The sequence below is a fragment of the Stutzerimonas kirkiae genome (assembly GCF_004327335.1).
Taxonomy (GTDB): Bacteria; Pseudomonadota; Gammaproteobacteria; order Pseudomonadales; family Pseudomonadaceae; genus Stutzerimonas; species Stutzerimonas kirkiae.
In genome coordinates, this window is sequence record NZ_QJUO01000023.1 from 1 (window position 1) to 57,101 (window position 57,101).

Consider the following 57,101-nt stretch of genomic DNA (forward strand, 5'->3'; position numbering starts at 1 on the left):
GAGCTTTCCAGCCTGTGAGTCCTGCTTGTGCGAATTCCTGACTTCCTGACTTCCTGACTTCCTGTCTGCTGGTCGGTTGGCCTGAACCAGGCCCGTGCCGCGGTCAATAGGGCTTGTCTTCGATGGTTCGCCGGCCTTGCCCAAGCGCTGCTGGTGCCGTGCATGCGCGATGGCGAGATCCTTGGCGGTCATGGCTCGAAGCGGTAGCCGACGCCGTAGACCGATCTGATCCATTCTTCCCCGACGTTGCCGAGTTTGCGGCGCAGGTTCTTCACGTGGCTGTCGACGGTCCGGTCCGTGACGATACGGTGATCGTCGTAGAGCTGGTCCATCAACTGATCGCGCGAATAGACCCGGCCGGGCTGTGCCGCCAGGGTGCGCAGCAGGCGGAACTCGACCAGCGTGAGGCCGAGGTCGTGCCCGTGGAGGCTGGCCCGGCAGGCGCCAGCGTCGATCGACAGCCCTTGCGCCGATTCGGCGTTGCCGGGTACATGGCGGTGGCGCCGTAGCACGCTGTGCACGCGGGCGACGACTTCCCGCGGACTGAACGGCTTGCACACGTAGTCGTCGGCGCCCAGTTCGAGGCCGAGCAGGCGGTCGATCTCCTCGACCCGGGCCGTGACCATGATCACCGGCACGTCGGACAGCGTGCGCAGTTCGCGGCAGATGTCGATGCCGTCGCGGTTCGGCAGCATCAGGTCGAGGATCACCAGGTCGGGCTGCCGCTGCCGGAAGGCCGGCACGGCGTCGGCGCCATCGAAGACCTGCTGGCAACTGTAGCCGGCCGCCTGCAGGTAGTCGCGCAGCACCGCCGAGAGCCGTGGCTCGTCTTCCACGATAAGAATCCGTCCACCCGGCGCCGCGGCCTTCATGCGGCCTCCGGCAGATCGACCGTGATGCGCAGGCCGCCGAGCGGCGAGGCGTCGGCGCGGATGCTGCCGTCGTGCGCCTGCGCGATGTTGCGGCAGATCGCCAGGCCGAGGCCGCTGCCGCCGCTTTCGCGGTTGCGCGATGCCTCGGTGCGGTAGAAGCGCTCGAACAGGCGCGGCAGCTTGTCCGCGTCCACCGCCGGCGGGCTGTCGTCGAAGGTGACGAGGAAGCGGCCGTTGCGCCGTTCGCAGCCGACTTCGACGATGCCGCCGCGATCGGTGTAGCGCAGGGTATTCTCGAGCAGGTTGCCGAACAGCTGCTGCAGCCGCCGTTCGTCGCCGTGGACGGGGTACGCGCCAGGGGCCAGGCGCCGGCGCAGTTGCAGCCCGGCGCCGGCGAAGCGCGGTTCCAGCGTCGCCAGCATCGCCTCCAGCAGGGTCGCCAGGTCGATTGGCTCATGCCGGTAGGTGAGGGCGGCCACGTCGGTCAGCGACAGGTCGTGCAGATCGTCGATGAGCTTGTCGAGCTGGAGGATCTGCTGGCCCAGCGGCTGCAGCGACGCCGGCGCCATGGGCCGGATGCCGTCCTGGATCGCTTCGAGCTCGGCCCGCATCACGGCCAGCGGGGTGCGCAGCTCGTGCGAGATGTCGGCCATGAAATGGCGCCGCGTGCGCTCGTTGTGCTCCAGCGCCTGGGCCAACTGGTTGAAGTCGCGCGCCAGCCCGCCGAGTTCGTCGCGGCTGCCGGCATCCACCCGCATCGCGTAGTCGCCGGCCGCCAGGCGGTGCGTTGCCGAGGCCAGGCCGTGCACGCGGCGCAACAGTGTGCGCGACAGCAGCCAGGCGAGCAGGGCCGCCACGGCGACCGACAAGGTGCCGATCAGCCACCACATCTGCAACTGCGCTTCGTAGAAGCGCACGTCGCCGGCGGCGATGGCTTTCTGGAACGGCACCATCGCCATCCAGCCCACTGTCTCTCCATCGACGACGACCGCTCGCAGCAGCGACTCCCGGTCGGCACCAGGGTTGCCGACGACTTGGGTGTAGGTGCGATCGAGCAGCGCAAAGCGTGGCACGGCGCCGGTCTGGTCGGACACCGGCGGGCCGGTCAGCGCGCGTGCCGGATCGGGGCTGGGCCGCATCAGCGTGAACCAGGCCTCCAGGTCGCCGCGCAGGAAATCCCAGCCGCCATGCTGGCGATAGCTATCTTCCAGGCGCGGCAGCACCGTCTCCATGCGTTCCAGGCCCTGTTCGTTGAGATAGCCGAGAAAGCTGCGCTGGAAACTGATGTGCGCGGCGATGCCGTTGACCAGCAGCACGATGGCGCAGGACGCGAGCACGGCGAGGAACAGCTTGGCGGTAATGCCCAGTTTCATAGGGTAGGTGGTCGGAGTTGGGATGCGGGCATGTATTCGAGCACGGCGCCAGTTCGGGGAACAAGGAGGATTTGCGGCTGGAGCGAAACTCCATATTCGCTGCACATTCGTTCCCCAGCATGCCGGCCATTGTCCGTTTCCCGCGATTCAAAGGATATTGCGCATGCTGTCTCCGCTACCTCGTCCATTGTTCAGGCTCCGGGGTTTCCTGTGCCTGCCGGTGATGTTGCTGCTGGCCGCCTGTTCGCCCGATCCGGCAGCGCTTGCGCCGACGCCGGAAGTCGGGGTCTGGACGGTGCGCGCACAGCGGCTGGCGATGCACCAGACGCTGCCCGGACGCACGGTGGCCCACATGGTCTCGGACGTGCGACCGCAGGTCGGCGGTATCATCCAGCAGCGCCTGTTCGACGAAGGCCAGGATGTGGAGGCCGGGCAGCTCTTGTACCGGATCGACCCGGCGATCTACCAGGCTGCCTACGACAATGCCAAGGGTGCCCTGGCCCAGGCGCAGGCGGCGGTGCTGTCGGCGCGGCCCAAGGCGCAACGCTACGCCAACCTGGCCAAGCTGGACGCGGTGAGCCAGCAGGATCTCGAGGAGGCCGTCGCCACGTTGCGGCAGAACGAGGCGGCGGTGATGGTGGCGCAGGCCACGTTGCAGACGGCGAGGATCAACCTCGACTACACCCGCGTCAGCGCGCCGATCGGCGGACGCATCGGCGCATCCACCTACACGCCCGGCGCGCTGGTGACGGCCGGCCAGACCACGGCGCTGGCCACGATCCAGCAACTCGATCCCATCTATGTCGATGTCACCCAGTCCAGCGCCGAACTGCTGGCGCTGCGCAAGCAACTCGACAGCGGCGCGCTCACCTCGCTGGACGGCAAGGTGCCGGTACGGATCCAACTGGAGGACGACAGCCTCTACGAGCATAGCGGCACGCTGGAGTTCGTCGGCACCTCGGTGGATACCGGCACCGGCAATGTCGTGCTGCGCGCGCTGGTCCCCAACCCGGATCGCCTGTTGCTGCCGGGCGCCTACGTACGCGCCATCCTGCCAGTGGCGATCGACGACAAGGCGATCCTGGCGCCGCAGAGCGCGGTCGGCCGCAATACCAGGGGCGAGGCGACGGTCAGGCTGATCGGCGACGACGGCAGGCTCATCGAGCGCACGGTACGCACCAGTGGCGCACAGCAGGACCAATGGGTCATCACCGCCGGCCTGCAGGCCGGCGAGCAACTGGTGGTCGAAGGCGGCAGCAAGGTGCAGGTGGGCCAGGCGGTGAAGACGTACGCGGTGGCGGCTGCAGCGCCCGAGCACACCGACTCGACATCCCCGCCGACCGCGCAGGGGAACTGAGGGCACGCCATGTCACGCTTCTTTATCGACCGGCCCATCTTCGCCTGGGTCATCGCCATCGTCATCACCCTGAGCGGTACGCTAGCGGTGTTCACCCTGGCGGTGGAACAGTACCCGGACATCGCGCCGCCGACGATCTCGATCCGCGCCACCTACACCGGCGCCTCGGCGCAGACCGTGGAGAATTCGGTCACCCAGGTCATCGAACAGCAGATGACCGGGCTGGACAACCTGATGTACATGTCCGCCAGCAGCACGGCGGCCGGCAGTGCGCAGGTGCAACTGACGTTCAAGGCCGGTACCGATCCGGACGTGGCGCAGATGCAGGTGCAGAACAAGCTGCAGCAAGCCGAGTCGATGTTGCCCGACGCGGTCAAGAGCAGCGGCCTCACGGTGAGCAAGTCGGTGGGTGGCAGTTTCTTCGAGGTGCTCGCCTTCACCTCCGACGACGGTAGCCTGACTGGCACCGACATCGCCGACTTCATGGTGTCCACCATCCAGGACCCGATCAGCCGCGTCACCGGTGTTGGCCGGGTGCAGGTGATGGGCTCGCAGTATTCGATGCGCATCTGGCTCGATCCGGAGAAGCTGCGCACCTATTCGCTGATGCCCTCCGACGTGACGGCCGCGATCACCGCGCAGAACGCCGACGTGTCTTCGGGCCAGCTCGGCGCGCTGCCGGCGACACAGGGCCAGGCGCTGAACGCGACCATAAGTTCGCGCAGCCGGCTGCAGACGGCGGAACAGTTCAAGGCGATCGTCGTCAAGTCCGACGGCGGCGGCGCGGTGGTGCGTCTGTCCGATGTCGCCCGGGTCGAGCTGGGCAGCGAGGATTATGCGATGACCAGCATGTTCAATGGCAAGCCGGCCGCGGGCATCGGTATCGAGCTGGCCAGCGGCGCCAACGCCATGGAAGTGTCGGAGGCGGTGGGCGCCAGGCTCGTGGAACTGCAGCCCTACTTCCCCGAGGGCATCAGCTACCACGTGGCTTCCAGCACCACGCCGTTCGTGAAGATTTCCATCGAGGAGGTGGTCAAGACCCTGGTCGAAGCCGTCGTGCTGGTGCTGGCGATCATGTACCTGTTTTTGCAGAACTGGCGGGTGACGCTGATCCCTGCGATCGCCGTGCCGGTGGTGTTGATGGGCACTTTCGGTGTGCTGGCGCTGCTGGGCTACTCGATCAATACCCTGACCATGTTCGGTATGGTGCTGGCGATCGGCCTGCTGGTTGACGATGCGATTGTGGTGGTGGAGAACGTCGAGCGGGTGATGCGCGAGGAGGGCCTGTCGCCGCGCGAGGCCACGCGCAAGTCGATGGGCCAGATCACCGGCGCGCTGCTCGGCATCGCCCTGGTGTTGACAGCGGTGTTCCTGCCGATGGCGTTCTTCGGCGGTTCCACCGGGGTGATCTACCGCCAGTTCTCGGTGACCATCGCCTCGGCGATGATCCTCTCGGTGTTCGTGGCCATGACCCTGACGCCGGCGTTGTGCGCCACGTTGCTGACGCCGGTCGGGCAGGGCGGGCAGGTCACCCGGCGCGGCCCGCTCGGGCGCTTCTTCGCCGGGTTCAACCGCCGCTTCGACCAGGGGGCCGAGCGCTACCGGCACGGCGTGGCGCGGGTCGTCGGCCATCGCCGCACGGGTGTGGCGGTCTATGGGGTGCTGCTGGCGGCGCTGGGCCTGCTGTTCTGGTATCTGCCCAGCTCTTTCCTGCCTGAGGAGGACCAGGGCACGCTGATGGTGCAGGTGAAGATGCCGCCGGGTGCGACCAAGGAAAAGACCCTGCGGGTGATCTCCCAGGTCTCGGAGTACGTGCGCGGGCTGCCGGAAGTCGACAGCATCATGGCGGTCGCCGGTTTCAGCCAGGGCACCAGCGGCCAGAACGCCGGCATGGCCTTCATCCGGCTCAAGGACTGGAGCGAGCGCGAGGCCAGTGCCAGCGATATCGGCGGGCGTATCAGCGAGGCGCTGCTCGGGCGCTTTCCTGACGCGCAGATCTACGCCTTCGCGCCCTCGGGCATTCCGGGGTTGGGCCAGGCCACCGGCTTCACCCTGGAACTGCAGGATTTCGCCGGGGCCGGCCACGAGGCGTTGGTGGAGGCGCGCCAGAAGCTGCTGGCGCTGGCCGCGCAGGAGCCGTCGCTGAGTTCGGTGCGCTACTCCAGCCTGGAGGATGCGCCGACCTTCGACATCAGGATCGACGACGCCAAGGCCGGCGCGTTGAAGCTGGCCCAGAGCGATATCAACGCCACCCTGTCGACGGCGTTCGGGGCTACCTATGTCAACGACTTCGTCGACCGCGGCCGCATCAAGAAAGTCTATGTGCAGGGCCAGGAGCAGGCGCGGATGCTGCCGCAGGATGTCTATCGCTGGACGGTGCGCAACAGCGACGAGGCGATGGTGCCGTTCTCGGCCTTCGCCAGCAGCGGCTGGAGCTATGCCCCGGCCTCGCTGGCGCGTTTCAACGGTATCGCCGCCATGGAGATCAGCGGCCAGCCGGCCCAGGGCGTCAGCTCGGGCACGGCGATGGCGGAGATGGTCAGGCTGGTGCAGCAACTGCCGGGCGGCTTCGGCTATGCCTGGTCGGGCCTGTCCTACCAGGAGCAGCAGGCCGGGGCGCAGGCCCCGCTGTTGTACGCGGTGTCGCTGCTGTTCGTGTTCCTCTGCCTGGCGGCGCTGTACGAGAGTTGGTCGATCCCATTCTCGGTGATGCTGGCCGTGCCCATCGGTATCGTCGGCGCGCTGCTGCTGACCTCGTTGCGCGGGCTCAGCAACGACGTGTACTTCCAGGTGGGCCTGCTTGCCACGGTCGGCCTGGCGGCCAAGAACGGCATCCTCATCGTCGAGTTCGCCAAGGAGCTGGAGGAACGCGGCAAGCCGCTGCTCGACGCTGTGCTGGAGGCCGCGCGCCTGCGCCTGCGGCCGATCCTGATGACTTCGCTGGCGTTCCTGCTCGGCGTGCTGCCACTGGTGGTCAGCAGCGGCGCCGGCTCCGGCGGGCGCCACTCGCTGGGTACCGGCGTGTTCGGCGGGACCCTGGCCTCGACCGTGCTGGGCATCTTCTTCGTGCCGCTGTTCTACGTGATCGTGCGCAGCCTGTTTCCTGGCCGCAAGAGCCGGCGCGTCGTGCCAACGGAGGTGAGTGAATGACCAGGCAGAACGCCCCCCGTCGTTCCCCGCGCCCGGCCCGCCTGGCGCTGGCCGTTCTCTGCGCCGCCGGGTTGGCCGGCTGCGTCAGTATGGCACCGTCCTACGTACCGCCTGCCACACCGGTGCCGGCGCAGTTCCGCGAGGCCCCGCCGGCCAGCGCCGACGCGGCAGCGCTGGCGGAACTCGACTGGCGCCAGGTATTCCTCGACGAGCGTCTGCGCCAGGTGATCGTCCTGGCGCTGCAGAGCAACCGCGATTTGCGCGTGGCCGTGCTCAACATCGAGAAGGCGCGTGCGCAGTACCGCATCCAGAGCGCCGACCTGCTGCCGTCGGTGGACGCGACGGTCAGCCAGACGGCCGCACGCAGCGGTACGGACGCCAGCAGCACGGTAAGCCGCAGCGCTGCGGCCACGGTTGGCTTCAGCAACTGGGAACTGGACCTGTTCGGGCGCATCCGCAGCCTGCAGGACGAGGCCGCGCAGACCTTCCTGGCCACGGCCGAGACCCAGCGCAGCACACGCATGAGCCTGCTGGCCGAGGTCGCCAGCGACTGGCTGAGCGTGGGTGCCTACCGCCAGCGCGTGGCCCTGGCGCAGCAGACCCTGGAGAGCCAGCGCAGGACGCTGCAACTCACCGAGTTCCTGCATGGCGAAGGCGCGGCCTCCGGTGTCGACCTGGCTTCCATTCAGGGCAGCGTGGAAAGCGCGCGGGCCGACGTCGCCACCTATGCCACCGCGCTGGAGCAGGCGCGCCATGCGCTCGAGCTGGTCGTGGGTGCCCCCGTCCACGATAGCCTTCTGCCGGCTATCGACGATGCCGAGGCCGCCGTGGCGCTGGCGCCGCTGCCCGCCGATCTCTCCTCCCAGGTGCTGTTGCAGCGCCCCGACGTGCTGTCTGCCGAGTACGTGCTGAAAGCCGCCCATGCCGATATTGGCGCCGCGCGTGCGGCCTTCTTTCCGAGTATTTCGCTGACCACGACGCTGGGCGTCGGCAGCAGCGCCCTGTCGGATCTGTTCGATGCCGGTACGCGGAGCTGGTCGTTCATTCCCAGCATCAGCGTGCCGATTTTCCGGGCCGGTGCGCTCCAGGCCTCGCTGGACGTGGCGGAGCTCTCCGCCGATGTCGCCGTGGCCCAGTACGAGAAGGCGATCCAGACCGCCTTCGGCGAGGCGGCCGATGCCCTGGCCGTGCGCGCCCGCCTGGACGAGCGCCTGGATGCGCAGCGTGCCCTGGTCAGCGCTTCCCGGCGCGGCTATACCCTGGCCGATGCGCGCTACCGCAACGGGGTGGACAGCTCCCTCCAGGCCCTGACCGCGCAGCGCACGTTCTATAGCGCGCAGCAGGATCTGATCACCCTGCGCCTGAGCGAGGCCAGCAACCGTGTGACCCTGTATAAAGTGTTCGGCGGTGGTGCCGATGCCGGCGGATGAAGGCAGGGCGCCCCAAGACGGGATTGCCGATGGCCGGGATGCGCCGCGAAGGCCGTGGCGCCGGACAGCGGAAACGGCTGGAACAGCCTTGAGAAGCGAGGAGAACGAACATGTTATCGCGTAGGAATTTCCTGCTCATAAGCGCCACGACGCTGGTCGCGGTCGCTGTCCCTGCCTGCGCCCGCAACGGTGCCGGGCAGGCCAGGCAAGCCAGCGCCATCACCGAGGTCTTCGGCGATGGCATCCGCCTGACCGCGGTGGCGGTGGAGTACAGCGCGCCGGTCGAGGCTGCCACGCTGTCGACCGCGGCCTTCGAGGTCGAGGGGCGAACCCTGGTCGAGGTTTTCCCCAGCACCTCCACCGATCCGGCCGAGCGTGCCGAGTCGGGGCGTTTCGTCATCCTTGCCTTGTCGCCGGACGATGCCGATGCCTCCCTGGCCCAGCAGAAGGCGCGGGGCCAAGGCAATGGCACTGGCTCGCGCGATGGCGCTGGCGCTGGCGGCCCGGGCGGCCCCGGCGGCGGTCCCGGCAAGGCAGGCAGCCGCACCAGCGGCAGCCCGGTCTATCGTACGGCCGCCGCATCGCTGGTCCTGGCGAACGGCGAGAGACTGGCGACCAGCAGTGTGAAGAACCTGATCGTCGACGATTTCCAGCAATTGGAGTTCCACGACCCCGATACCGGTGACAGGCTCGAATACAACCTGTTCGTGCCCAGGGACTACGATCCGCAGCAGTCCTATCCGCTGGTGCTGTTCATGCATGATGCCGGCGCGACCGGCGACGACCCCTTCGCCACCCTGTTCCAGGGCCTGGGCGCGATCGCCTGGGCCAGCCCCGAGGACCAGGCCAGGCGCCCGTGCTTCGTGCTGGCGCCGCAGTTCGCCGAGATCATCGCCGACGACGACTCGCAGACCAGCAGCATGCTCGACACCACCATCGACCTGATCGAGGCGCTGGCGAACCAGTACAGCATCGACCGCAAGCGCCTCTACACCACCGGCCAGTCCGGCGGCTGCATGATGTCGATCGCGATGAACATCAAGTACCCGGAGTTTTTCGCCGCGTCCTTCCTGGTCGCCGGCCAGTGGGACCCGGCGCTGGTGAAGCCGCTGGCCCGGCAGAAGCTGTGGATACTGGTGTCGCAGGACGACGGCAAGGCCTATCCCGGGCAGAACGCCATCACCGAGGTGCTGGCGGCGGAAGGCGCGCGCATCAGCCGCGCCACCTGGGACGGCACCTGGAGCGCCGAGCAATATCGCGCCGCTTTCGAGAAGATCGACGCCGAGGGCAGCCCGATCAACTATGTGACCTTCGCCAAGGGCAGCGTAATCCCGCCGGGGGATTCGGGCGCTGGCGCCAGTGGGCACCGCAACACCTGGCGCATCGCCTACGGCATCGAGCCGATCCGCGAGTGGATCTTCCGGCAATAGGGGATTCGGGGGGGAAACCGGAAATGCGCGAGGCGGCAGGTATCGCCTCGGCTCTGGTGCCCGTACCCGGGCCGTGCTGGGCAAATCATTTCCGCGCACGGCCCCGAGGGGGAGGCCGCATATCGCCGACCGTACAGCCGCCATGCCCCGGTTTCAGTCGGATAAAAGCATTTTCAATAAAAAGAACGTTGCACAGGCCGACTCGACCCGTCGCTCTTCATGGGGGCCGATCCGATAAAGGTGACCGATGAATTGCCCTGTCTCGGTGATATCGCTGTCACCGAGAATCGAGGCGATCTGCCTGTGCGCTTGCCGGTACAGCCAATGCTGATCCGGCATGCATTCAAACAGCTCGAGCATGGCTACCGCCGAAATCACCTGTGCGGATAAATCCTTCTGCTGCGCTTGCTCCGCCGCTGGGGCCCGGTGGATGTCGCCCCAGCGCTCGGTCCAGTAGATACAGGCCTGCAGGGCCGAATGCCCATGGGTTTCCCCGTACAACCGAACCGCTGCGGCCAGGCCCAGCATGGCCCAGGCTTGCCCACGCGGCCAGGCGCCGGCCGGTTCCTGGTGCCTGTGGTCACAACCGTCCATGATGGCATTGGCCCGCCAGGCACCCTGTTCGGTCGCGAGGTGGCGCAGGCAGGTCTGCAGATGCTGGCGCGCCTGGGCGCGCCCTTGCGCACCGCCATGATGGTGCAGCAGCGCCAGCGTCGGGGCCAGGGCGTCGACATTGAGCGTGCGGGTGCCGTTCTCGCCGGCGCCCATGCCCGGGCCGAGCGTCCAGCAACCCCGTTCGGGGTCGAAGTCCGCAGAGATGGCCAGGGCCGCCTGGCTGGCGAGTCGCAGGGCCGCGAGGTCCTGCTTGAAAGCCTGATGGCCGATGGCCGCGCCGTACCAGAATACGAAGCTGCGGTTGATTGATGGTTCGAACAGCAGGGGTTGCAGGCGTGCCGACCAGTCTCCCGCCGTGGCATGGTCGTCGGATCTGCCTGAGTGGGTGGCGCGTAGCCACCATAGGCCGGCCCAGAAGCCTCCCAGCCAGGAGCCCCGCCTGGACAGCGTCCATTGTGTGGCGGTCGCAAGGCGGAACAAAGGGAAGCGATCGGCGCATTGTGCGGCAATCTCATCCATTCGCTCGAAGAGGGCGGGGAGGGTGGCCTGGTAGTGGTTCCTGTCCTGCACGGGCATCATCCCCGCTGGCGCATGCGAAATAGCAGCAGGCACAGCACGCCGCCGGTGATCAGGATGCCGATCAGGCTCGGCCAGGCGGCGGCGAAGCCATCGCTGTGGCCCAGCAGCCAGCCGAACGCCGGGGGCCCCAGGGCAAAGCCGGCGAAGAAGCCGACCGAGAGCATGCCTGCCGAGGTGGCGGCAGTACCGAAGCGCTCATCCCGCAGCAGCATGCTCATGGCGATCGCGTTGCTGGCGACCACGCTCGAACCCATCCCGATCACGCCCAGCCAGAGCGGCCAGTGCTGCTGCGCGTCGGCTTGCCGCATGATCGCCAGCGCTACGCTGGCGAGCACGAAGAGCATGCCCAGCAGCACACTTTCGTCCTTCAACCTGGCACCAATGGGGGTCAGCAGCACCCGGGAAAGCATGCCCATGACGCCGAAGCAGCCGACCATGGCGCCGATGGTCTGGGCCGATACCCCCAACTGGTCGGCATGCACCCCGAGGAAAGTCATGAATGAGGAAAGCGCCAGGCCGGCGCACAGTTGGATGGCCATCAGCAGCGCCAGCCAGGCATTGGGCGCGCTCACACGCAAGGAGCGGTATTGTGCCTGCGTCGCTCTGGCCGGTACCCAGCGGACCGCCAGTAGCGCCATGAGCAGTGCGATCGGTACCCATGTCGCCAGCGCACCACGCCAGCCCCAGGCCACTACCAGCGGCGGCAGCAGCACCCCCGCCAGCAATGCGGAAGCCTGTACCCCCGATTGCTTGAGCCCGACGATCGCCGCCTTGCGCGGCGCTGGAACGCCCTGGGCAATCGCCTGGTTGGTGGCCGGGTTGGCCAGCGACTGGGCAATACCGCAAAACAGCAGTGCCGTGACCAGCCCGCCGAAACCCGGCAGCAGCGCCATCAGTGAAAAGGACAGGCCGACCAGCAGGAACAGCCCCACCAGCCCCGCGCGTGTGCCCATGCGCTGCACCAGGGTACCGGCCCAGGGCGAGAGAATGGCGGCAAGCCCGAAGGTGCTGGTGGTCAGCCAGCCCAGTTGCTGGTGGGAAATGCCCAGCTCCGAGATCAGTCGCGGCCCCAGAATGCCGATGGCATAGAAGATCATCATCGGCATGCCCATGGCCATTACCAGCAACGTGGACAAGCCTGTCAGCGAGGGCCCGCGGTGGGTTTCGGCGTTCATTCCGCGGCCTTGGATACACGCAGGGAGGGATAGGCCGGATCGAAGCGTTCGCCAGGCCGTGTCGCCATCAGCAATTGCCGGCCGATGGTGCTGACCAGCGCATCGTCGGCCCCATCCAGGATGTGCGTGGTCCTGGCCCCGCGATAGATGCCCGCCAGCGCTGTCCAGTCGCTCAGGCCCTCTGCCCCCATGATCTGGATCGCATTGTCGGCGGCTTCGCTGACGGCATCCGAAGCCGCCAGTTTCGCCAGGTTGACCTCGATGCCGTTGGCGATGCCCGCGTCGAACTTGCCGGCGGCGTCCCGCACCAGGGCCCGTGCCGTGGCGATGCCGCGATGGACCCGGTAGACCCGGGCCCGCGCCAGTTGCTTGTCCGCCAGCCGCGCCAACTGGCCCTTGGGCGAATGAATGCGCTGGCACATCAGCTCGAAGCAGCGTTGCGCCTGGCCCAGCCAGTGCGCTGAGCGCAACAGGCGGCCCAATCCGAGCCGTTCCTGCATGAGCGCGATACCCTGGCCGGGCGCCCCGAGGACATGGTCCTGCGGTGCCTGCAGATCGTCGAAGGCCAGTTCGGCCTGGCCCTGCCAGCGCCCGAGCAGGGACAACGGGCGCACCACCCGGAAACCCGGGGCATCCGTCGGTACCACGATCATGGAAATGGCTTCCGCCACCGGCCCTTCGCCGCTACGGGCGACCACAGTGGCAAAATTGGCGACCTGGGAGCGGCAGATGAACCACTTGCGGCCATTGATATGCCAACGGCCATCGCGCAACTCGGCCCGGCAGGTCATCGTCGCGGGAATCGAGCCGATGCTTTCCGGTTCCGACATGGCATAGCTGGAAACGGCTTCACCGCGAACCAGCGGAGACAGGAAGCGTTCCCTGACCGCCGGGCTGGCATGGCGGTCGAGCATATGGGCGTCCAGCGTGGCATCGGCGCCGAGGATGCCGGGTGCGTATTCCGAGCGGCCTTCCTGTTCCGCCACATGCAGGTAGTCGGCCAGGCTGGCAATTCGTCCACCCAGCCGCATTGGATAGAAACTACCGAACACGCCCGCGGCACGGGCTTGTTGCGATAGCTCCCGCGCCAGCGCCCGGGCTTCATCGTTCTCCGCCGCCAGCCGGCTTTCGTGGGGCAGTATCCGTTCATCGACGAACTGGCGGACGCGTTGTGCCAGTTCCGTCACTGGCGATTCAGGGGCTGTGATTTCGCCCATTTGGATTATCTCCATGATGCCGTTGCCACTGCCGAGCGGGTCGGCAGTGGCAACGGCGGATGAACTCAGGATTCGAAGGTGGAGAGGTCTTCGCAGACTTCGCCGAGTGCCTGGATGAATCGATCGGCCTCCGCCAGCGACAACAGCAGCGGTGGCTGAATCCGCATGACGCGGCTGTTGTTGGCCGTGACGAAGGTCAGGATGCCGTGCTCCTGGGACAGCTTGGTCATGATGCGCAGTACGAACATGTCCGCCAGCGTGGATTCCAGCTCGCGCATGGCGGCTTCCAGGTGCGCGCGGGCCTTGCCGGGCATCATCCGGTAGGTGGCCGCGGCCTTGGCCGGCATGCGGCTGGTCATGTCGTGTACGAAGGCTTCGATGCCATCCGCGACATCGTTCTGGAACTCGATGGCGATCATCAGGCCTTGGCCGCGCACCTCCTTGATGAAGTAGTGCTTGCGGGCCAGTTCCTCCAGCCCTTGGCGCAGGTGCGCGCCGACCTGCACGGCGTTGCCGGCCAGGTCGGCCTGCTCGACCACATCCAGCGCAGCCATGGCGGCGGCGGCGGCCAGGTTGCCGCCGCCAAAGGTCGAGGTGTGCAGCGCGAAACGGTCGATATTGCCGTAGGCGCGCTGCCAGACCTCCTTCGAGGACAGCGTCGCGCCGATCGGCACCAGCCCGCCGGAAAGGGATTTGGACAGCACCATGATATCGGGAGAGACATCCTCCCACTGGCACGCGAACATCTTGCCGGTGCGCCCGAGCCCGGTCTGGATCTCATCGAGAATCCACAGGCAGCCATATTCGCTGCACAACTCGCGTACCGCCGAGAGATAACCGGCTGGCGGCAGGATGACGCCGCCTTCGCCCTGGATCGGTTCGACGATGAACGCCGCCACGTCGCCCCCGCGCAACCTGGCCCGCAGGGCGGGGATGTCGCCGAAAGGAATTTCCTCGCAGCGCGGCAGCAACGGTTCGAATGCCTCGCGGTGCTTCGCGCGCCCGGTCACGGACAGGGCGCCCAGGGTCTTGCCGTGATAGCCATTGCTGCAATAGAGCAGGGTGGGCTTGTCGCTGGCGGCCAGGGCCAGCTTCAGCGCCGCTTCCACGGCCTCGGTCCCCGAGTTGCTGAGGAATACCCGCTCCAGCCCGGCCGGCGCCAGCCCCGCCAGGCGTTTGGCCAGCAGGCTGGCATGCAGCGGCGCTGACAGGTACTGCACGAAGGTGGGGTGCTGCTGGTTGAGGTAGTGCTGCACACCGGCGGTTATGTCCGGATGGTTGTGGCCGGTATTGAGGCAGCCGTATCCGGCCACGAAATCCAGGTAGCGGCGGCCGTCCAGGTCGGTCAGCCAGCAGCCCTGGCCATGGCTGAAGACCCGTTCGACATGGTTGAACTCATAGAACTCGCGCAGGATGGGGTTGATGTGCAGGCCGAAGCAGCGCAGCACCTCCGCGCGCAGTTCCAGTGCGTCGGCATCCTGCACGTGGTTCACCGCGGGCGGCTTGCCGCCGTGGAAGCGGCGCAGTTCGTGGAAGCGCGCTTCGTTCACCGGTTCGCCGCGGCTGGCCATGGGGCGCGGCAGGAAGCCGTGCCGCGCGGCGATACGGCCGATCTCCAGGACCTTGTCGGCGGGCAGTTCGCGGCCGATCGAGAAGGGCTCGGCGCGCCCTTCCAGGGCCAGGATCATGGTCTCGGCCAGGCAACCGTTGATATTGCGCTTTGGCCCCAGGCCCAGTGCCATGGCGCCGAAGTCCACCGCTTCGCTGGCCGATACCAGCCCGCCGTCGATGACCAGGATATCGTCGCGCTTCTCCCAGCCGGGCTGCACGTCCTTCGGCAGCGCCGCATCCACCACCACGCTACCAGGGGCCAGCCGCCGCGGGTCGATGACGCCGCCGCTGGAGGTGGCGGCCACGAACAGGCGGACCTGCTGGTAGCAATCCTCCAGGCCGGCGTGCAACCTGACCTGTCCGTGAAACTCCGCTGGCAGGTAGGCCAGCAGGGTTTCAGCCTGCTGCTTGCCGCCGCGATGCACCAGCCGCAACCTGCAGCCCAGTGGCGCCAGCAGGCAAGCGAGGGCCAGGGCGATCGAGCCGGGATAGCCGAGTACCGCGATCTCGGCCCGTTCGGGGGGGATTTCCAGGGCTTCCAGGCTGTCCAGCAGGTTCACATAGGCGGCATAGGTGGTCAGCGAGTTGCCGGTCGTCACCGGGATCTGCGTGCGTTCGAGGGTCTGCAGGCCACGATTGCCGACGATGGAGGTGAAGCCGCCCAGCCCGACCAGCTCCGCTCCCTGCTGCTTGAGCGCATTGACGCCTTCGACGACGCGTTCGGCAATGCGCCGTGGCTGGTTCAACATCTGCTCGGCGGTCAGCGGCATGTACTGCAGGATGCCCTGGCATTGCGCGCCGCAGGCGCTGACGATACGGCTGAACTCGATGAACGGCACCAGGTTGCGCCGGCGCCAGCGCTCGGGGTCGTAGCCATAGGCCTGTTCCTCGAGCGTACGGCCGGCCATGTCGACCAGCTTGACCTGGTGCAGCAACTCTTTGGAAGTGGGATGGGCGATAAAACCGAATTTCATGATGTGCTCTCTCATTGAATATGCAGGCGGCTCCAGGACGCTTCCGAGATCAGGCTCAAGCCATCGCCCTCGGAGTTGTGCCCAAGCCAGACATCGAAAAAGTTGACGCGGCCCGGAGCCATCAACGCCTCGCCCAGTTGTTCCGGGCAGAAGTGCCGGAGTACGCGGCGCTGGACCGTCACACCGGCGGCGACGCGTTCGACGCTTTCATCCTTCCATTCCGTCAAGGGCACGTTGACCTGGTGGGAGCCATTCAGCGTGTGGCGTTTGTCCAGGTAGGTCTGGATCATCGACAGTACGCCGTTGCTCAGGTAGAAGACGCTGACATTGCCTCCGCGGCCAGCCACGCCACGGAGCGCGGAGCAGACCACGCGCTGCTCGACGTTGGGTACGATGGCGCGCGCGCCATCGCCGATGAACGCCAGCACATGGCGTTGGTTCTTCAGCGCGATATAGGGCAGCGACATCAGCCCGTCGCCCATCAGCGCCCGGCCATACCAGCCGGAGAAACCGGGATCGGTGCGCGCCACGTTGCGCAGCGCCGACAGACCGCAACGGCCGACGTCGTAGACGCCGGTATAGCGGTAGCCTCGTGTCTCGATCAGGTCCGCTACCAGCGTCCCCAATCGCTGGAAGAAGTAGTTGGGCGTCATCGGCAGTGTCTCGATCAGGTCGCTGGGCAAGGCCGCAGGCAGTTTGCGCAAGCGCTCGAGCCTTGCCCTGCGCCGCCGCAGCAGCGCGTCGTCGACCCGCAGCCGTGGTTCCAGGTAGTCGAGGAAGTCCGCCAGGCGCAAGTCCAGGGCCAGCCGGGTGAAGGGCGACAGGTGCGCCTGGTTGCGGTTGACCTGGGCAATGCGGAAATTGCGCTTGAGCTTGCCCTCGGAATAAGGCGTGGCGGATTGCTCCACCTTGCCCTTGAGGAAGAACAGCCAGGGCGCACCCTGTGCATCATCGTCCTGCATTTCCAGGAACTCATGGACCGCACGGTTGAAGCCGTACATGGAGAGCGGCCCGAGGTAATTCTCCACCGGCCGGCCTTCGTGGAAGGCCGGTACGCTGCCCGGATGGATGATGCTGTCCGCCAGGGCGATGCCGGCCTTTTCCGCCATGCGCAGGACCCGCTCCCGCTCGTCGTCGGTGAGCCGGCCGCAATGCCAGAGGACCCGCGCATCGTCGTGGTTGATCACGGCCACGGCCTGTTCCAGGCGTTCGTACTGGGCGGCGGAGAGGGCAGCCGGATGGACGGCCGGCGGGCGCGCCACGCTGGCATGGATTTCCCCGTGCGATTCCAGCACGTTCTGCGTGCCCAGCATGAAGGTCGGGGCGGGGCGCTCGTCGAGCGCCTGGAAGGCGCCTTGCAGGCAGGCGGGCATGTCGTCGGGAGTGCGCATGAATCCATGCCACAGGCCGCGCGCGGCGAGGACCGCATGGCCGTTGCCGTCGGCGTCCAGCGTACCCTGGAAGGGGTACCAGACGGTTTCCGGCGAGTCCGCGCAGACGATGATCCCGGGCGCTCCCGCGCGCTTGAGGTTGGCCAGCGTCCCGCGCGCCTCGTCGATCATGCCGGAGGTCATGGCGATCACGTAGGCGCGGCCATACAGTTGCCAGCCCGCCAGTGCGCTCACGGCCAGGGAATGTTCGTTGTTGCCGGTCAGGCAGCGGTTGTCCGTGCCCTGCAGCAACACCTTCATCGAGTCGATGAAGCTGGCCACCATGGAGCCGGTGTAGAAGTGGAAGTCCCAGCGATTGCCCCAGCGCTCGCTCATCTGCTGGTGGATATGCCGAGCCAGGGTCACCCGGCTGTCGGGCTTCTGCTTCGCCCGCACCAGCATGCGGTTGAAATGGGCATGCTCCAGATGGTCGAGGATCAGCCGGAGCAGGTCGGCCCGGCGTTGCCACGGATTGGCATGGGGCACTCGCACCAGGCGGTTGCCACCCAGTTGGCACATCCACTTGCCCAGTGCTTCCTCTTTGCACAGGAGCATGGCGGAACAAGGGGAGACGCGCGCTTGCGCATGCCCCTGGGTGAGGGACGTGAAAGGATCGTCCGTGCCGTCTGGCTCTTCGTGCCGCGTATCCAGCAGCACGCATTCGACCGGGGAGGAGGCCCGCCCGGCGATCGCCACGTCCTGGCGGGCGTCCGCGACCGAGTCGAAGCGCCGTAGCGCCAGGCCCAGCGCCGGGTCGCGGCGGAAAGAGCGCAGGTAGCGCCCCGCCTGCCCGAGCAACTGCCGATAAGGGAAGCATTCGCCATCCGGTGAAGTATCGAATGGCGTGCCCGGGTTGCCATCGAGCAAATCGTTCACGCCGCCCAGTACCGCTTGCAGATCCCTGGTCAACTCCTCGTCCTGGCTGACCAGGCAAACGCCGATCGTTCGTTTCTCTCGCTGCATATGCCATTGCATCCTTTCTGGCTGGTTACTGGTGACGATGTTCTGCCCTGGTAGGCAACCGTCCTTGTCTTGCTACCTGTACACCGTTACCCGTGCAGCTCTTTCACAAACGCCACGTCAGCCGCAGGCCAGCCTCGCGCGGCGGGCTGTAGACCGTGACGAACCCGTTCTGATAGCCCACCGCGTCATAGCGTTGGTCGGTCGCATTGTCGGCGTAGGCCGCGATTTCCCATTGGCCACGCTGGTATCCGGCCACCAGGTTGAGCAGGCCGTAACCGTTGCGCTTGTACTGGTTGGCCGCATCCAGGTAGACCTTGCCGCTGCCGGTCACGCTGGCTTGTGCGTACCAGCCTTGCGGCGCGTCGTAGCGGATGCCGATATGCCCGGTCAGATCGGGGGCGAATGGATTGTGCTTGCCATGGTAGTCAGTGGTACCGTCTTGGAAGCGATCGAAACGCGTATGGTTCCAGGCCAATCCGCCTTTGAGCTGCCATCCGTCGCCCAGCAGGTAGTCGATGTCCAGTTCGAGCCCCCTGGAGGTGGCGGTCGCGGCACTGGTGATATACATCATGCCGACACTGGGCATCTGCATGACCTGCATGTCGTCGATGTCCATGAAATAGGCGGCCAGTGAGTAGCGTATGCGCTTGTCGAGTAGCCAGCCCTTGAGGCCGCTTTCGTACGACCAGAGCTTCTCCGAGTCGTAGGGCAGGTAGCCCAGCGTCGGGGCCAGCACGTTGAAGCCGCCGCTGCGCACGCCCCGGCTGGCGCTCAGGTACCACTGATGATCGGGGGCGAGCTGGTATTGCAATGCCAGTTTGGGCGATACGTGGGTCCAACCCTTGTCCTGACGGACGGCTCCGCGCGGGCGCAATTCCACTTCGTTGCGCTCGATACGCGCGCCAGCGGCCAGGGACCAGCCGGCCGACAGCGGGACGTTCCAGTGTGTGAACAGGGCCGCGGTATGGTTTTCCTGGTCCGCACGCATGTCCGACAGCCCCATCATGGTCTTGCTGGTGCTGTGCAGATCGTTATCGCTGTGATCGGCATAGACGCCAGCCAGCCAATCGGCTTCCCCGAGCTGTCCTTCCAGCCGCAGTTCCTGGGACAGGGTGCGCAGGTGATGATCGCGCCCGACCTGCAGGACATCCGCGGGCAGGAAGTCGGTGTCCTGGCGAATGCGGTCCTTGAAGTCGTTCCAGGCCGTCACCGAATGCAGCGTCAGGCCGGAAGCGAATTCATGCCGGGCATTCAGGGACAGGGTCTGCCCCTTGGAACGATTCCAGCCCTGGGTTCCGGACGCGACCCGTGTTCTCGGTGAGCTGGGGGCGCCCCAGAGGGCCGCGCCATCATCGTATTCCTGATGCGCGTAGCGCATCACCAGGTCGGTTGCCGCCCCTGGTGTCCAGCGCAGGCCCAGGTTGAGATTGCGCTGCTCGCGATCATCCTCCTTTTTCCCGGTATGGGTATTGTCGATGAAACCGTCCTGGCTCGACCAGTTGCCCGATACGCTGGCATATAGCTGCTCTTCCACCACGGGTTGGCTGAGCGCGAAGCGCATGACGCGCTTGTCGCGGCTGCCCGCTTGCGCGGACACGCTGGCCCTTGGCGTGGCATCCAGCGGCAGGCTGTGGATGGCGATCACGCCGGCTTCGGCATTGCGCCCATACAGCGTGGATTGTGGGCCGCGCATGACTTCGATGCGATCCAGATCCAGCATGCCATGTTCGAAGCCCTGCGCCGTCAGTGTGGGCACGCCATCGACAAGCAGTAGCGTGGAGGTGGAAAAACTGTTGAAGTTGGCCGTCAGCCCGCGCATGACGGGCGAGTTCATGCCTGCCTGCCCGAACGGCTGGAACGACAGGCCGGGAATGCGTCCTTCCAGTTGTTCCATGCCGGTGATCCCGGATTGTTCGGTGTCCCAGCCATCGATCACCGCCACGCTGGCGGGCACTTTTTCCAATGGTCGCTCGATCTTCTCCGAGGTGACGGTGATCGCCGGCAGCGACTGGAGTTCGTCCTGCGTTTCCAGCCCATCCGCTGCCCGGGCCGCCTGTGCCGCGTACGGCAGGGCGGAGAGCAGGACCGAGGCCAGCAGGGTCAGTTGGCCGACAGCGAGCGTTCCCCGGCGGGGGGTGTTTCCAGGTGACTTCTTCATATGCGCCTCATTGAGCGGTGGTCGGGTGCTGTTCATTGCCCTGTCGCGGCGGCTTCGACACCCAGCTCGCTGACTTCCTCGGCCAGTGCCTGTTTGTCGATCTTGCCGGCCGGGGTCAGCGGCAGACTGCGGTAGAAACGCAGGTATTCGGGCAGCTTGTTCACCTCCAGCCCCTGTTCGCGCAGGAAGTCGGTGATTTCCTTCAGGGAAAACTTCGGCGCACCTTCGCGCAGGGTGACGCACAGGCACACCCGCTGCCCCAGGTCGGCGTCGGCGACCGGGACGCAAGCCACCGTGACCACGTCGGCATGGGCCATGACCAGTCCTTCGATCTGCACCGGGCTGATATTGGCGCCACCGCGGATGATGATGTCCTTCTTGCGCCCGGCCAGTACCAGGTAGCCCTTGTCGTCGATGAAGCCCAGGTCGCCGGTCCTGACCCAGCCCTGCGGGTTGCGGTAACGCTCGTCCAGTTCCGGCGCATTGACGTACTGCATCGGGCTCAACGGGCCGCGGGCGGTGATTTCGCCAACCTCGCCGGGCGCCACTTCGCGGTTGTCTTCGCCCACCAGGCGAATCTCGCAAACAGCCGGATTGGGCTTGCCGACGCTGCTCAGCACCACCTCGATGGGGTCGTCCAGGGTGTTGTGGCAGTTCACGCCATCGGCCGAGCCGTAGAGGCTGATAAAGCCGCAGCCAAAGGCATCGCGGCATTTGCGCACGGTGGCTTCGTCGATCAGCGAGCCGCCGACGATCAGGCCGCGCAGGCTGGATTTGTCGATGCTCCGCAGCTCCGCGGCGGCGGCGATACGCTGCAGCATGGTCGGTACACCGAGGATGAAGCTCGGGCGCAACGCCGCGATCGCCTTGATGGCTTCGGCCACGTCGAACTTGGGCAGTACCACCAGTGAGCCGCCGAGCCAGCACAGCACGCCGAAGGTGGCGGTGGAGCCGAACGACGATCCCAGCGGGATCAGGTACATGCCGCGGAATTCCTCATCCGCTGGCGCGATGCGTTGCAGGAAGCGGCCACGCCCACCGACCAGGGCATTGTGCGAGTAGGCCACCAGCTTTGGCTCGGACTCGGTACCGGAAGACACCAGCAGGCGCACCGGCGAGTCCGGGCACACCTGGGGCAGGCTGGCGATCTCCAGCGGTTCGGCGCTCAGCAGCGTATCGAGTGTGACCCAGCCCGCGCGGGGTTTGCCCTGGACGATCAGCAGGCGCATGGACAGCAGCGTTGGGCGCAGGGACTCGATGACCTCGCACAGGTCGATGCCCGCATACTCCTCGGGAACGATCACCGCCCGGGCATCGCAGCGGCGCACCAGCGACTGGATATCCAGCTTGCCACGCCCCGGCGGGAAGGGTGCGACGATGGCGCCGAGTGCCGCCACGGCCAGGTCGATGGCGCAGCACAGCCAATGGTTGGTCAACTGGTAGGCCACCACGTCACCCGCGACAATGCCTGCGTCACGCAGGCTGTGTGCCAGGCGCAGGGCGGAATCGAGCAGTTCGCCGTAGGTCACGCTGCCTTGTGGCGAGAGCACGGCCTTCCTGTCCGGGTGCGCCTTGGCCTTGGCGGCGAACAGCGTGAATACCGGCTGGTTCGGGTAGGTGCCGTCCTGCGCCCAGCGCTTGCGTTCTTCGGCAGGAACCAGATCGATGATGCCGGCGTTGTTCATAGGAAGCTCCAGGGGGAATTGACGGAGGAATAAGCCTTGTGATCCAGGCAGCCGGCGATGCGGGCGTCGCGGGCGAGCTGGGCAAGGTCTTCGACGACCACGCAGGCACCGATGCCCTGTGCGTTCAGGGCGCTTTCCCAATGCGCGGCCGGGTGCGTGAGCAGGTGCTGCCTCAGTTGTTCGAGGTGGTTGCCGAGCGGGGCCGGGATGTCCAGCAGCATGGCCAGGGCGCGTTGTTGCTCCGGGTGTTGGCAGTCGATGGCGATCAGCCCGGATTGCGTCGGATACACGTCGGACAGGCCGTTCGCCGGAGTTGGAGGGCTGCTGCGCAGCAGCAGATCGGCGGCCCCCAGCAACGAACTCTCGACATGGGTACCACTGCCCGTGACCGTGCGGTCGAGCAGAGCGGCCGTCACGCCCAGTGTCGCGAGTACTCCGCCCAGCACATCCAGTACGGTGAACAGCGAACCGCCGTGGGTGCCGCAGCTCGTCGCGATGGCGTCGGCCACACCCGACCAGGCCTGGACCGTGAAGTCGGTCCCGGGTGCGTTGACTGGCGCTGGTCCCCAGCCACCGGCATAGGCGTAGACCAGTTGTGGCTGAACCCTGTGCAGATGCTCGGCATCCAGCCGCATTTCCCGGGCCTTGCCGGGGGCCCAGTTATGCAGGAACACATCCGCTTCGCGGACCAGTTGATGGATCGCCTGACGCCCCTGGGCGGATTTGATATCGACTTCCTGGATGCTCTTGAGCTGGTTCAAGGCATCGAAGCGTACCGAGCAGCCTTCCGCGCAGGGCGGCATGGCGCGCAGCGGATCGCCGCCCGGTGGCTCCAGGCGAATGACTTCGGCACCCAGCAGTGCCAGCAGGTGCCCGGCCAGCGGCCCCTGGATACGCCGGCAGGACTCGACGACGCGCAAGCCCTGTAGCGGCAGTCGTGTCGGCGCCGGGGTGACGTGGGGTGTTCCGCTGGCGGAGGAACGTTCGAAATTCCAGGGCGTTCCGCGGCTCTGCTGGTAGTCCGCATCCGCCTGGCGTTGTGCAAGCGTGCGCAGCGGCACGACCGCGACGCCGGCCTGTGCCGCCAGGTGGAGGATCTGTGTGTAAGGCAAGCGTGCCAGTGCCTGCAGGCAAGCGGCGGGCAGCGGCGAGATGGCCCTGGCATAGCGCAGCAGGAAGCTTTTCCAGGCCGTTCCGGCCAGTTCCGGGGCAATGCCGGCGGACGTCCAGAAGTGCCGCCAGGGCGTACTGTCGAGGGTTTCCAGTTCGAAGGTGATGCCGTCGGCGGAGCGGAATGGCGGCCTCGAGCGCGCATCGCAGCCGCCGGGCAGGAACTGCTCGCGATCTTCCGCCGCGGTGGCGCCTGCCAGGTACTGGCCGATGCTGAGCAACCCGCATTCCAGTGGCGATACCCGCACCTGCTGGAAGGCACCCCCGCGCAATTGCCCGACGGCGGCGGCCAGCGTGGCCTGCAACGTCATGGCGGCGGTCAGGGTAGCAAGGTAGTTCAGCCCCAGCGCCTGTGCCTTGCCGCTTGCCCGGCCATGTACGGACATGATGCCGCTGGCCGCCTGCAACAGTGTTTCTGACAACTGCTCCGTCGGCAGCCAGGCGCCAGGGGAAACGTAATGGCCCTGGATGGCCGAGATTGCCGGATGCCGCAATACGAATGCCGCGCTGCCCATTTCCTCGGCGGGATGACCGGAAGGTTGCCGGATGCCCAGCAACCTGGCCTGTTCCATCAGGCAAAGCGACAAGGCATTCCAGTTCGGCGGGCTCGGTGTACCCGAATGCAGCAGGGAGAATTCGTTCAAGAGGGTCGGCATGTTCAGAACCAAGAGACAAAAGCGTTGCATCCAGCCCTGGCCTTGATGCGCCAGGTCATTCCTTGATAAGTGTCCTGGCCTGCGGATCAGCCACCTGCCACCGCCGGTAGTACGGTCAGGCTGTCTCCGGCCTTGATCGGCGTGTCGAGCCCATCGGCGAAGCGGATGTCGTCTTCGTTGACGTAGATATTCACGAAACGATGTACCCGGTCATCGCTGATAAGCCTGGCCTTGATGCCCGGGAAACGGCTTTCGAGGTTGTCGATGGCCTCGGCCACCGAGTTGCCCTCGACGGAGACGTTCTTTTCCCCATGGGTCAGCGGGCGCAGCAAGGTGGGAACAATCACTGAAATCGACATGTGGAACTCCTTTTGCCAAACAATCGCTTGAGGCATTCGTGATAGAAATTGGGAGGAGGCTTCATTCCAGAATGGTGAGGCTCTCTTCGATGATCCTGCCGTTGAGCAGCCTGAAACTGCGTACCGGTACCCTGGCTTTTCCCCAGGTGGAGACGATCAGGTAGTGTGTCTCCGGGCAGCCCGCATACTCGACGTCTTCCCGGCTCGGGTAGGCCTCGCTCGCGGTGTGCGAGTGGTAGACCACCCGGCAGCACTCGTCGCGTTCGTCCAACTCCCGGAACACCCTGAACTGCTCCTGTGAGTCGAAGCGGAAGAAGGTCTCGGATGCGGCCTGGTTCTGCATCGGTACGATCCGGCTCGCCACCCGGCTGTTCGACGAAGACGCCACGATGCCGCAGGTTTCGAGGGGATGGTGGTGATGCGCCTGGGCCAGAATCCGCTCCAGTACCTGGCGTTCGATGTGCAGAGCCATGTATTCGCGTCCTGGGTATCAATAGCTGGGCAGGGAAGGGTCGACATCCTTCACCCAGGCCTGCACGCCGCCTTCCAGGTTGCGCACATGGCGCATTCCCTCGTTCAGCAACTCGCGGGTCACCTCGGCGGAACGCCGGCCGGATTTGCAGGCGATCACCAGGTTGGCATCCATGCCGTATCGCTGCAGCAGCGTCTGGGGCAGTGCTGGCGACTTGCTCAGCAGCGTTGCTCCCGGAATACGCACGATGTCCCATTCGGTGGGCTCGCGGACATCGATCAGAACCGGCATTTCGTTCTGCTCCATCAGTTTCGCGAGTTCGGTCACGCTGATGCCTGGCACCGAGGTCGTCGCTCCGTCAGCCGGCAATCCCAGGCCGCAGAACACCTGGTAGTCCTCGGCCAGCTCGTTGACCGGTTGCCGGCCTGGCAAGCGACGTATGGGCAGTTCGCGATAGCGCATCTCCAGCGCGTCGTAGACCACCAGTCGTCCAAGCAGTGGCTCGCCAATGCCGGTGATCAGCTTGACCGCCTCGGTCGCCATGATCGAGGCAATGGAAGCGCAAAGAATGCCGAACACGCCTCCTTCGGAGCACGATGGGGCCATCTCGGGTGGCGGTGGCTCCGGGTACAGGTCCCGGTAGTCCAGGCCCAGGCCATCCGGCGCATTTTCCCAGAACACCGACGCCTGGCCCTCGAAGCGAAAGATCGAACCCCACACATAGGGCTTGTTCGCCAGCACGCAGGCATCGTTGACCAGGTAGCGGGTGGCGAAATTGTCGGTGCCATCCATGATCAGGTCGAACCGCGAGAACAGTTCCACCGCCATGTCCCGCTCCAGGCGATCCGTATGGGTTTCCACCTGGACGTACGGGTTCAGTCTTGCGATGGCTTTCCTGGCACTGTCCACCTTGAGCTGGCCCACGGTATCCACGCCATGGATGATCTGGCGTTGCAGGTTGGAATCATCGACCTGGTCGAAGTCGATGATGCCGATCGTGCCCACACCCGCAGCGGCCAGATAGAGCAAGGTCGGGGAGCCCAGGCCACCGGCGCCGATGACCAGTACCCGGGCGTTCTTCAGGCGCCGCTGTCCGATCATGCCGACATTGGGAATCAGCAGGTGGCGGCTATAACGGTTGATCTCTGCGCGGCTCAATTCCCTGGCCGGTTCGACCAAAGCAGGTAGTGTCATATCGCTTTCCCTATTCAGTAGATACGAAACATAATCATTATCTAGCTGATATATGGTTATAACAATCCGCTTTGGCTGCTATTTCCTATGATATGAGCAGAAAAAACTATGCGAAAAATATTCCCCTGGCGAACGCGGCCGATCAGGCCGCATGCACCTCCGCTTGAGGGATATTCAGCTTCGTTCCTGCTCCAGCACCGACTGTGCCGAGCGTTCCACTTTGCCGCGTACCTGCCAGGCGAGGACGAAGGCGAACAGTACCCCCAGGGTCAAAGCCAGCAGCATGCCGTTGTAGCCAAGGTGATCGAGCAACACCCCCGCCGCGATCGGTACGGCCAGCCGCGCCACGGTGAACAGCGTGCTCTGCAGGCCGTAGTCCGAGGCATTGCGCTGGCGCCGGGTGAAGAACATGGTCAGCCCGAACATCAGCGCCGAGACGGCTCCCATGCTGGCGGCCACGCAGATGGCGCTGGCGATCAGCCAGGCGCTGCCCAACCCGGCCCAGACCGTGAGGGTCAGCATCGACAGCGAGCACAACGCGATCAGCAGGTACAGCACGATGGCCCGTGCGGTGCCCAGCACCGGTACCAGGCGCCCGCCGATCAGGCTGGATAATGCACCGGTGGTACCGCCGACGATGCCGATGATGAAAGCCACGTTTTCCAGCGGTATCCCCATGTCCAGCATCAGGGGCTTGAGATAGAGCCATGCCGCGCCGATGAAAGGGAAACTGGTCAGCAGCAATAGCGTCCATTGGCGTGCCCCCGGCTGATTGAAAAAGCCTGCCCAGTCCGCCACCACCCCAGGCGCCGGGACATCCCCGGGCCGGGCCTGGGCAGGCAGAGCGGCCTGGGTGCGTAGCAACAGGAACGGCAGGCTACCGATCAGCAGTCCGCCGCCCATCAGCCAGAACGGTGCCTGCCAGCCCAGGCGGGCCTGCAGCATGATCATGATGCCGCCACCGATGATGGCCCCGAGGAACAGGGCGGCAGAGCGGATGCTGCCGGCACGCAACTGCTCGCTGCGCGGCAGCCACTGCACCGCCAGGGCATTCAGCGGAATATCCGCCCAGGTGGCGGCAATGCTGATGGCGAAGGTCAATGCGAACAACGTCACACGATCGCCGATCAGGTTCTCGCGCCCGATCAGCCAGTACAGCGCCAGCATCGAGGCGCAGAGCAACAGCAGCCAATGCACGAAGTGCCCACGCCCCAGGCGTAGCCGTTGTACCGGTACGGCGAACAGGAACTTGAAGAGCGCCGGCAGCGCGGCAAGCTGGAACAAGCCGATCTCGGTACCGCTCCAGCCATGCTGGCGCATCACCAGCGGCATGCCGAACATCAGGTAGATGCTGGGGACCGCCAGCACCAGGTTCATCCAGCCGAACAACAGTTGCAGGCTGACGATACGGGTTTTGCTCATGAGAACAGCCTTCCCTTTCTTGCGATCAATACAGCGACCGGAGCCACTGGAAACACCACGTCATCGAACGTGGTCACTTCACTGAAGCCGGCGCCATGAAGACGCTCGGCCAGCTCGCCTGCCGGTAGCACCTGGCGGCCCTGCATGCGCATGCGCAGGTAGTACTGCAGCACTCGGTGGTTGTCGGCGGAGCCCGCGCCGACCTCGGCATGGCAGCAAACCAGCACGCCACCCGGGTTCAGCGCTGCGTGCAGACGCTGGAGAACAGGTTCCATGCAGGTGACGAAATGCAACACCGAGGAACACCAGATCAGGTCATAGCCACAGCCGAAATCATCCGAAAGCAGGTCGCCACCGATGCCGCGCAGACGATCCTGCAGGTGGGCGGCTTCGATGTTCAGTTGCGCTACCGCGGCCACCGCCGGGTACTCGAAAACCGTGCCGGACAGCGCGGGCAAATCCTCTGCCAGTGCGATGGATACCAGGCCAGGCCCACCGCCGAGATCCAGCATCGTGCGCCACTGGTCATGATCCGGGAGTTGGGCGGCAATCCTGCGCGCCACGGGTACTGTCACCGCGCGTTGTTCCTGGGCGATCTGGGTCTGGGCGGCCTGTGCCCAGGTATGTTGCGCTGCCTCAGCGGTAATGCTTTCCGCGCCTGGCACGCCCTTGCGCAGCAATACTTCCAGTTGCTCCCGCGAGCGGGACAGCACTTTGTGGCGGAACAGCAGGGCATCGCCGACATACAGCGCGGAATCCGGATGCAGATAGGGCCGGATGGCCGGATGCATCCGGTAGGAAGGCGGCCGATGATCTCCCTGCGCACTCTCCAGAACCCCCATGCTCGCCAGGAACTCGAGGAACAGATGGGTGTTGACCGGTGACAGGGCCAGCAATGCGGCAACCCGTTCCGCGCGGGTGAAGCTGTCCAGGCAGGTGAACATCCCCAGTTCCAGGGCCAGGCTCAATACCTCGGCATCCTGGCAGGCCAGTTGCGCGTCCCAACAGGATTGCAGAAGTGCCGGTATGGATGGGGAGGGCAGGCTTGCGGCGGAACTGGCAGAGGTGGGAAGGGCGTTGCCGGGGGCACGGGGAAGCGAATCGGTCGTCAGGCTTTCTGGTGTCATATCTATCTCTCGGACATGCGGATTCAACGTGCGCTTGCAGCTGTTTTTCGCAGGCCTGCGGCATGGGCGATGAAACATGCTCCGGGAAATGGGGTTTTTATATAACTCATTGATATTCCTGATTAAAAATTGAGTTCAGGGACGAGTGGAACTTGTTGTATATATCAATGATGCACTATATTAATGATATTCATTCAATGGATTTCTATGCGAAACGTACGGATTTCTATGCGAAAGATCCGCGTCATGGAGCGAACGGAGGTGAAACGTGGGTGTGCACAAGAGCTGTTGCCGATTGACGCTGGACGAACCACGAGCCAGCAGCTGCCTGGGCGATGGAAAGACACGATTGCAGCTACCTGACGAACTGGGGCTCTGCTACAACGATTTCGTCGAACTGGAACCCGGCCTGGGGCTGGGGCTACTGAATTACCGGCCCCTGATCCCGCTGGTCGAGGAGAGCAATGGCCCCCACCAGGGGCGGGTCATGGTCATCACCCTGGGGATGAAGGGGCGCTCCTGCTATCAGGGCAAGGATGCCGTCAACCTGGAATTCCAGAAGGGCCATACCACCATTTCATCCTTCCAGGCCATTCCAGGGGAGCGCCGCTATGAAGCGGAGGAAACCGTTTCCCAGCTCAGGGTGGTTGCCAGCGAAGCGCTTATCAGCAAATACGTCGGCCATGAGCGAGCCACCGAGATCCTTGGCAACAACCGGCTCAACCACCTTATGTTCCGTGCCAGTACGCCAGCGGCCATGTCCCACGCCTCAGCCTTGCTGACCCACCTGTTGCCCTGCCAGGATCGGCTCTCCCGCCTGGACCTGCACATCCATACGCTCAGCCTGCTCAACGAGCAATTCAACCTGCTGGCCCCACAGGCGAGTGGCGGCGCATCGCCCTTCACACCGGGCGAGATCGAGCGGATCGAGTCGGCGCGGCATGTGATGTCCAAGCATCTCGACAAGCCCCTGACACTCGCCTACCTGGCGACCAAGGTCGGCATCAGCAAGAGCAAGCTCAAGGACGGCATGATCTACCTCTACAACCGCTCGCCCGCCGAACTGCTGCTGGAGTTGCGGATGAACAAGGCGATCATCCTGCTCGAGTCGGGCCTGCAGGTCTCGGTGGTGGCCTGGCAGGTAGGCTACAAGTACGCCAACAACTTTACCGTCGCCTTCACTCGCTACCATGGCAAGTCGCCCAAGACCCTGTTCGGGAAAAAGGCCGTCGACCCGCACTGATCCTCCCCCGCGTGGCCTCCCTGGCGGGGCTGCCATTCTTCTCTTACTGCTCCCAGCGAGCGGCTGCCCTGGTCATCTCCTTGCGTCGAAGTTCCTCGTCGGCGGGGCTTTTTGCGCTTCGCATAGGAAATACCAACTTACGCATATTAAACAGGATAAGACTCATTCGTATTTGTGATTATAGTCGGATTCGCCGGGTCTGGCCCTGACCGAACCAGCCGCCGCGGACATGCCATGGCCCACAGGCGATAACCACCTGGGTGGCGCGAGTCCCGGACGGCGGTTGTTCAAGCGGGCCAGTGTTCAATCACCCATTTGTGTTGGTCGGCTGAAAATTCCGGCCATTCATAAAAGAATCGGACTGTATGAATCATGCGTGTAATCCCATGCGTTCCCGTTTGTTTTTTGTGGCCCGCCACTCCTGGTGGGCACCCTTCGGTCCGTCGCGATGCGATGGCGAAAATCTATCCAGGAAACTTCTTCAAGCCAGCACTCCTGGTAGCCGGCATGGGCGTGGCCATGGCCTGTCAGCCCGTGGCATGGGCCGAAGACCAGCAGCCGGAAAAAACCGTAAGCCGGGAAGAGCCGGTCGAGACGCTGCCGGAACGGCAAGATGCCCAGGCCATGGTGCTGGAGGAAGTGTCGGTCCAGGGCGAAATGGAAAGCCGGGACGAGCGGGGCAGGAATGAGGTGTACACCCGGGATATCGTCAATATCTATCAGGGCAAGGAAGAGATCGAGCGCTACAAGGGGACTTCCACCGCCGACCTGTTCAAGGGCATGAACGGCGTCTACAGCAGCGATGCGCGCAACAGCGGCGCGCTGGACCCGAACATCCGCGGTATCTCCGGTGAAGGGCGGATTCCGGTGACCGTCGACGGTACCGAGCAGGCCACGTCGGTGTGGATGGGCTCGACGGGGCTCACCAACCGCAACTACGTCGACCCCAACATGATCGGCAGCATCGCGGTGGAGAAGGGCCCGTCGATGACCGCCGGGGTCAGGAGCGGTATCGGCGGTTCGGTGGAGATCAAGACCCTGGATGTCGAGGACATCGTCGAGCCCGGCGAAAGCTGGGGCCTGGAGATCAAGACCGAGACCGGCACCAATTCCGTCAAGCCCAATGAAGACGGGATGAACAAGTTCGGCATGGATTACCGCGACATCGACGGGGCCTACATGGGCGGCAACGCGGTGATCTTCGCCAAGGGTGGCGGCGCCGCCTTCACGCCCCATGAGTCGCCGCGCTACAAGGATTTCGATTTCCAGGACAACGCCATGCGCATCGCCGCGGGCACGCGCCAGGAGAACTTCGACCTGTTCGCCGCCTACAGCTACCGCAACCGCGGCAATTACTTCAGCGGCAAGGGCGGCAGCAAGCGCTACGAGAGCGATGGCGGGCTGCAGGCGGCGACCGCGGCGAACCAGTCGAACGTCCAGGGCGATACCAGCAGGAACTACATCGCCAATCTCTTCCTGCCCGGCCACGAAGTGGCGGGCACCTCCAGCGAGATGCGCACCACCCTGCTCAAGGGCACCCTGTACCTGCCCAACGAACAAAGCCTGAAGCTCAGCTACATGCACAGCGAGCTGGAGTTTGGCGAAAGCATGCCCTATGTGATCAACGAACAGGTCAGACTGCAGGCGAACGGGGCGCTACCGAGCGACAACCTGGGCTTTCAATTCCCGTACAGCGAGGTCAAGCAGGATACCTTCGCACTGAACTACCAGTGGAACCCCGGGGAAAACCGCTTGCTGAACATGCAGGCGGGCCTGTGGAAGACCAGCAGCGATGCCGAGCGCTACCAGAACGGTGAAGAGCTCTACACCATCGACAACCCCTCCCAGCGCGACTGGAACTGGGATAACTACGTACGTTGCAGCAACAGGCCCGAGCTATGCCCGGGGGGCGTGCCCGCGCAGCCCGAAAAACTGCCCAATACCGATGGGCGCTTCAATATCGTTTCCCGCGCGTTGCAGGTGAGCGACCACCAGCGCTGGGGTGTCAACCTCAGCAACCGGATGGAGCTGGCCGACAGCCTGGCCCTGACGCTCTCCGGCGACTTCAGCAACGAGAAGCTGCAGCAAAAGGATTATTCCAGCGAGAACAGCGGCAGTATCTACACCTGGTCCACACGCTACCTGGGGCCGCGCGGCGGCCGGCGCCAGCAATACAACTTCAGCTTCAACGGCGAATGGGCCGCCACCCCCTGGCTGGTGTTCAACCTCGGTGCCCGCTACAGCGACTACAACTCCTTCGATACCAGCCTCGACGAGCACCGCAAGAACCGCGACCAGGGCTGGGGCGCAGGGACACCCCGTATCGGCATGGCCTACGGCTATTACCGGCTGCTGACCGACACCGAGAACCAGGCCGTGCTCGACAACACGCGCAGCATGGTCGAGAGCTGGGGACTGGACCCGGAAACGACCGAGCAATTGATCACTGACGTGCTGGCAGAAGGGATGATCGATGGCCTTCGTTATACGCATGAGATGGCGGTCATTCCCTATAGCGGCAACGGGGTCATGCTGGATAGCTCGCAAAATCCGTTTCTCAATGGCTCGATCAACCTTGACGAAAAGGTCGATAACCCACACGGAACCAATGGTTCGGCCGCTCGCTATTTGCCCAGCAACAGAAAGTCCATCATATCAGGCCCGCAGTTGACCGACGCCGAGCGCTGGGCCAAACCGGAAAAACGCCGGGACAGCGCCTGGGCGCCGATGGCCGGCGTGACGCTGCATGTCACCGATCATGCGCGCCTCTATGCGCGCTACAGCGAGTTCGTGCGCTTCCCCTCGATTTACGAAGACACCCAGGCCCTCAGCGGCGGTACTACGGTGACGAACAACCGTATGCGCCCGGAACACGCGTACAACTGGGAAGCGGGGTATGTCCATGATCTGCGCGGCTTCCTGCCGGCCTGGCGCGCGGCGGACTTTCGCCTCAACTATTTCAACAATGAAATCCGCGATTTCGTCGACAGGGACTTCGCCTACAACATTCTGCAATACGACCGCAAGAAATTGTCCGGCGTGGAACTGCAGACCCGTTTCGACACCGGCCGTTATTTCTCCGGCTTCTCCGCCACCTATCGCATCGACCAGAAGCTGTGCGACAAGGACGCTGCCGCTACTTTCGATCCGTACTACGGCAAGCTCGTCGACGAGTGCGTGACCGGCGGCTTCCCCGGGACATTCTCCCGCACCAGCCTGCAGCCGCAGTATTCCCTGAATCTCGACAGTGGCATGCGCCTGTTCAACGAGCGCCTCGAACTGGGCGCGCGGATGATCTACCACAGCAGCGCGAAGAACAAGGAAGAGGCCAAGTGGATCGAGCAGAACCTGCCTTACGTCCAGGGCGGCAACGAGCCGTTCGAGTGGCATCCGATCTGGGTCTTCGATGCCTATGCCTCGCTGCAGGTCAATAAGCGCCTGGATATCGACTTCGGCATCAACAACATCACCAACCGCTACTACATCGACCCATTGGCCCGCGTCGCCATGCCCGCACCGGGAAGAACCATGAAGTTGGGATTGACCGCGCGCTTCTGAACCGTGGGCGGTGCACCGGATTTTTTGCTGTTTTTCAAAAAAACAGTGTTTTTCTCATCTATGACTCGGAGGTTGTTATGAAAAAACTATTGGCACTTTCCCTGCTGTCCCTGGCCACATCGGGGGCGTTTGCGGCTGATGTCACGGGCGGCTCGTCTTCGGCCTATGTGGAGGCACTGCCCTCCAACTTGCTGGCACCGGAGACAGCAGGGATCGCGATGCCGACCACCGTGGGGGGCATTGCTGACCCCGCAGCGGTGGTCAGCTTCCAGGCCGGGCCGATCGCCCAGACCAACGGAGTGCTCAGCGGTTATGGCACCAGTTCCGCGCATATCACCAACCCGTACAACGGTGTGGTGACCTCGGAAACCTGGAAGAACAAGGTGGCGTACGACACCGAAGTCTATGCCTACCGCCAGATCGCCGCGCCGTCCACGGGCTTCCCCCAGTTCGGTGGCGAGGTAATCGCCAAGGTGGCCGGCGCCGAGGTGTATTTCGGCGAGTGGGCGCCGGTCAAGCCCGATCCTCTGCCGGGCAACAGCACCGATCTGAACCTGGGCAGCGCAGACCGCACCGTCTGGTATGTGGGCGAGAACCCGACCACCAGCATGCCGACACTGGTCAATGCCAAATATAACGTGGTCGGCCTCAGCCAGTACGCGCCGGGCACTGCTGGTGGCGTGACCTCGGGTGTGCTGACCGCCAACTACGGGTCGGGTAGTGGCACGCTGACCGGAACCGTGGGCGCGATCAACTTCGGTGGTACCACCATTGCCTCCAACGGCTCGTTCTCGCGTACCACGCAGATCAAAGGGCAGTTCTACGGTGCAAATGCCGACGCCCTGGCGGGCATCTACGTCAACGGCAGCACCAAGGTCGCCTTTGGTGGCGCCAAGCAGTAAGGGGGACGTGTAAGGGAGGGGAGGGCTTCGGCTCTCCCTTCTTCAAATCCGACCTTTCCTTCTTTTTTTCTTCCCTTCTTGCCGGACAGAACACCATGTCGCCGTTCGAGTTTTCGCGCGTTGCTTTGCTGTGCCTGCTGACTTTCCTTTCCCCTTTGTTGCTGGCCGACGAAGACGACACCCGGCGACTGCTGAACAAGATCGACCGCAGCGTCAGCGAACGCGAGCGTGCCCACCTGCCCGCGGTGGACCCGGCGGAAAAGGATGCCTCGCTGATCACCATCGAAGGCCAGACCTACAACGTACAGAACACCCTGGCCGACCTCGGGCCGGCCATCTATGTCGCGCTGAACCTGCAGCAATGGGACAAGGTGCGGCAATTCATCGAGCGCTACCGGCAACTGCCGGGGCACGAAGCAGCCCTGATACATATGGCGCAAGGCCTGCTGGCCCGCCACGAACGGAACTACCGCGTGGCCATCGGCGAACTGCGCCTGGCGCTGGCGCTGCAGCCAGGGTTTTTACGCGCCAAGCTTGAGCTGGCCCGCATGCTGCTCGAGGACAGCCAGTCCGCCGAGGCCCGGGTACTGTTCGACGAAGTGGCCATAGCCGGCATTCCCGAGGCGGTGCTGCCGGTACTGGAAGGCTACCGGGGCGTGCTGCGCGAGCGGCGCCGTTGGCACGGTACGCTGGCCGTGGGCGTGGGCTACAACAGCAACATCAACCAGGGCAATGGCATGACCACGCGTACCGAGGTGTGCTTCTTCTTCGAATGCTTCGAGTACAGCCGCAGGATGCCCAGGCCGATCGCGTCATCCAGCCTGGTCTATGACCTGGCGGCTGAACGGCGTTTCCAGTTGCAGGGCAATCATCATCTGCTGGTGCGCGGGCTGAGCTACGGCAACTACTATGACAAGCACAGCGAGGATGCCCCCGAAACCTGGTACGACGAAAACACCAGCGTGCTGTACGCCGGCTACAACTACCTGAGTGCCTTGCACGATGTGTCGCTGACGCCGCTGTTCGAAAACTACTACAGCGACCACCATACCAAGTACCAGGCCAGCGGCCTGCGTGGGGAGTGGAAATACAGCCTGACCGAGCGACTGCGGCTGAGTGTGCCGGTACAGTACAAGCGCTTTCGTTTCCAGGGCGAGCAGCGCGAATATTTCGATGATTTCGACGAGCGCATGCTCGGTGGTTCGATGTCGTATCTGCTTGGCCGCCAGACCATGGTATATGGCGGCGCGGCCTATACGCGGCGGAGCCAGGACCAGGACTCGGCGAGCAACCGCGAGTACATGACCAACCTGGGGATCTACCATATGTTCGACATGGGCGTGAGTCTCAACCTCACGGTTTTGTATCGCGCTACCCGCTATGACGAGCCGGATTACTTTCTCGGGGGGCTGCGCGAGGACAAACAGCAGATATATATCGTCAGCCTGGGTGTACCGCGCTTCGCGTTGGGCGGGGTGGTACCCAACCTGTACATCAAGCGTACGGACAACGACAGCAGTATCGACTGGGCCTACCAGTACCGGCAGACCGAGATTGCCCTGAAGTTCGAGAAGAGTTTCTGAATCCCTCCGGCAGTGTGAGCCGTCATGACGGCTCTCTCACAACCGCTCAGGGCCAGCTTGGGGCCGTATTGCCCCTACCCGTGTGCGGATGTTCGCTGGCCGCTTGCCACGTTCAGCGCAGGACTGGATCGAACTTGATCCTGCGACCGACCAGGAGGGCGGCCAGGAAAAGCACGCCATTTATTGCTGCGCCCGTCTTGCCGACGAATTCCCAGATAGCCGGTTTGGCTGGTGCAAGGAATGCCAGCAGGGCACAGCCCGCGGCCAGTGTTAGAAATGTCAGGGCAAGTCTGGACATGCTGCTCTCTCTTTCTTCCGTTCGCTTAGAATACCCAGCGTTGTTCCGGCGTATCCAAGGTACTCGCCGTGTCGCGAGGGTGTGGACTGGGCAGTGGAAACTCGATCTTTACGTCCTTGGATACGGTGTATGGCTGGGAGGGACTGGGGGCGCCTTCCTGGGGCTCTTGGGGCTGGATGGACATGATCGCTGCCAGCAGGGCTGTGCCTATGGGATAGAGTGGGCTTGGCATCCGGCGTCTCCTTCGCGTGTCTGCGCAGTTGAAGATATAGCAGGAGATGTGCCATCTGAAGATTTTTTAAATACCTTTAAAATCAGTTGCTTATAAATACAGTGAGTGTGTGCTCTGGTGCTTTTTGCATGATCTGGCTGTTTGGCTCATGCATTATGCAATTGGTCCGGGTTCAGGCAGGGCGATTGCGCTATGCCGTTATTCACCGGCAAGGTGCTTCGATAAAAGCGCTGAAGGCTGGAAAGCTGGACGAAAAACACCGGCCGCCACGCGCTTTCCTCCAGCCTCGAGCCTTCCTGCGCTGTTTTCGGCCCTTTGCCGTGGATAACGGGGTTTCAGGGATGGGGCATGACAAGGCGAGAGATGGCGGCTAGAATGCGCCTCCAATCCGTGCCGCCAGGCTCTTGCCGGGGTATCTTCGGATTGCTCCTGCGTCCCCATAGTTCAATGGATAGAACAAGCCCCTCCTAAGGGCTAGATACTGGTTCGAATCCAGTTGGGGGCGCCATTTCTCCGCTACGAATCCTCCAGTCGCTATCTCGTTCGTGGTCTGTGTCGTGATCGACGATCAGGTGCCGGTTGGCAGCGTATATCCGTGGGAATCTTGTCTTCGTCGCAGTGCTGCCGCGTAGCAAACGGGCGCGTTAGGCGCTGGAGTTTCGGCGTGCGTGGGGAAGAAGCCATAGTCCACGGCGGTGTGTTCGCGCCCGAGTTAAGAGAGTGAACTTTTTCGCCACCCAGGGCGATCGCGTGAAATCCCGGTGCATGGCCGTAGAGGCTGGGTAATCGTGAGCTGTCTCGTTGCGAGCGGATTGGCAATAGTGTGTCTGGCTGGCTTCTGGATCGTAGAGCGTGATCTCGGGCACATCGTCCCTGTGCGAATGCCTGGTGGCGGGGCGGGGCACGCGTGAATACATCCCTGTAGCTCTTCGCCGCCATCCCTGGCGGCGAAGGCCCCGCCACGCTACCAGGCATTCGCACAGCCACTATCGGCGGTGTCTGTGGGAAAGATCCGGCTCTACGAATGATTCAGGCACCGCGCCAGCGGCCTTTTCCATAGTCGCCTCGATATTCGCCGCGAGCCCGGGCAGTCCCGCCACGAAACCTTCGTTGGCAGGGACGCCGCCGAAAAGCGCCCCCTTATTCATATGGGCGACGGGTTCATGCGTGTTTCGTAGCGGGGCTGGTCGGGTTCGCGATACCACGGGCACCAGGACACCGACTGCGTCCTACCATGCAACGCACACTTGATTGCCAATCCGCTCGCACTGTCTCGTTCCCTGTAGCGTTGCCAGCGAGAGCTTCTCTGCGGGAGCAACGTTTGATCGCCGTCACTGGCGTGGCACTTCGGGGCAAGGGTGGCGCCCCGTCATTCCATGTCTCTGCGGGACTCGCGTTGCAACTGATAGACGAAGCGTTCGATCTGGCGTTGCAGCAACCCGCTGATCTGGTGGAAGCGCAATCCGCAGAAGGTGACTTCGAGCTTTTCGTCATATATCACGTGGCGTAGCTCTACTGCGGTTTCCACCCTGCCGAAAGGCAACTGGGCGACCAACTGGTCATAGACCTGGCCGGGCTGCAGGCGTTCGCGCACATCGCCCTTGATGCTCAGCTTGCAGCCCGTGGCGGACATGTCCAGCAGCGATCCTTCCAGGATGATGCTCAGTGGCTTGCCACTCAGTGCGGCCTTGGCGTTGGAGGTGCCGATCAGTTGTGCCCGGTAGGCGTTACGCCGCTGGTGGTAGGTGATTTCCCTGGGGGTCGCGACCCAGTAGCAGGGGGCGTTTTGCAGTTCGGCCTTATAGAACGGTGGGTGGCTTTCCCAGGTGATGCGCACGCCGTCCAGTTGACTTTCGACATGGAAGCTTTCGCCGCTTTCGATCAATGCCTGGGCGTCGGTAGGGATCAGTTCGTCCAGGGCCATCCAGCCCTTTTCGCGATTTATCTCGATCAGGAAGCTCTGATAGCGCGTCGCGCGCTTGGCGAAACGAATCAGTAGTGGAGAGCGATTTTCCAGAAGCGAGCGAAGATGCGTGTAAATCTCCAAGGGGGTGCTGAGAACCTTGGGTGGCTGAGGGCCTTGCTCGTCGAAGAATGAGTTTGACACGTTGAACTGCTCTCCGGCAGAAGCCCAGCCTATGAGTGGGCTGGTCGTCGTCAGGCCTGGCTGAGTGGCCGTTGCTGGGTGGTCCTGGTCGCACCACCGCGGTTGTCGTAGAGGCTGGTCGGGCTGTTCGAGCCTTGCAAAACCGACAGCATGCTGCCGACTGCCGAGCGATTGGCCTGGATCAAATGGCCGTTACGCTGGTTGGCTGTCTGGCAAGCGATCAGCAGGCTTTCCAGCGCCGTCGTCTGTTCCAGTATGCGCTCGCCATCGCTCTGGCCGCTGGCGAGGCGCTTGAGGCCACCTTTGTCTGCCTCCAGCCCGTGGCTCGAAAGCAGCAGGCGGCGTGCTTCGGCATGTTGCGCAAGCAGGGCCAGCAATGGCTGCTTGCTGGTCAGAATGCCCTCCAGGGCCTGGAGGTCGCGCTTGGATAGCGCAGAGAACTCCTGCTCTGTCAGTTCAAGCAACTGTTGGGCACTATGGGTGTCATCGGTAAGTTGTTGCAGCAGATCGGCGTCTTGCATCATGGGCTCTGGCTCGTGCGTCCGGCAAAGCTGGGTATTTCGAGTCAGCTCTGGGATTCGAACGCGATCAGTTTGCTGGCTACGCGCTGGCTGTCGACTTGGTAGCTTCCATCGTCGATGGCCTGTTTGAGTTTGGCCACGCGTTGTTCATCCACACTCGGCTGTTCGCTCAGCTTTTCGCTGGCCTGTTGCAGGCGTTGTGCCTGAGGGCTGAGTTGTACGCTTTCTCCGCTGCCCTGTGCAATCGCACCTGACTTGGCATTGTCTTCGCCTGAAGTGGCTGCGATACGCTCCTGCCCCTGCACGTTGGTGCTACGGCTGCCTGTCGGCGTTGGCGTACCGCCTGGACGGTTGAATTCGATGACCATGATGCAAACCTCGATGAAATCCGGACGCTTGCCAGTTTCTCGGCAATATTGCGGCAAACTTTAACTTTTATTTTCCACGCCACGGGGCGACCCGTTGGCGCCGTCGCGTCTTCACATGTCGACTTCCACCTGGCCCGGGCCGGTCACCCTGGCTTTGATGGTGCGTCCCGAGTTCGAGTTCTTCACGCGTATCTGGGTGCCGACGGCACCGCCAACCAGGGCTTCCCCGGTCATTCTCACATTGAGCGTGGCGCCCTTGGCGTTTATCACCACCTGGTCGCCCTTGCTCACGACATCGACCTGGTTGATCTGGGCGGGCGTCAGGACCTGGTTGTTCAGTGTATTGCGTGTCAGGCGAGTACCGATCACCTGCTCCGGGTCGGTCATGTAGCCCTGGGTCAGGGCGCCGACATCCCGTTCCACCAGGCCGATGTCAGCTTCGCCGAGGATTGTATCGCGTTGCAATGGGCGACGGGTGACGATGACATCGCGAAACAATCGGACCTGTGCGGGCACGAACACCGTCCACGGGTTGCTGCCTTCGCAACTGACACGTACCGTGACACGGCCTATCGGCTGAGAACTTTCCTGTCTGCTGCTTAGTGGAATATCGCATAATGCGAGGCGCAAACGGGGGTCCAGGCGGTTCACGGCGATTTCATGGCGACCGCTGATCTGGTTCCGTTGCAGGTAGTCAGTGACCGACTGCTCAAGAAATTCCTGGGTCACGTCGATAAGCTGCTGTGGACGTGTAACCGAGGCGGCTTCGGCAGGCTGGCCCATCCCGAGCAAAACCGGTAAAAGAAAGGCGCCAGGCGCTGTTCTGGTGGTGCGTCGGGAAAAAGTCATCAGTGTGTTCATGGTGTTCATTCAAGCAAAGGGCGTGCCGACTGCTGCTCGGATGCCGTTCGTGATCGTGCAAGCTCAAGAGGAAGACTGGCATGGCCGGTGTATTGGATTCGGTTAACCAGCGTACCCAGCTAGTGGGGCAGAATCGCCTGGAACTGTTGTTGTTCCGCCTGGATGCCGGGCAGTTGTATGGCATCAATGTGTTCAAGGTGCGCGAGGTGCTGCAATGCCCGCACCTGACCATCCTGCCGAAATCCAGCCCGGTGGTGCGTGGGGTGGCGAGTATTCGTGGCAATACCTTGCCGATCCTCGACCTGTCCCTGGCGACGGGGCGCGGCAGGCAGGCGGACCTGAAGACAGGTTTTGCCATTATCGCCGAGTACAACAACAAGACCCTGGGTTTTCTGGTGCACTCGGTGGAGCGCATCGTCAACCTGAATTGGGAAGACATCCTGCCGCCGCCACGTGGCGCCGGGCCTGACCATTATCTGACGGCAGTCACCCATGTCGATGGTCAACTGGTCGAGATCATCGATGTCGAGAAGATCCTGGCCGAGGTCGCACCGCTTTCCGAAGACGTGTCGCCGAGTATCGTGAAGGAAGAGGATCAGAGCAAAGCCGCACAGTTCCGGGTGCTCATCGTCGATGACTCCTCGGTTGCGCGTAAGCAGATCATTCGCTGCCTGCAGAATATCGGGCTCGAAGTGGTGGCTCTGAACGATGGGCGGCAGGCGTTGGACTATCTCAAGGGCATGGTGGAAGAGGGCCGCAAACCGTCCAGTGAGTTCCTCATGCTGATTTCCGATATCGAGATGCCGGAAATGGATGGCTATACCCTGACGACCGAGATTCGCCATGACCCACGTATGCAGGACTTGCATATTCTGCTGCATACTTCTCTCTCCGGGGTGTTCAACCAGAGCATGGTCAAGCGCGTCGGTGCGGATGATTTTCTAGCCAAGTTCCAGCCCGATGGTCTGGCTGAGCGTGTCATAGAGCGTATTCGGGGCGCCGAGGGAAACTGAGGCGACCTCTCTGGTAGATGATTTGGCGAGGCTTTATTAGTGTCGGGCGATCTGGATTTCGAGCAGTTCCGCATTTTCCTGGAGAAGTCGTGCGGCATTCTTCTTGGGAGCAACAAGCAGTATCTGGTGTCCAGCCGGCTGAACAAGCTGATGGCCCAGCATGGTTTCAAGAGCCTGGGTGAGTTGCTCAAGGCAATGCAGGGCCAGCCTCGTGGCGGTTTGCGCGAACAGGTGGTGGATGCGATGACCACCAACGAAACCCTGTGGTTTCGTGATGCCTATCCGTTCGAGGTGCTCAAGGGCAAGGTCCTCCCCGAGATGCTCAAGTTGACGGGCGGGCGTCTGCGCATCTGGTCCGCGGCCTGTTCGTCGGGCCAGGAACCCTATTCGCTGTCGATGACTATCGACGAATATGAACGCAGCAATCCAAGCCAGCCGAAGGTCGCTGCGCAGATCGTCGCGACAGAGTTGTCGCCTACCATGCTGGCTGCCTGCAAGTCGGCCGAATATGACAGCCTGGCGATTGCCCGTGGCCTGTCGCCCGAACGCTTGCAGCGCTATTTCGATGTGGTGACGCCGGGGCGCTGGGCGGTCAAGCAGGCGGTGCGCAGCCGCGTGGAATTCCGGGTGTTGAATCTGCTCGACAGTTATGCGGCGCTGGGCAAGTTCGATGTGGTTTTCTGCAGGAATGTGCTGATCTATTTCTCGGCGGATGTGAAGAAGGACATTCTCAAGAGAATACATGCCACCCTGCGCCCGGGCGGATATCTGTTTCTGGGAGCGTCCGAAGCGCTCAATGGCCTGCCTGAGCAGTACCAGATGGTGCAGTGCAGTCCAGGGATCATCTACAAGGCCCGATGACCGTAGGCGGCGGAAAACTGTCGCTGCCAGCGGGCTTTTGGGTGGAAGTCCGGGGAAATATTGTCGCTTTTGACGCTGATACACCTGCTTGCTTCTGCAAAGCCTTTCCAAATCAATGTCTTGTAAGAATGGCATGGCCTTTGCTGTGATTTCTGCCAAACAGACTCGTATCCGGCAGGCAGGTCATGAGTATCAGTTTCGACAAGGCATTGGGCATCCACGAAAAGGCTTTGGGTTTTCGTGCGCAACGCGCCGAGGTGTTGGCCAACAACATCGCCAATGCCGATACGCCCAACTACAAGGCGCGTGACCTCGAATTCTCCAGCGTGCTCGAGGCGCAACAGGCCTCCTCTGGCCAGGGGAGCTTCAACGCTACGCGCACCAGCGAGCGCCATATCGAGGCGCAGGGGCTGGAGATTGCCGACCCTTCCCTGCGTTTCCGCACTCCTCACCAGCCTTCGCTCGACCAGAACACGGTGGATGTGCAGATCGAACAGTCCAACTATGCCCAGAATGCCATCGACTTGCAGGCGAGCTTTACATTGCTCAACAGTAAGTTCAAAGGGCTGATGAGCGCACTGCGCGGCGAATAAGGAGTGACCCATGTCTCTTAGCAACGTATTCAATATCGCCGGCAGCGGCATGAGTGCCCAGAGCACCCGGCTCAATACCATTTCCAGCAATATCGCCAACGCCGAGACGGTGTCCTCCAGTGTCGACCAGACCTATCGCGCCCGTCATCCGGTGTTCGCGACCGTGTTCCAGCAGGTGGATGGCAAGCCGAACCAGTCCCTGTTCGCATCGGAGGACGATGCCGGTGTCGGTGTCCAGGTGCTGGGGGTGGTCGAGGACCAGGGCGAACTGCGGGCGCGCTACGAACCCAGCCATCCGGCGGCTGACGAGAACGGCTATGTCTACTACCCGAACGTCAATGTAGTAGAGGAAATGGCCGACATGATTTCTGCGAGCCGTTCGTTCCAGACCAATGCCGAACTGATGAATACGGCCAAGACCATGTTGCAGAAAGTTCTGACGCTGGGGGAATGAGTGGCGGAGCGTATTCGCCGTCGCCCTGCCTGCGTCCAGCGTTGTGGGCGGGCTATTCATGACCTGCGAGGTTTGCCTGGGGCGGCAGGGTATTGCCGCTTTTTTCCGAAAGGATCTTCTGGGTGGCCGCAATAGCGCTATGTTCAATAATTGACCAGGATGGCGCAGTTTTTGCATTTCCGTTGCCATAGCACGCTTTGCGTCAATCTCGTGTCCCGGAGGTTTCGATGGACAAACTGCTTTATGTAGCCATGACAGGGGCCAGCCAGAACGCGCTGGCCCAGCAGGCTCATGCCAACAACCTGGCGAATATTTCCACGACCGGTTTCCGTCGGGATTTCGAGCAGGCTCGTTCCATGCAGGTGTTCGGCGACAGCTTTCCGGCGCGGGTTTACGCGATGAGCGAGAGACCGGCCACCGACTTCACATCGGGTACGCTGCAGGACACCGGGCGCGAACTGGATGTCGCCATCGAAGGTGAGGGTTGGCTGGCCATCCAGGCGCCGGACGGCAGCGAAGCCTATGTGCGCACCAGCAGCCTGAGGATCGATGCCCTCGGCATGCTGCGTACCCCCGATGGGTCGCCGGTACTGGGCAATGCGGGACCGGTGGCGGTTCCTCCGGAAGAGAAGGTCGAGATCGGCCAGGACGGCACCATCAGCGTCCGGGCGCTGGGCGAGGATCCCAATGTCGTGGTCGTGGTGGATCGCCTCAAGCTGGTCAATCCCGACCTGGCACAAATGGAAAAAGGCACTGACGGGATGATCCGTATGAAGGACGGACAGCCGCTGGAAGCCGACGCCAATGTGACGGTGGTATCCGGCTTTCTCGAGACGAGCAACGTCAATGCCGTGGCCGAGATGACTTCCATGCTGGCGCTGGCGCGTCAGTTCGAATTACACGTGAAGATGATGCGTACTGCCGAAGACGATGCCGCCGCCATGGCGCGTGTTCTGCAAATCAGCTGATTACCAGCGTAGCGCTTGAGTCGTGGCGCACGAGGAGAAACCATGCTTCCAGCACTTTGGGTGAGCAAGACCGGTCTGTCGGCCCAGGACATGAACCTGACGACGATTTCCAACAACCTGGCCAACGTCTCGACCACGGGCTTCAAGAAGGACCGCGCCGAGTTCCAGGACCTGCTCTACCAGATCCGCCGCCAGCCCGGTGGTCAGTCCAGCCAGGACAGCGAGTTGCCTTCGGGCCTGCAACTGGGTACCGGTGTGCGCATCGTCGGTACGCAGAAGCAGTTCACCACGGGCAGCCTGCAGACCACCGAGCAGCCACTGGACATGGCGATCAACGGGCGCGGTTTCTTCCAGATTCTGCTGCCCGACGGCACGGTTTCCTATTCGCGTGACGGCAGTTTCCACCTGGATGCCGACGGTCAGGTCGTGACCTCCAATGGCTATGCCCTGGAGCCCGCCATCGTCGTGCCGGCGGAAACCCAGACCTTCACCGTCGGTGAGGATGGCACGGTCTCGGTCACCACCCTTGGCAATGCGCAGCCGCAGATCATCGGCAATCTCCAGACCGCCGACTTCATCAATCCGGCCGGCCTGCAGGCGATGGGCAGCAACCTGTTCCTGGAGACCGCCGCCAGCGGTGCGCCGCAGATCAGTACGCCCGGTCTCAATGGCCTGGGTACCGTCCTGCAGAACACCCTGGAGAACTCCAACGTCAGCGTCGTCGAGGAGATGGTCAACATGATCACTACCCAGCGTGCCTACGAGATGAACTCCAAGGTGATCTCCACTGCCGACCAGATGCTGTCGTTCGTGACTCAGCAGCTCTGATCGATCGAGGTGAACATGCGTCGTCTGTTGAGTGTCGTATCGTTGTCTTCCGTCGTGCTGCTTGCGGGCTGCATGGCGCCGGCCCCCCGGCCCAACGATCCCTACTATTCCCCGGTGTTGCCGCGTACGCCGCTGCCGGCAGCGCAGAACAACGGCGCCATCTATCAGGCCGGCTTCGAAAACAGCCTGTATGGCGACCGCAAGGCTTTCCGGGTCGGCGATATCATCACCATCACGCTCAACGAGAGTACCCAGGCCAGCAAGAGCGCCAACTCGCAACTGTCCAAGGACAGCAGCGCGAGCCTTGGCCTGACCTCCCTGTTCGGCGGGGGCGTTTCGACCAGGAATCCGTTGACCGGTGGCAACCTGAGCCTTGGCGCCGAGTACTCCGGCAGCCGCGATACTTCCGGCTCCGGGGCGGCGGGGCAGAGCAACAGCCTGTCCGGTTCCGTCACGGTGACGGTATCCGAGGTGTTGCCCAACGGTATCCTGGCCGTGCGCGGGGAAAAGTGGATGACGCTCAATACCGGCGATGAGCTGGTGCGCATTGCCGGCCTGGTGCGCGCCGACGACATCGCGACGGACAACACCGTTTCCTCGACCCGCATCGCCGATGCCCGGATCACCTATTCGGGCACTGGCGCCTTCGCCGATGCGAGCCAGCCGGGATGGCTGGACCGCTTCTTTCTCAGCCCGCTCTGGCCCTTCTGATGGGAGGCAAGCCGATGATCAGGTTCGTGTTTCTGCTGCTCTCCCTATGGCTGGCCGCCGGTCAGGCGTATGCCGAGCGATTGAAGGACATCGCCACCATCAGCGGTGTGCGTAACAACCAACTGGTAGGCTATGGCCTGGTGGTGGGCCTGAATGGCAGTGGCGACCAGACCACCCAGACGCCCTTCACCGTGCAGACTTTCAAGAACATGCTGGCCCAGTTCGGCATCATCGTGCCGAACGGGACGGGCAATATCCAGTTGAAGAACGTCGCGGCCGTTTCCATACATGCCGATCTTCCGCCGTTCGCCAAGCCGGGCCAGAGCATCGACATCACCGTGTCCTCCATCGGCAATGCCAAGAGCCTGCGCGGCGGCAGCCTGCTGATGACGCAGCTCAAGGGTATCGACGGCAATGTCTACGCAATCGCCCAGGGCAACCTGGTGGTGGGTGGTTTCGATGCCGGTGGCGCGGATGGTTCGAGGATCACCGTCAACGTGCCTTCGGCCGGACGCATCCCCGGTGGGGCGACTGTCGAGCGCCCGGTGCCGAGTGCCTTCAACCAGGGCAATACATTGACGCTGAATCTCAACCGCCCCGACTTCACCACGGCCAAGAATATCGTCGACCAGATCAACGAACTGTTGGGGCCGGGGGTCGCACAGGCACTCGATGGCGGTTCCATCAGCGTGTCTGCGCCGCTCGATCCCAACCAGCGCGTGGATTATCTGTCGATCCTGGAAAACCTGGAGGTCGAGGTCGGGCAGGCGGTGGCCAAGGTCATCATCAACTCCCGTACCGGCACCATCGTCATCGGCCAGAACGTCAAGGTGCAGCCGGCCGCGGTCACCCATGGCAGCCTGACCGTGACCATCACCGAAGATCTCCAGGTCAGCCAGCCCAACGCCTTCTCCGGTGGCCAGACAGCAGTCGTGCCCAACTCGCGGGTGAGTGCCGAACAAGAGGCCAAGCCCATGTTCAAGTTCGGCCCGGGGACCACGCTGGACGAGATTGTGCGGGCGGTCAATCAGGTCGGTGCAGCGCCGGGTGACCTGATGGCCATTCTCGAGGCGCTCAAGCAGGCCGGCGCCCTGCAGGCCGATCTGATCGTGATCTGACGGAGATGAGCATGAGTACTCGATTCGGCGCGGCTGGGCATGGCCTGGACAGCAGCAGCTATACCGACCTCAACCGCCTGAACGAAATGAAGGTGGGAAAGGATCGCGACAGCGAGCAGAACACCCGCAAGGTCGCCCAGGAATTCGAATCGCTGTTCCTCAACGAAATGCTCAAGTCGATGCGCTCGGCGACCGAGGTGCTGGCCAAGGACAACCCATTCAACAGTCCGACCGCCAAGCACTACCAGGATATGCATGACCAGCAACTGTCCGTCAGCCTGTCGCGCAATGGTGGCGGTATCGGAATTGCCGATGTGCTGGTACGGCAGTTGAATCAGCAGGCACAGACCAGCGGGCGCTCCAATCCGTTCGCCCAGACGGATGCCCAGAGTACCGCCGCTGCTGCCCAGCCCGAGGCGCAGAGCCCGCGCTCGGTGGCTACCGGCCTGTCATCCGGCGAGCAGCGCGACGATTCGCGCCTGCTCAACCAGCGCCGCCTGGCCTTGCCTGGCAAGCTCAGCGAGCGCATCGCGGCCAATGTATCCGCGACCGCGACCGCGAGCGGTGCTGCCGCCGATACAGGTGTACAGACGACGCTGTCTGGCGAGCGCTGGGAAAGCGCCACGGCTTTCGCGGCGCCACAGGATAAGCCGCTGGTGACCGGGCCGAGCAAGACGCGCTTCGATTCGCCGGAAGAGTTCATCGCCACCATGCTGCCGATGGCCGAGCAAGCTGCCGGGCGACTGGGGGTGGATGCCCGCTATCTGGTGGCCCAGGCCGCGCTGGAAACCGGCTGGGGCAAGTCGATGATCCGCCAGAAGGACGGTAGCAACAGCCATAACCTGTTCGGCATCAAGTCGACGGGCTGGCAGGGCGAATCCGCACAGGTGACGACTACCGAGTATGTCAACGGTGCGCCGGTGAAAGAGCGTGCCGGCTTCCGGGCCTATAGCTCCTTCGAACAGAGTTTCAACGATTATGTGGCATTGCTGCAGAACAATGACCGCTATCGCAATGCCGTGGCCGTGGCTGATCGTACAGGCGATTCCGAGGGCTTCATGCGCGAATTGCAGCGTGCAGGCTACGCGACCGATCCGAATTACGCGAAGAAGGTCAACCAGATCGCTCGTCGGGTCCAGACCTATCAGACGATCGCCGCCGCGGATGTCTCGCAGACCCTGCGGAGCAAGGGCTAGGGGCGGTCGCTGGCGTTTTCCCTGGTTACGATCCCTGGGATACTCGGCCTGAAACCTGCCTTTATTCTGGCTGCAAGCAGCGAATAGCGTCGACTGTGTCACAAATCCATAAGGAGGCTTTTGACAGTCCTGGTGGGTTCATTAGATTGGCATGTGCGGGGCAGGGAGGTACCGCACAACCTTTCGATGACACAGGGATTTGACCATGACCAGACACTTCTTCCACATCGTTGCACTGACTTTCCTCTTCTGCTTCTCCCTGGCTACCCATGCCGAGCCGCCGAACACGGCTACTACAGCCCCCGTTGCCAGCGAGCATGCCGGCATGATCGACCTGAACAGTGCCGATGCGGATACCCTCGCCCGGGAATTGAGCGGTATCGGCGCGAGCAAGGCCCAGGCCATCGTCGATTATCGCGATGCCCACGGACCTTTCGTTTCCGTCGATGAACTACTCGAAGTGCAAGGAATCGGGAGCTCGATTCTCGAGCGTAATGAGAAGCGCCTTACAGTAAAGCCGTGAAAGGGCGGTAGAGAAACCCATGCCCAATGGCCTGCTCATTGAGTGGCGAGCAGGCCTGGATCGGTGCTTGTCCCACTTCCGGCAAGCGGTGTGAACCAGCAGGCGTGCAGCTAGTCGAAAAGTCTGGATAGGCTCTTGACAGGCAGCTGTTATACACATTTCCCGAGGATTCAGTAGATTCTCCTGATATGAAACCAGTGGGGCGCTTTGTTTTTCTATAAGTATTTGATTTAAAAGGAAATGATGGAGCTGTCTAAAAAGCCGTCGATCTGTCTGCAAGCCGCATCTGGCGGGCGATTGCGGCACTCATCCATAATCTGTTCACAATGTTATCCACAGCTTTTGTGGATAAGCCCTGAACCCCAAAGCTGACGCCACTTGCGGATAATCGAGATGAAAGCGCCCTGGAATTTTCTTCGCTTCATACCACGCGCCAAGCGGCTTCTTTCCGCAGGGCGATTACCTGCGTTGCTGATTGCCGTTTCACGCAAGATGTCCTCTCCGGGCGAGAGGCTGGCCGGGATACGGGAGACGCTCGGGTTGTTGCAGGGGCTATGTGTCGCCTGGTGGCGGGGCGACTATCGGGCCGTCAGTGGCCAGGCCCTGATTTCGATCGTGGCCGGCCTGCTGTATTTCGTTTCTCCCCTGGATGCCATTCCCGACTGGATTCCGGGGGCCGGCCTGCTCGATGACCTGGCCGTGCTCGGCTGGGTCGCCCGGACCTGGGCCAGTGAACTGGAGGCCTTCAAGCGCTGGCGCGATGCCCAGTCGCAGAGCAGGCAGGCGGCTTTGCTCGACCTCGAGGCATTGCCTGACAAGCGGAATTCCTGAGGCCCAGCAGCGAGTCACAGGTTTGTGATGTGATTGGCAACCCACTCCTGGCAAGCCGCAAGGTGGTGATGGCGAAATTTTCAGGTATCCATTTCGTCATGCGCCAGCAAGGTAGCGGTGAAGGCGCTTTGTTCCAGCAGGCCGTTGAAAAACCTGGTGTCGTGCCAGCGATCAAGTGCCTCGGTGGATAACGGCGCTCCTGAGCAGGCCAGGCCGACATTCGATCCGTGACGTGACACTGGCCATCCTGCTTCCAGTCTGGCCGACACCAAGTGGCGATCGTTATAAGGGGCGTGCCGTTATGGCTCCGGCCTTATCCCTCGTAGTGGCCGATGGTTTCCATAAAAGCTACCATTCGTCCGTTTTCCATAGGGGGAGTAAGGCCATGTTCCAGGCAGGGATCCATGCCGCGTTGCCATCGTTGGGGCGCCATCTGTTTTTTCGTATCGACCAGCCTGGATCGCTGGCCCAGGCTCTCGATAGTCTGGGTAGCCATATCGATGGCGACAAGGCCGTCCTGGGCATAGGCGAGGGGCTGGCCACGGCACTGGGGCGGGAAGTGCCGGGGCTGCGGTTTTTCCCCGAGGGCAAGGCGGGTCATGTGCGGGTGCCTTCCACCCCTTGGGATCTATGGGTCTGGTTGCGTGGTGAAGAGCATGGCGATCTGTTCGAGCGCAGCCAGGCACTGGTGCGCGACCTGGCCCCGGGCCTGGTGCTGGCGCGCGCCACGGACGTTTTCCGGTACAAGGATGGCCATGACCTGACCGGTTATGAAGATGGTACGGAGAACCCTGAGGGCGAAGCTGCGCTGGCCGCCGCATTCGTGCAGGGCGGTGGGCAAGGGCTGGATGGCTCCAGTTTTGTCGCGGTGCAGCAATGGCAGCATGATTTCCCGACCTTCGATGCTATGACCACGGAGCAGCAGGACAACGCCATTGGCCGGCGCAAGATCGACAACGAGGAGTTGGACGACGCGCCGCAGTCGGCTCACGTCAAGCGCACCGCCCAGGAGGATTTCGAACCAGAGGCTTTTGTATTGCGGCGCTCCATGCCGTGGATGGAGGGTCGCCAGGCGGGGCTGATGTTCGTCGCCTTCGGCAAGTCGTTCGATGCCTTCGAAGCGCAATTGCACAGGATGAGTGGCGAAGAGGATGGTGTCGTCGATGCGCTCTACCGGTTCACCCGTCCGCTGACTGGCGCCTACTTCTGGTGCCCGCCCATGCGTAATGGGCGGTTGGAGCTGGGGCTGCTGGACTGGTAGTGCGAAGTTCGGGAGCCGGCAAGGGTTTTGTGGCCAGGCCGCTCCCTGTGCTATTTCAGTTCAATACACCCTGCAGGATGGTGTAGACGATGCCGGTGGTGATGGCGATCAGTACCACATCACTGCCGACACGGCGCCATTCGTAGCCCTGGTATTGCGGTAGACCGTGCAGCGCCTGGCTGTCCAGGCGCTTGCCATAACCTTGCGGCAGGGGCTGGCCCTGGCGAATCTGTACATGGGTGGGGATGCTGGGACCCTTGCCGATCTGTGCCCGACGTTCGTGGAACGCCTGGTGCACCTGGGTGAAGTCCTTGGGCGGCGACTGCCGGCTGGTTCCGGACTGGCCGGATTTCTGGCTTTGCGTGGGTTGCTGCTGTTTGCTGTTGCCCGAGTTCTTCTGTGGCTGCTTGTTGCCTGTCTGCTGCGGCTGGTTACTTTGTCCGTTCTGCTGTTGTTGCTGTTGTTGCTGCTGGGGTGCAGCCTGAAGCAGCAAGCTGCCGCTCAGCAGGGTCAGGCCCAGGGCAATGGCGATTCGGTGATGACGCATGGTGATTCCTCCAGAGCAGATAGAAGTGTCCGTGTTCGACAACCTCGATCCGCAACCTAACCGAAACCCTGGCGTGCCGGGATGAACTTTACTCATTCGATACATTGGCGTACCTGAGTTTACATTCGTGGCCGTCGCCGTGAAGCGTGAGGCCTCGGGCCAGTGCGTCCGCGCCTTCAAGGGGCATGGCGGATACCGGTGCAATCGAGGCTGACACCGGTACCACCCACTCCGCCGACGATCGCCTCGATATCGGCCAGGGCGCCGATCACCGCGCGCTTGCCGGTATTGCGCGCGAACTCGCAGGCGGCCTGGACCTTGGGCCCCATGGAGCCGGCGGCGAAGTGAAGTCGCTGCAGGTCGTCCGGATGCGCCTGGGCGATGGCTTTCTGCGTCGGCAGCCCCCAGTCGACATAGGCCGCGCTGACATCGGTGGCGATCACCAGCAGGTCGGCCTGCAGTTGCTCGGCCAGCAGCGCCGAGCAGAGGTCCTTGTCGATCACCGCCTCGACACCGACCAGCCGCTGGCCTTCATAACAGGTGGGGATACCGCCGCCGCCGGCGCAGATGACGATGGTGCCGTGTTCCAGCAGCCACTCGATCGGGCGGATCTCGAAGATGCGCCTGGGCCGCGGGCTGGCGACCACGCGGCGGTAGCCGTCACTATCGGCGGCGATGGACCAGCCTTTCTCGGCGGCCAGGCGTTCGGCCTCGTACCTGTCGTAGACGGGGCCGATGGGTTTGCTCGGCGTCTGGAACGCCGGGTCGTGGGCATCCACCTCGACCTGGGTCAGCAGTGTGGCGAAAGGCGTTTCGCTTGGTAGCAGGTTGCCCAGTTCCTGTTCGATCAGATAGCCGATCATGCCTTCGGTCTGCGCGCCAAGCACGTCCAGGGGATAGGTGTCCACGTCCTTGTAGGCGGCGCCCTGCAGGGCCAGCAGCCCCACCTGCGGGCCATTGCCGTGGGCGATCAGCAGTTGCCTGCCGGGGGCGATGCGGGCGATCTGCTTGGCGGCGATGCGTACGTTTTCCCGCTGGTTTTCCGCACTCAGCGGCTCGCCACGGCGCAACAGGGCATTGCCACCGAGGGCTATGACGACTCTCATCAGATATCCCCCAGGGTCGCCACCAGTACTGCCTTGATGGTGTGCATGCGGTTCTCCGCCTGTTCGAAGGCAAGGTTGCAGGGCGACTCGAAGACCTCCTCGGTGACTTCGATACCGCCCGCCAGGTGCGGGTATTTTTCGGCGATCTGCCGGCCGACCTTGGTTTCGCTGTTGTGGAAGGCTGGCAGGCAATGCATGAAGCGGGTGCGTGGCGTACCGCTGGCTTTCATCAGCTCGAGGTTGACCTGGTACGGCAGTAGCAACTCGATGCGCTCGCCCCAGGCTTCTATGGGCTCGCCCATGGAGACCCAGACGTCGGTGTGGATGAAGTCCACTCCCGATACGGCTTCGCGAGGGTCTTCGGTGAGGGTGATGCGCGCCCCGCTGTCCACCGCGAAGTCCTGGCACTGCACGATCAGTTCGCTGTGCGGCCAGAGTGCCCTGGGCGCGGCGATGCGCACGTCCATGCCGAGCTTGGCGCCGACCAGCAGCAGCGAGTTGCCCATGTTGTTGCGCGCATCGCCGAGGTAGGCGTAGCTGATGTCGTGCAGCGGCTTGTCGCTGTGCTCGCGCATGGTCAGTACGTCGGCGAGCATCTGCGTCGGGTGGTATTCGTCGGTCAGGCCGTTGAACACAGGTACGCCGGCGAACCTGGCCAGCTCTTCGACGATTTCCTGGCTGAAGCCACGGTATTCGATGGCGTCGTACATGCGCCCGAGTACCCGGGCGGTATCCTTCATGGTTTCCTTGTGGCCGATCTGCGAGGAGTTCGGGTCGATGTAGGTGACGTGGGCGCCCTGGTCGTGGGCGGCGACTTCGAAGGCGCAGCGGGTACGCGTCGAGGTCTTCTCGAAGATCAGCGCGATGTTCTTGCGCAGCAGGCGCGGTTGTTCGGTGCCGGTGTACTTGGCGCGCTTGAGGTCGCGGGCCAGGTCGAGCAGGTAGCGCAGCTCGCGCGGGCTGTGATGGATCAGGCTGAGCAGGCTGCGGTTGCGCAGGTTGAAGGACATGGGCGTCTCCTTGGCGCCCCGTGGGGCGCCCGCTATCACTCAGTAGTCGATCGGGTCGCGGATGATCGGGCAGGTCATGCAGCGACCGCCGCCACGGCCACGGCCGAGTTCGCTGGCGTCGATGGTGATGACTTCGACACCGGCCTTGCGCAGTTGGGTGTTGGTGAAGGTGTTACGGTCATAGCCGATGACCACGCCGGGTTCCAGGCAAATCACGTTGTTGCCATCGTCCCACTGCTCGCGTTCGGATTCGTAGCTGTCGCCGCCGGTTTTCACCACGCGCAGGCGTTCCAGGCCGAGGGCCTGGGCCACAACCTCGAGGAAGGGCGCGTCTTCGCGGCGGATGTCGATGCCGGCCGGCTGGCTTTCGTCCGGGCGCAGGCTGAAGGGTACGATGCGCTCGACCACTTCGGGGAAGACGGTCACCAGGTCGCGGTCGCAGAAGGTGAATACCGTATCCAGGTGCATCGCCGAGCGCGAGCGTGGCAGACCGGCGACGATGATGCGTTGTACCACGCCTTCGGCGAAGAGCTTCTGCGCCAGTTGGCCGATGGCCTGGCGCGAGCTGCGTTCGCCCATGCCGATCAGCAGCATGCCATTGCCGATCGGCATCACGTCGCCGCCTTCCAGGGTGGACAGGCCGTGTTCGCGTTCGGGGTCGCCGTACCAGATGTCGAAGTCGCTATCGGCGAATTCCGGGTGGAACCTGTAGACGGCGGCGGTCAGCAGGGTCTCCTGGCGGCGTGCCGGCCAGTGCATGGGGTTGAGGGTGACGCCGCGGTGAATCCAGCAGGTGGTGTCGCGGGTGAACAGCATGTTGGGCAACGGCGGCAGGATGAAACTGTCCGTGCCGACGAAGTCGCCGAGCATGCGCAGGCGCTCGCTCTGGCCGAGGTCCCGGGCCAGGTCGCTGACCGAGACGCCGCCGATCAGGTGCTCGGCCAGCCTGCGGGCTTCCAGCCCCTCCAGCCAACCGCGCAGTTCATCCTTGAGGCCGACGCCGATCAGGTCGGTGGTGATCTTGCGGTCGAGCAGCCATTGCCGGGTGGAGGGCTGTTGCAGGATATCGCTGAGCAGGTTGTGCATCTCCAGCACGTCGATGCCGCGCTCACGCATCTTGCTGACGAAGTCGAAATGGTCGCGCTTGGCCTGGCTGACCCAGATCACATCGTCGAACAGCAGTTCATCGCAGTTCCTGGGCGTCAGCCGCTGGTGCGCCAGGCCAGGTGAGCAGACCAATACCTTGCGCAGTTTACCGGCCTCGGAATGGACGCCGAGTTCGCTTCTGGACATTGTCGTTACTCCTTGGGGATGAGTCGTAAGCGACAAGTTACAAGCGACAAGCTACAAGTTTGTAAAGGCTCTTGCTTGCCGCTTGCCGCTGCTTCACAGGCTGAGGAACCCGGCATAGAGGCCGTAGGCACCGATCAGCGCGGCGAGCATGGCGGCGGCGAAGATCAGTTTTTCCACCGGGGTGAAGATCGGTTTGCCCTGTTCGCGCCGTGCTTTGGCGAAGAACAGCGCGCCGGGTGCGTAGAGCAGGGCGGACAACAGCAGGTACTGGATGCCGCCGGCGTACAGCAGCCAGACGGCGTAGAGCGTGGCGACCATGGCGATCAGCAGGTCCTTGCGCCGTTCGCCGGGTTGCTCCTGGTAGGTTTCGCCACGCCAGGTCATCAGCACGGCATAGGCGCCGGACCAGAAGTAGGGCACCAGGATCATCGAGGTGGCCAGGTAGATCAGGCTGAGGTAGGTGGCTTCGTTGAACAGGGTGATGATCAGGAACAACTGGATCAGCCCGTTCTACAGCCACAGCGCATTGGCCGGCACATGGCGGGCGTTTTCCTTCTTGAGGAAGCGCGGCATGCTGTCGTCTTCGGCGCTGGCGAAGAGGATTTCGGCGCACAGCAGGGTCCATGACAGCAGCGCCCCGGTCAGCGAGACGATCAGGCCGATGCTGATCAGCACTACGCCCCAGTGGCCCACCACGTGTTCCAGCACGCCGGCCATGGAGGGATTCTGCAGCGCGGCCAGCTCGGGCTGGCTCATCACCCCCATCGACAGCAGGTTGACCAACACCAGCAGGAGCAGCACGCCGGCGAAGCCGATCACCGTCGCCTTGCCGACATCCGCGCGCTTCCCGGCGCGCGCCGAGTAGATGCTGGCTTGCTCCCTGCTTTCCCGTGCCTTTGTCGAAGTGCCTTGCCGCTGACAAGGGCATGGCGCCATCGGCACAGGAGTCAGAGTTGCTTGATGGTTTGCACGCGATCCTTGTTGATGCGGTGCAGCTTGCCGTCGGGCTGCTCGAACTCGTAGAAGCCGCTCTGGCGGTCGTAGACGGGCGTGTCCAGGGTCTGTATTTCGCTGCCGTCGTCGAGCACGATCAGCGATGGCGTGGCGCAACCGACCAGCAGGCCGAACAGCAGGGCGGTGGCGGTCAGGGCGGTCTTTGTCATGGTCTTGCTCCGTAGGTTGACAGAGGGCGAGCCGCTGTTTTCCAGCAGTGTTCTTGCCGCCTCCCGGTGGGTGGCTCCGTTCGGAGTGTAGACGGGTTTCGCGGAAGGGGAGGACGACTGCGGCATGGTGCCACAGCGGGTAGGAGCGGGCCCGCATGACGAAGGCCCGGGGCTCTTTCATCGTGTAGGGGGCACCATGCGCACCGGGAGTGGGCGATCATTTCCGGTGCGCATGGTGCCCCCTACAGCTTACGACACGTGGCTCAGAGTCCGGCGCCCTGCACCAGCGCCAGCAGCGGTTGCGGGTAGACACCGATGAACAGCACCAAGGCGGCGATGCCCAGCAGCACCAGCCCGCTGGCCTTCTGGCTCCAGTCCAGCGGTGCATCGTGGCGATGCAGGCCGGGTTGTGGCAGGAACAGGGTGACGATCACCCGCAGGTAGTAGAACAGGCCGATGGCGCTGCCGATGATCAGTGCGCCGAGCAGCCACCACTGTTTGGCCTCGACGCCGGTGGCGATCACGTAGAACTTGCCGATGAAGCCGGCGGTCAGCGGGATGCCGGCCAGCGACAGCATCATCAGCGTCAGCACCACGGTCAGGTAGGGGCGCCGCCAGAACAGCCCGCGGTAGGTGTAGAGGGTGTCGGCATCCTGCTCCTTGAACGGGCTGGACATCAGCGAGATGACACCGAAGGCGCCCAGGCTGGTCAGGGTGTAGGTGGCCAGGTAGACGCCGGCGGTTTCCACCGCCAGGCCGTCGCCGACGATCAGCGCCACCAGCAGGTAGCCGAGGTGGGCGATGGAAGAGTAGCCGAGCAGGCGCTTGAGGTTGCTCTGGTTCAGCGCCAGCAGGTTGCCGAGCAGGATCGAGGCGATGGCGATCAGTGTCAGCCCCTCGTTCAGCCAGCCGCCCTGCACCGCCGGGGACATCTGGTAGAGGCGCAGCAGCACGGCGAACACCGCGACCTTGCTGGCGGTGGCGAGGAAGGCCGCGACCGGCGCCGGGGCGCCTTCGTAGACATCCGGCGTCCACAGGTGGAAGGGCACCAGCGACAGCTTGAAGCCCAGGCCGATCAGCATCAGGCCGATCCCCGCCTGCACCAGCGGGCTGCTGCCGTGCGCGGCCAGGCTGGCGCCAATGGCGTCGAAGGCGAGGCTGCCGGCCTCGGCATACAGCAGCGCCATGCCGAACAGCAGGAAGGCCGAGCCGGCGGCGGACAGCACCATGTACTTGATCGAGGCTTCCAGCGAACGCTTGTGGAAGAAGGCGTAGCCGACCAGGCCGTAGACCGGCACCGACAGCAGTTCCAGGCCGATGAACAGCCCGGCCAGGTGCTGGCTGGAGACCAGCACCACGCCGCCGGCAACGGACAGCAGCAGGAGCAGGTAGAGCTCGTCGCGGTTGCCGGCGAAGCCTGCACGGTCGTTGCCTTCGCCGAGGTAGGCGTGGGCCAGGGTCATGCAGGCCAGGGTGGCGACCAGCAGCAGGCCGCTGTAGAACAGCGCGAAGCGGTCGATCAGCAGCAGTTGC

At 63.6% G+C, this 57,101-nt stretch carries 49 protein-coding genes, 1 tRNA gene and 1 pseudogene (1 of these 51 running past the window's edge); 22 read left to right on the plus strand and 29 right to left on the minus strand.

Annotated features, from left to right (window positions below; genetic code table 11):
* The 3 genes from DNJ95_RS19350 to baeS all read right to left on the minus strand — a co-directional run.
* Window positions 1-192, minus strand: a 192-nt coding sequence (locus DNJ95_RS19350) for a hypothetical protein (protein WP_220445718.1), incomplete at its 3' end; no start/stop codon positions are given.
* Entirely contained in the window at window positions 189-872 is a 684-nt protein-coding gene (locus DNJ95_RS13005) for a response regulator (protein ID WP_131185162.1), read from the minus strand. The genes DNJ95_RS19350 and DNJ95_RS13005, both read right to left, overlap by 4 nt.
* Complete coding sequence (gene baeS / locus DNJ95_RS13010; protein WP_131185163.1) at window positions 869-2,245, minus strand: sensor histidine kinase efflux regulator BaeS; 1,377 nt, start codon at window positions 2,243-2,245, stop codon at window positions 869-871. Before baeS ends, DNJ95_RS13005 begins: the two co-directional genes overlap by 4 nt.
* Window positions 2,246-2,408: 163 nt before the next feature.
* Between baeS and DNJ95_RS13015 the strand changes: the two genes are divergently transcribed.
* From DNJ95_RS13015 to DNJ95_RS13030, 4 genes are all read left to right on the plus strand, one after another.
* Window positions 2,409-3,602 (plus strand): efflux RND transporter periplasmic adaptor subunit, encoded by a 1,194-nt coding sequence (locus DNJ95_RS13015; protein ID WP_131185164.1) that lies wholly within the window; start codon window positions 2,409-2,411, stop codon window positions 3,600-3,602.
* Between the two features lie 9 nt (window positions 3,603-3,611).
* Entirely contained in the window at window positions 3,612-6,752 is a 3,141-nt protein-coding gene (locus DNJ95_RS13020) for an efflux RND transporter permease subunit (protein ID WP_131185165.1), read from the plus strand.
* Complete coding sequence (locus tag DNJ95_RS13025) at window positions 6,749-8,182, plus strand: efflux transporter outer membrane subunit (RefSeq protein WP_131185166.1); 1,434 nt, start codon at window positions 6,749-6,751, stop codon at window positions 8,180-8,182. The genes DNJ95_RS13020 and DNJ95_RS13025 overlap by 4 nt, the downstream gene beginning before the upstream one ends.
* Before the next feature lie 110 nt (window positions 8,183-8,292).
* On the plus strand, window positions 8,293-9,612 hold the full coding sequence (locus DNJ95_RS13030) for a carboxylesterase family protein (RefSeq protein WP_131185167.1): 1,320 nt from the start codon (window positions 8,293-8,295) through the stop codon (window positions 9,610-9,612).
* Between the two features lie 153 nt (window positions 9,613-9,765).
* On the opposite strand, the gene DNJ95_RS13035 is transcribed toward DNJ95_RS13030, so the two are convergent.
* From DNJ95_RS13035 to DNJ95_RS13095, 13 genes are all read right to left on the minus strand, one after another.
* Window positions 9,766-10,803, minus strand: coding sequence for a glucuronyl hydrolase (locus DNJ95_RS13035; protein ID WP_131185217.1), 1,038 nt, complete (start codon window positions 10,801-10,803; stop codon window positions 9,766-9,768).
* Window positions 10,803-11,981 carry an MFS transporter gene (locus DNJ95_RS13040; RefSeq protein ID WP_131185168.1) on the minus strand — a complete coding sequence of 393 codons (1,179 nt, stop codon included), beginning with the start codon at window positions 11,979-11,981 and terminating at the stop codon, window positions 10,803-10,805. Before DNJ95_RS13040 ends, DNJ95_RS13035 begins: the two co-directional genes overlap by 1 nt.
* Window positions 11,978-13,198 carry an acyl-CoA dehydrogenase family protein gene (locus DNJ95_RS13045; protein ID WP_131185169.1) on the minus strand — a complete coding sequence of 407 codons (1,221 nt, stop codon included), beginning with the start codon at window positions 13,196-13,198 and terminating at the stop codon, window positions 11,978-11,980. Before DNJ95_RS13045 ends, DNJ95_RS13040 begins: the two co-directional genes overlap by 4 nt.
* Window positions 13,199-13,263: 65 nt before the next feature.
* Entirely contained in the window at window positions 13,264-15,783 is a 2,520-nt protein-coding gene (gene pigE / locus DNJ95_RS13050; RefSeq protein WP_131185170.1) for a prodigiosin MAP biosynthesis aminotransferase PigE, read from the minus strand.
* 11 nt (window positions 15,784-15,794) lie between these two features.
* Window positions 15,795-18,176 (minus strand): decarboxylase, encoded by a 2,382-nt coding sequence (locus DNJ95_RS13055; protein ID WP_131185171.1) that lies wholly within the window; start codon window positions 18,174-18,176, stop codon window positions 15,795-15,797.
* 103 nt (window positions 18,177-18,279) lie between these two features.
* Complete coding sequence (locus DNJ95_RS13060) at window positions 18,280-20,334, minus strand: TonB-dependent receptor (protein ID WP_131185172.1); 2,055 nt, start codon at window positions 20,332-20,334, stop codon at window positions 18,280-18,282.
* 32 nt (window positions 20,335-20,366) lie between these two features.
* The gene (locus tag DNJ95_RS13065; RefSeq protein ID WP_131185173.1) at window positions 20,367-22,019 is read right to left on the minus strand and encodes a class I adenylate-forming enzyme family protein; all 1,653 of its coding nucleotides are present in this window, start codon (window positions 22,017-22,019) and stop codon (window positions 20,367-20,369) included.
* On the minus strand, window positions 22,016-23,845 hold the full coding sequence (locus DNJ95_RS13070; RefSeq protein ID WP_131185174.1) for a CoA transferase: 1,830 nt from the start codon (window positions 23,843-23,845) through the stop codon (window positions 22,016-22,018). The genes DNJ95_RS13065 and DNJ95_RS13070 overlap by 4 nt, the downstream gene beginning before the upstream one ends.
* Before the next feature lie 86 nt (window positions 23,846-23,931).
* Window positions 23,932-24,204 carry a MoaD/ThiS family protein gene (locus DNJ95_RS13075; protein WP_131185175.1) on the minus strand — a complete coding sequence of 91 codons (273 nt, stop codon included), beginning with the start codon at window positions 24,202-24,204 and terminating at the stop codon, window positions 23,932-23,934.
* Window positions 24,205-24,265: 61 nt separating this feature from the next.
* On the minus strand, window positions 24,266-24,676 hold the full coding sequence (locus DNJ95_RS13080) for a M67 family metallopeptidase (RefSeq protein WP_131185176.1): 411 nt from the start codon (window positions 24,674-24,676) through the stop codon (window positions 24,266-24,268).
* Window positions 24,677-24,694: 18 nt separating this feature from the next.
* On the minus strand, window positions 24,695-25,870 hold the full coding sequence (gene moeB, locus DNJ95_RS13085) for a molybdopterin-synthase adenylyltransferase MoeB (protein ID WP_131185177.1): 1,176 nt from the start codon (window positions 25,868-25,870) through the stop codon (window positions 24,695-24,697).
* A 174-nt stretch (window positions 25,871-26,044) separates the two neighbouring features.
* Entirely contained in the window at window positions 26,045-27,292 is a 1,248-nt protein-coding gene (locus tag DNJ95_RS13090) for an MFS transporter (RefSeq protein WP_131185178.1), read from the minus strand.
* Window positions 27,289-28,419, minus strand: coding sequence for a class I SAM-dependent methyltransferase (locus tag DNJ95_RS13095; RefSeq protein WP_131185179.1), 1,131 nt, complete (start codon window positions 28,417-28,419; stop codon window positions 27,289-27,291). Before DNJ95_RS13095 ends, DNJ95_RS13090 begins: the two co-directional genes overlap by 4 nt.
* A 349-nt stretch (window positions 28,420-28,768) precedes the next feature.
* Between DNJ95_RS13095 and DNJ95_RS13100 the strand changes: the two genes are divergently transcribed.
* The 4 genes from DNJ95_RS13100 (at window position 28,769) to DNJ95_RS13115 (ending at window position 35,705) form a co-directional block, all read left to right on the plus strand.
* Complete coding sequence (locus DNJ95_RS13100; RefSeq protein ID WP_131185180.1) at window positions 28,769-29,662, plus strand: helix-turn-helix domain-containing protein; 894 nt, start codon at window positions 28,769-28,771, stop codon at window positions 29,660-29,662.
* Between the two features lie 519 nt (window positions 29,663-30,181).
* Complete coding sequence (locus DNJ95_RS13105; protein WP_131185181.1) at window positions 30,182-33,220, plus strand: TonB-dependent receptor domain-containing protein; 3,039 nt, start codon at window positions 30,182-30,184, stop codon at window positions 33,218-33,220.
* A 77-nt stretch (window positions 33,221-33,297) separates the two neighbouring features.
* Window positions 33,298-34,122: a Slam-dependent surface lipoprotein gene (locus DNJ95_RS13110; RefSeq protein WP_131185182.1), complete on the plus strand. Its 825-nt coding sequence runs from the start codon at window positions 33,298-33,300 to the stop codon at window positions 34,120-34,122.
* A gap of 95 nt (window positions 34,123-34,217) precedes the next feature.
* Window positions 34,218-35,705, plus strand: a complete 1,488-nt coding sequence (locus DNJ95_RS13115; protein WP_131185183.1) for a surface lipoprotein assembly modifier — start codon at window positions 34,218-34,220, stop codon at window positions 35,703-35,705.
* 112 nt (window positions 35,706-35,817) lie between these two features.
* Here DNJ95_RS13115 and DNJ95_RS13120 read toward each other — a convergent pair whose 3' ends face one another.
* Window positions 35,818-36,003: a PA3371 family protein gene (locus DNJ95_RS13120; protein WP_131185184.1), complete on the minus strand. Its 186-nt coding sequence runs from the start codon at window positions 36,001-36,003 to the stop codon at window positions 35,818-35,820.
* A gap of 360 nt (window positions 36,004-36,363) precedes the next feature.
* On the opposite strand from DNJ95_RS13120, the gene DNJ95_RS13125 reads away from it, so the two are divergent.
* Complete coding sequence (locus tag DNJ95_RS13125) at window positions 36,364-36,609, plus strand: hypothetical protein (RefSeq protein ID WP_131185185.1); 246 nt, start codon at window positions 36,364-36,366, stop codon at window positions 36,607-36,609.
* A 59-nt stretch (window positions 36,610-36,668) separates the two neighbouring features.
* Window positions 36,669-36,743 (plus strand) — tRNA-Arg (locus DNJ95_RS13130).
* An 861-nt stretch (window positions 36,744-37,604) separates the two neighbouring features.
* On the opposite strand, the gene DNJ95_RS13135 is transcribed toward DNJ95_RS13130, so the two are convergent.
* The 4 genes from DNJ95_RS13135 to flgA all read right to left on the minus strand — a co-directional run bounded on the left by DNJ95_RS13135 (window position 37,605) and on the right by flgA (window position 40,092).
* Complete coding sequence (locus tag DNJ95_RS13135; RefSeq protein ID WP_131185186.1) at window positions 37,605-38,342, minus strand: flagellar brake protein; 738 nt, start codon at window positions 38,340-38,342, stop codon at window positions 37,605-37,607.
* A 50-nt stretch (window positions 38,343-38,392) separates the two neighbouring features.
* Window positions 38,393-38,863 (minus strand): flagellar protein FlgN, encoded by a 471-nt coding sequence (locus DNJ95_RS13140; RefSeq protein ID WP_131185218.1) that lies wholly within the window; start codon window positions 38,861-38,863, stop codon window positions 38,393-38,395.
* 44 nt (window positions 38,864-38,907) lie between these two features.
* Entirely contained in the window at window positions 38,908-39,231 is a 324-nt protein-coding gene (gene flgM, locus DNJ95_RS13145) for a flagellar biosynthesis anti-sigma factor FlgM (protein ID WP_131185187.1), read from the minus strand.
* A gap of 111 nt (window positions 39,232-39,342) precedes the next feature.
* Complete coding sequence (flgA, locus tag DNJ95_RS13150; protein WP_131185188.1) at window positions 39,343-40,092, minus strand: flagellar basal body P-ring formation chaperone FlgA; 750 nt, start codon at window positions 40,090-40,092, stop codon at window positions 39,343-39,345.
* Window positions 40,093-40,172: 80 nt separating this feature from the next.
* Between flgA and DNJ95_RS13155 the strand changes: the two genes are divergently transcribed.
* The 11 genes from DNJ95_RS13155 to DNJ95_RS13205 all read left to right on the plus strand — a co-directional run bounded on the left by DNJ95_RS13155 (window position 40,173) and on the right by DNJ95_RS13205 (window position 49,188).
* Complete coding sequence (locus DNJ95_RS13155) at window positions 40,173-41,105, plus strand: chemotaxis protein CheV (RefSeq protein ID WP_131185189.1); 933 nt, start codon at window positions 40,173-40,175, stop codon at window positions 41,103-41,105.
* Window positions 41,106-41,144: 39 nt separating this feature from the next.
* Complete coding sequence (locus DNJ95_RS13160) at window positions 41,145-41,966, plus strand: CheR family methyltransferase (RefSeq protein ID WP_131185190.1); 822 nt, start codon at window positions 41,145-41,147, stop codon at window positions 41,964-41,966.
* Window positions 41,967-42,151: 185 nt separating this feature from the next.
* The gene (gene flgB / locus DNJ95_RS13165; RefSeq protein ID WP_131185191.1) at window positions 42,152-42,559 is read left to right on the plus strand and encodes a flagellar basal body rod protein FlgB; all 408 of its coding nucleotides are present in this window, start codon (window positions 42,152-42,154) and stop codon (window positions 42,557-42,559) included.
* A 10-nt stretch (window positions 42,560-42,569) separates the two neighbouring features.
* Window positions 42,570-43,013 carry a flagellar basal body rod protein FlgC gene (gene flgC, locus DNJ95_RS13170; RefSeq protein ID WP_131185192.1) on the plus strand — a complete coding sequence of 148 codons (444 nt, stop codon included), beginning with the start codon at window positions 42,570-42,572 and terminating at the stop codon, window positions 43,011-43,013.
* A gap of 227 nt (window positions 43,014-43,240) precedes the next feature.
* Window positions 43,241-43,981, plus strand: coding sequence for a flagellar basal body rod protein FlgF (locus DNJ95_RS13175; protein ID WP_131185193.1), 741 nt, complete (start codon window positions 43,241-43,243; stop codon window positions 43,979-43,981).
* Window positions 43,982-44,023: 42 nt separating this feature from the next.
* Window positions 44,024-44,809 (plus strand): flagellar basal-body rod protein FlgG, encoded by a 786-nt coding sequence (gene flgG, locus DNJ95_RS13180; protein ID WP_131185194.1) that lies wholly within the window; start codon window positions 44,024-44,026, stop codon window positions 44,807-44,809.
* 15 nt (window positions 44,810-44,824) lie between these two features.
* Window positions 44,825-45,520: a flagellar basal body L-ring protein FlgH gene (flgH, locus tag DNJ95_RS13185; RefSeq protein ID WP_131185195.1), complete on the plus strand. Its 696-nt coding sequence runs from the start codon at window positions 44,825-44,827 to the stop codon at window positions 45,518-45,520.
* A gap of 14 nt (window positions 45,521-45,534) precedes the next feature.
* On the plus strand, window positions 45,535-46,638 hold the full coding sequence (locus DNJ95_RS13190; RefSeq protein ID WP_131185196.1) for a flagellar basal body P-ring protein FlgI: 1,104 nt from the start codon (window positions 45,535-45,537) through the stop codon (window positions 46,636-46,638).
* 11 nt (window positions 46,639-46,649) lie between these two features.
* Window positions 46,650-47,834: a flagellar assembly peptidoglycan hydrolase FlgJ gene (gene flgJ / locus DNJ95_RS13195; protein ID WP_131185197.1), complete on the plus strand. Its 1,185-nt coding sequence runs from the start codon at window positions 46,650-46,652 to the stop codon at window positions 47,832-47,834.
* A gap of 205 nt (window positions 47,835-48,039) precedes the next feature.
* Window positions 48,040-48,357 (plus strand): ComEA family DNA-binding protein, encoded by a 318-nt coding sequence (locus tag DNJ95_RS13200; RefSeq protein WP_131185198.1) that lies wholly within the window; start codon window positions 48,040-48,042, stop codon window positions 48,355-48,357.
* A gap of 393 nt (window positions 48,358-48,750) precedes the next feature.
* The gene (locus DNJ95_RS13205; protein ID WP_131185199.1) at window positions 48,751-49,188 is read left to right on the plus strand and encodes a YkvA family protein; all 438 of its coding nucleotides are present in this window, start codon (window positions 48,751-48,753) and stop codon (window positions 49,186-49,188) included.
* Between the two features lie 80 nt (window positions 49,189-49,268).
* On the opposite strand, the gene DNJ95_RS19220 is transcribed toward DNJ95_RS13205, so the two are convergent.
* The gene (locus tag DNJ95_RS19220; protein WP_165491598.1) at window positions 49,269-49,427 is read right to left on the minus strand and encodes a hypothetical protein; all 159 of its coding nucleotides are present in this window, start codon (window positions 49,425-49,427) and stop codon (window positions 49,269-49,271) included.
* Window positions 49,428-49,573: 146 nt separating this feature from the next.
* On the opposite strand from DNJ95_RS19220, the gene DNJ95_RS13210 reads away from it, so the two are divergent.
* Complete coding sequence (locus tag DNJ95_RS13210; protein ID WP_131185200.1) at window positions 49,574-50,449, plus strand: Dyp-type peroxidase; 876 nt, start codon at window positions 49,574-49,576, stop codon at window positions 50,447-50,449.
* Between the two features lie 55 nt (window positions 50,450-50,504).
* On the opposite strand, the gene DNJ95_RS13215 is transcribed toward DNJ95_RS13210, so the two are convergent.
* The 7 genes and pseudogenes from DNJ95_RS13215 to nuoN form a co-directional block, all read right to left on the minus strand.
* Entirely contained in the window at window positions 50,505-50,996 is a 492-nt protein-coding gene (locus DNJ95_RS13215) for an anti-virulence regulator CigR family protein (RefSeq protein ID WP_131185201.1), read from the minus strand.
* 176 nt (window positions 50,997-51,172) lie between these two features.
* Window positions 51,173-52,102 (minus strand): carbamate kinase, encoded by a 930-nt coding sequence (arcC, locus tag DNJ95_RS13220; RefSeq protein ID WP_131185202.1) that lies wholly within the window; start codon window positions 52,100-52,102, stop codon window positions 51,173-51,175.
* On the minus strand, window positions 52,102-53,112 hold the full coding sequence (locus tag DNJ95_RS13225; RefSeq protein WP_131185203.1) for an ornithine carbamoyltransferase: 1,011 nt from the start codon (window positions 53,110-53,112) through the stop codon (window positions 52,102-52,104). The genes arcC and DNJ95_RS13225 overlap by 1 nt, the downstream gene beginning before the upstream one ends.
* Before the next feature lie 39 nt (window positions 53,113-53,151).
* Complete coding sequence (arcA, locus tag DNJ95_RS13230; RefSeq protein WP_131185204.1) at window positions 53,152-54,405, minus strand: arginine deiminase; 1,254 nt, start codon at window positions 54,403-54,405, stop codon at window positions 53,152-53,154.
* A gap of 93 nt (window positions 54,406-54,498) precedes the next feature.
* Window positions 54,499-55,284 (minus strand): annotated as a pseudogene (locus DNJ95_RS13235) (amino acid permease); the annotation flags it as partial.
* A 68-nt stretch (window positions 55,285-55,352) separates the two neighbouring features.
* Window positions 55,353-55,568, minus strand: a complete 216-nt coding sequence (locus DNJ95_RS13240) for a YgdI/YgdR family lipoprotein (protein WP_131185205.1) — start codon at window positions 55,566-55,568, stop codon at window positions 55,353-55,355.
* Window positions 55,569-55,831: 263 nt separating this feature from the next.
* Window positions 55,832-57,101, minus strand: the 3' portion of a protein-coding gene (nuoN, locus tag DNJ95_RS13245) for an NADH-quinone oxidoreductase subunit NuoN (protein ID WP_131185206.1). The gene runs 191 nt beyond the window's last position; the window shows 1,270 of its 1,461 coding nt (coding positions 192-1,461); its start codon lies beyond the right edge, outside the window; its stop codon occupies window positions 55,832-55,834.

Coding starts and splice junctions, on each gene's coding strand:
- DNJ95_RS13005 (WP_131185162.1), bottom strand. CDS start 872: ATGAAGGCCGCGGCGCCGGGTGGACGGATTCTTATCGTGGAAGACGAG.
- baeS (WP_131185163.1), bottom strand. CDS start 2,245: ATGAAACTGGGCATTACCGCCAAGCTGTTCCTCGCCGTGCTCGCGTCC.
- DNJ95_RS13015 (WP_131185164.1), top strand. CDS start 2,409: ATGCTGTCTCCGCTACCTCGTCCATTGTTCAGGCTCCGGGGTTTCCTG.
- DNJ95_RS13020 (WP_131185165.1), top strand. CDS start 3,612: ATGTCACGCTTCTTTATCGACCGGCCCATCTTCGCCTGGGTCATCGCC.
- DNJ95_RS13025 (WP_131185166.1), top strand. CDS start 6,749: ATGACCAGGCAGAACGCCCCCCGTCGTTCCCCGCGCCCGGCCCGCCTG.
- DNJ95_RS13030 (WP_131185167.1), top strand. CDS start 8,293: ATGTTATCGCGTAGGAATTTCCTGCTCATAAGCGCCACGACGCTGGTC.
- DNJ95_RS13035 (WP_131185217.1), bottom strand. CDS start 10,803: ATGCCCGTGCAGGACAGGAACCACTACCAGGCCACCCTCCCCGCCCTC.
- DNJ95_RS13040 (WP_131185168.1), bottom strand. CDS start 11,981: ATGAACGCCGAAACCCACCGCGGGCCCTCGCTGACAGGCTTGTCCACG.
- DNJ95_RS13045 (WP_131185169.1), bottom strand. CDS start 13,198: ATGGGCGAAATCACAGCCCCTGAATCGCCAGTGACGGAACTGGCACAA.
- pigE (WP_131185170.1), bottom strand. CDS start 15,783: ATGAAATTCGGTTTTATCGCCCATCCCACTTCCAAAGAGTTGCTGCAC.
- DNJ95_RS13055 (WP_131185171.1), bottom strand. CDS start 18,176: ATGCAGCGAGAGAAACGAACGATCGGCGTTTGCCTGGTCAGCCAGGAC.
- DNJ95_RS13060 (WP_131185172.1), bottom strand. CDS start 20,334: ATGAAGAAGTCACCTGGAAACACCCCCCGCCGGGGAACGCTCGCTGTC.
- DNJ95_RS13065 (WP_131185173.1), bottom strand. CDS start 22,019: ATGAACAACGCCGGCATCATCGATCTGGTTCCTGCCGAAGAACGCAAG.
- DNJ95_RS13070 (WP_131185174.1), bottom strand. CDS start 23,845: ATGCCGACCCTCTTGAACGAATTCTCCCTGCTGCATTCGGGTACACCG.
- DNJ95_RS13075 (WP_131185175.1), bottom strand. CDS start 24,204: ATGTCGATTTCAGTGATTGTTCCCACCTTGCTGCGCCCGCTGACCCAT.
- DNJ95_RS13080 (WP_131185176.1), bottom strand. CDS start 24,676: ATGGCTCTGCACATCGAACGCCAGGTACTGGAGCGGATTCTGGCCCAG.
- moeB (WP_131185177.1), bottom strand. CDS start 25,870: ATGACACTACCTGCTTTGGTCGAACCGGCCAGGGAATTGAGCCGCGCA.
- DNJ95_RS13090 (WP_131185178.1), bottom strand. CDS start 27,292: ATGAGCAAAACCCGTATCGTCAGCCTGCAACTGTTGTTCGGCTGGATG.
- DNJ95_RS13095 (WP_131185179.1), bottom strand. CDS start 28,419: ATGACACCAGAAAGCCTGACGACCGATTCGCTTCCCCGTGCCCCCGGC.
- DNJ95_RS13105 (WP_131185181.1), top strand. CDS start 30,182: ATGGCCTGTCAGCCCGTGGCATGGGCCGAAGACCAGCAGCCGGAAAAA.
- DNJ95_RS13110 (WP_131185182.1), top strand. CDS start 33,298: ATGAAAAAACTATTGGCACTTTCCCTGCTGTCCCTGGCCACATCGGGG.
- DNJ95_RS13115 (WP_131185183.1), top strand. CDS start 34,218: ATGTCGCCGTTCGAGTTTTCGCGCGTTGCTTTGCTGTGCCTGCTGACT.
- DNJ95_RS13120 (WP_131185184.1), bottom strand. CDS start 36,003: ATGTCCAGACTTGCCCTGACATTTCTAACACTGGCCGCGGGCTGTGCC.
- DNJ95_RS13125 (WP_131185185.1), top strand. CDS start 36,364: ATGATCTGGCTGTTTGGCTCATGCATTATGCAATTGGTCCGGGTTCAG.
- DNJ95_RS13140 (WP_131185218.1), bottom strand. CDS start 38,863: ATGCAAGACGCCGATCTGCTGCAACAACTTACCGATGACACCCATAGT.
- flgM (WP_131185187.1), bottom strand. CDS start 39,231: ATGGTCATCGAATTCAACCGTCCAGGCGGTACGCCAACGCCGACAGGC.
- flgA (WP_131185188.1), bottom strand. CDS start 40,092: ATGAACACACTGATGACTTTTTCCCGACGCACCACCAGAACAGCGCCT.
- DNJ95_RS13155 (WP_131185189.1), top strand. CDS start 40,173: ATGGCCGGTGTATTGGATTCGGTTAACCAGCGTACCCAGCTAGTGGGG.
- flgB (WP_131185191.1), top strand. CDS start 42,152: ATGAGTATCAGTTTCGACAAGGCATTGGGCATCCACGAAAAGGCTTTG.
- flgC (WP_131185192.1), top strand. CDS start 42,570: ATGTCTCTTAGCAACGTATTCAATATCGCCGGCAGCGGCATGAGTGCC.
- DNJ95_RS13175 (WP_131185193.1), top strand. CDS start 43,241: ATGGACAAACTGCTTTATGTAGCCATGACAGGGGCCAGCCAGAACGCG.
- flgG (WP_131185194.1), top strand. CDS start 44,024: ATGCTTCCAGCACTTTGGGTGAGCAAGACCGGTCTGTCGGCCCAGGAC.
- flgH (WP_131185195.1), top strand. CDS start 44,825: ATGCGTCGTCTGTTGAGTGTCGTATCGTTGTCTTCCGTCGTGCTGCTT.
- DNJ95_RS13190 (WP_131185196.1), top strand. CDS start 45,535: ATGATCAGGTTCGTGTTTCTGCTGCTCTCCCTATGGCTGGCCGCCGGT.
- flgJ (WP_131185197.1), top strand. CDS start 46,650: ATGAGTACTCGATTCGGCGCGGCTGGGCATGGCCTGGACAGCAGCAGC.
- DNJ95_RS13200 (WP_131185198.1), top strand. CDS start 48,040: ATGACCAGACACTTCTTCCACATCGTTGCACTGACTTTCCTCTTCTGC.
- DNJ95_RS13205 (WP_131185199.1), top strand. CDS start 48,751: ATGAAAGCGCCCTGGAATTTTCTTCGCTTCATACCACGCGCCAAGCGG.
- DNJ95_RS13210 (WP_131185200.1), top strand. CDS start 49,574: ATGTTCCAGGCAGGGATCCATGCCGCGTTGCCATCGTTGGGGCGCCAT.
- DNJ95_RS13215 (WP_131185201.1), bottom strand. CDS start 50,996: ATGCGTCATCACCGAATCGCCATTGCCCTGGGCCTGACCCTGCTGAGC.
- arcC (WP_131185202.1), bottom strand. CDS start 52,102: ATGAGAGTCGTCATAGCCCTCGGTGGCAATGCCCTGTTGCGCCGTGGC.
- DNJ95_RS13225 (WP_131185203.1), bottom strand. CDS start 53,112: ATGTCCTTCAACCTGCGCAACCGCAGCCTGCTCAGCCTGATCCATCAC.
- arcA (WP_131185204.1), bottom strand. CDS start 54,405: ATGTCCAGAAGCGAACTCGGCGTCCATTCCGAGGCCGGTAAACTGCGC.
- DNJ95_RS13240 (WP_131185205.1), bottom strand. CDS start 55,568: ATGACAAAGACCGCCCTGACCGCCACCGCCCTGCTGTTCGGCCTGCTG.